The sequence below is a fragment of the Aeromonas sp. s9 genome, assembly GCF_040907765.1.
Taxonomy (GTDB): domain Bacteria; phylum Pseudomonadota; class Gammaproteobacteria; order Enterobacterales; family Aeromonadaceae; genus Aeromonas; species Aeromonas caviae.
In genome coordinates this window covers 1-55,303 of the sequence record NZ_JBFOCK010000041.1, presented here as the reverse complement: position 1 = coordinate 55,303, position 55,303 = coordinate 1, and the positions used below count along the sequence as shown (strand labels likewise).

Sequence of the window (55,303 nt, the reverse complement as noted above, 5' to 3'; positions counted from 1 at the left end):
TAACACGGTAGGGGTACCGTTTTGTTATCCGGTTTGAAGCCGTATGACCACTCCCTTTTGTGGGCAACTGTCAGGTGAATACCATCTCCATACAGTTAGACTAACCCGAGCTATTTAACCACAACACCAATCAAACCAGCGGTGGCGTGCGTGGCGGCACCATCCGCTTGCTGCCGGTGGACTCGAAAGCCGAAGCGACGCGCAGCAGGTTGTTATCGTCATAGGCGCGACCGGCGAAGGTCAGGCCAACCGGCATGCCGATATCGGCCATCACCCCCATGGGGACGGTGACGGTCGGCACGCCGAGGTGGCGAATGGCGAGGTTGCCGTTGGCCACCCAGATGCCGTTGCTCCAGGCGATATCGGCGGAGGCCGGATTCACGTCTGCGTCAGCCGGGGCGACGTCGGCCACGGTCGGGAACAGCACGGCGTCGAGCTTGAGCCCGTCCATCCAGTCCTCCAAGTCCAGCTTGCGGGTCTGCTCCAGACCGCGCAGGCCGTCCGGCACCGAGGCAATCTCGTCGAAACGCTTGATGCCGCGCTTGGCCATCTTGACGTACTCGTCCATGCCCGCCGCCAGATCCCCCTCGCGGTTCGGCAAAGTGCCCGGATCGTGGGGGAAGATCTTCGGCCCATCGACATCGGCCAGCTTGTTCAACTTGGGATCGCCGTTGGCGCGCAGGAAGTCGTCGAACGCCCAGCCGGAGAGCTCCCACAGCTCGTCGTTGAGAAACTCCGGGCTCACGATACCGCGATTGAACACGGTCGGCGCGCCGGGTCTGTCCCCTTCGCAGTTGGAGACCAGCGGGAAGTCCACTTCGATGACTTCGGCGCCAGCGGCTTCCAGCGCCTTGCGCGCCTGTTCCCACAGCGCAATCACGGTCTCGCGGGTATGGATGCGCTGACCGGTCGGGCCGCCGATGCCGGGATTGTCGCTGGTGCCGGCCAGTTCATCCTTGTTGATAAACATGCGCGGCACGCCGAGGCGCTTGCCCTTGAGGGCATCGGCCTTGGCAGCCAGCTCCAGATAGGAAGCCGGACGCACTTCGGAGGCCTTGGGCAGTTGCACCCAGGGCTGCATGCGCCACAGATCGCCACGGGTATCGGCATCGTCGGCGACCACCACATCCAGCACTTCCAGCAGATCGGCCATGGTGCGGGCATAGGGCACGACGACATCCATGGTCGGGGTCAGGGGCCAGTTGCCGCGCACCGAGATGACGCCACGGGACGGGGTATAGGCGCACAGACCGTTGTTGGAGGCCGGGCCCCGGCCGCTCGACCAGGTCTCTTCCGCCAGACCAAAGGCGGAGAAGCTGGCGGCGGTGGCGGTACCGGCCCCGTTGGAGGAGCCGGAGGCAAAGGGCGCGGTCAGGTAGTCGGCGTTGTAGGGGCTCTCGGCGCGGCCATAGACGCCGCGCTGCATGCCGCCATTGGCCATCGGCGGCATATTGGTCTTGCCAAGGCAGATGGCACCGGCGGCGCGCAGGCGCTCAACGGTAAAGGCGTCGCGCTGGGCCACCAGATCCTTGAAGGCCGGGCTACCGGAGGCGGCGGTCAGCCCCTTGACCAGATAGCTGTCTTTGGCGGTGTAGGGGATGCCGTCGAGCGGCCCCAGGGTTTCCCCACGGGCGCGGCGGGCATCAGACGCCTCGGCCTCTTTCAGGGCATCGGGGTTGGGCACCACGACGGCATTGAGGCGGGTTTGTGTCTCGGGGCCGTCATAGGCGGCGATCCGGGCCTGATAGGCCTCGACCAGTTCGACCGCGGTGGTGCGGCCTGATTCGAGCGCAGCACGCAGCTCGGCAATGGAAACCTCGGTCACTTCGATCATCTGGGATCTCCTGTAAAAGGGTGACTGTTTGTCATGATGATCGCCGCATCGGCGCCTGCGACCATCACACCATCAAGAGAGAAAACCCCACGGCGTGGGGTTTTGAATACCAACCTCAGCTGGCTTGGAACAGGTTCTTACTTCCCTGAGGGGATTTGCTGAGTAATGCAGTGGATATTGCCCCCCCCCAGCAGGATCTCCCGGGCCGGTACGCCGACGACCTTATGCTCCGGGAAGATCTCTTCCAGAATCCGCTGGGCTTCGCCATCGGTGGCGGCATCCAGCAGCGGGTAGACGATGCGATCGTTGGTGATAAGGAAGTTCACGTAGGAACCGGCCAGACGGCCTTCTGCCTCGCGCGGCACACCGCTGCCGCTCTCGACGCCGGCTGACTCCTCTTCAGTGCAGAACAGCGGGCCCGGCTGGGGCAGCTTCCACACTTTCAGCTTGCGACCCTTGGCATCGACCGCCGCTTCCAGCACCTTGAGGGCGGCCAGGGAGCGGGCGTACTGGGGATCGGTCTCGTCATCGGTCCAGTGCAGGACCACTTCACCTGGGCGCACGAAGCAGCACATATTGTCGATGTGGCCGTCTGTTTCATCCATGTAGACGCCTTCGTCCAGCCAGATAAAGCTGGTGACGCCCAGATAGTCGCGCAGGTGAGCTTCGATCTGCGCTTTGGTCAGGTGCGGGTTGCGGTTTTCGTTGAGCAGGCACTCGGCGGTGGTCAAGCAGGTGCCTTCGCCATCCACATGGATGGAGCCCCCTTCCAGAATGAGCGGCGCGTCGTAACGATCCATGCCGTGCTGTTCCAGCATCCGGGCTGCGACCTCTTCATCCTGGTTCCACGGGTAGTAGAGACCCCCCTTGTGGCCGCCCCAGGCGTTGAAGCCCCAGTCCACCCCACGGCACTCGCCTGCGGCGTTGGTGACGATGGTGGGGCCAGTGTCGCGGGCCCAGCAGTCATCGCTGGCCATCTCGACCAGGGTAACGTGGGCAGGCATGATGCCACGGGCCTGCTCCATAAACTGGGCCGGCACCCCCATAAAGACCGGCGTCGCGCCACCGATGGCATCCGCCACCTTGGCGAAGGTGGCCTGGGCGAAGCGACCGGCTTCCCGCCAGTTGTCCGGGCGGAACGGCCAGATCATCCAGACGGCCTGCTGGTGAGCCCACTCGGCGGGCATGGTGAAGCCGTCGGCGGCCGGCGTGGAATTCATGGTCTTGATGCTCATCGCAAGGCTCCTTGCATGGATTGAGGCCCCCGATTTGCCTGGGAACCCTGGAAAAATAAGAGTGGGTCGCAGTGTAAGAAGTTGCGCGCCCATCCATCAAATGAATAGGATTAATTGTCCCATAAACACGGCGAATAATCCCCCCCATGAAACTGCACCAGCTCGACCTCAATCTGCTGCTCGCCTTTGACGCCCTGATGACGCAAGGGAGCGTGACCCGCGCCGCCGAATCGCTCTTTATCAGCCAGCCCGCCATGAGCCACTCCCTCGGCCGGTTGCGGGCCTTTCTCGGCGACCCGCTGCTGGTGCGCACGCCCCAGGGGATGCTACCGACTCCCCGGGCCCAGCGGCTGCATCTGGGGGTGCAGCAGGCGCTGCGGCTGCTGGAGCAGCAACTCTGGGAGGAGGACGAGTTCGCGCCGCACCAGTCGAAGCGCCGCTTCGTGCTCTGCACCACGGATTACGTGGAGTGCGTGCTGATCCCGCCCCTTATCCAGCGCCTCAGGAAGCTGGCCCCCGGCGTCACCATCGAAATCCGCATCCTGCGCGATACCCTGCCGGAAGCCGAGCTGGCGAGCGGCGAGATAGATCTCGTGCTGGGGTTTGACGAGTACATGCAGGTGCCGGGGTATCTGGGCAAGGAGACCTGGCTCACCGAACCCCTGGCCGGGCTGGTGCGCGCCACCCTGGAGCTGGAGGAGGAGCGCATCACCCTCGACCAGCTAATCGAGATGCCCCATGTGTTCCACTCGCCGCTCGGCACCTCGGAGGCGAGCCTCGACCGCTATTTGCAGAGCCTGGGCCATAGCCGCACCATCTCGGTCAACAGCCAGAGCTATATGTCCGCCGCCGCCATCGTGAGCCAGAGCGATCACCTGCTGGTGCTGCCCAGCATGGTGGCGGAGCTGCTCGCCAGCCACTGGCCGCTGAAAAGCCTGCCCCTGCCCGACGACGTGCCGGACTATCACCTCAACTGCGTCTGGCACCCGGTCCACGCCCAGCAACCGGCGTTGATCTGGTTGAAGGCGTTGATGAAGGATCTGGTGAATCCGGGCTAAGCGGCTGCGGCTGGCAGTTCCTCCCCCTTATCCCCAACTCTTCTCCCATTCTTTTGTAAATGAACGGGAGAAGGGGGCAAAAACCCTGCTGCGAGGGGCATTCCCAGCAACAACAAAGGCTCCCGCGGGAGCCTTTGTTGTTTCCATCCTCGCCATCACGCCCGCAGGGCGCTCATCATCCGGGCGACGACACCGGCCAGCAGAGGGCGGTCGGGGTGGCACTGGGCGAAGGTGACCAGTCCCTGGATATGGACCTGCAAGAAGGCGGTCAGGGTGGGGATGTCCCCCTCTTTTGCCAGCTCTCCCTGTGCCTTTGCCAGGGCCAGCTGCCCGGCCAGATCCTGTTCCAGCTCGCCGTAGATGGCCTTGAAGCGAAGGTGCAGCTCCTCGTCCTGCTCCGCCAGCTCCATCAGGGTGCGGGTCAGCAGGCAGGAGCCCTGCAGGGCATCGTCCACCACCTGCTCGAGGAAGGCGTGCAGCCCAGCCAGCGGGCTGGGCTGTGCCAGGCAGCGGCGGCGCAGGGCCCCCTTCTCTGCCACATAGTGATCGACCGCCGCCAGCAGCAGGCCGCGCTTGTTGCCAAAAGCGGCATAGAGGCTGCCCGGGTGCAGGCCGGTTGCGGCCACCAGCTCCTGCATGGTGGTCTTGGCATAGCCTTTGGCGCGAAAGGCTTCCATGGCGTTTCGCAAGACGGCATCCCGATCGTATTCGGCGCTGCGCATGGGGTCTCCGGTGGCAAGGTCCCGCGGGACGGAAAAAACAGGGCGGCAAGTTTACCCCAGCCTCCCCCGTCAATCCATGTTGAATGCTTGCTCAAAAAATACTTGCACACAAACCAAAAAACGTCTTGAATGCCCGTTCAAGAATCACTCCCTCAGGACAGACGATCATGAATACCCTGTTTCAGCCCTATCGCCTCAACGACACCCTCACCCTCGCGAACCGTTTCATGATGGCCCCCCTCACCCGCTGCATGGCTGGCCCGGGTCTGGTGCCCACCGAACAGATGGCCGCCTACTACGGCCGCCGCGCCGACATCGGCCTCATCATCTCCGAAGCCACCATCATCCGTCCGGACGGGCAGGGCTACCCCAATACCCCGGGGCTCTACAGCGCCGAACAGATCGCCGGCTGGAAGAAAGTGACCAGCGCCGTGCATGCCAACGGCGGCAAGATCTTCGCCCAGCTGTGGCACGTGGGCCGTCTCTCCCACCCCTTCTTCCACCACGCCGAAGTGCTGGCCCCCTCCGCCGTCGCCCATGAGGGCACGGTGCCGCGCATGCGCGAGCTGGTCTATCAGGTACCCCGCGCCCTGATCGGGAGCGAAATCGCCCAGCTGGTCGAGGATTACGCCCAGGCCGCCGCCAACGCCATCGAAGCGGGCTTTGACGGGGTGGAGATCCACGGTGCCAACGGCTACCTCATCGATCAGTTCCTGCACCACGCCAGCAACCTGCGCACCGACAACTACGGCGGCAGCCCCGAGAACATGAGCCGCTTCGCCCTCGAGGTGGTGGATGCCATCGCCGCCCGCATTGGCGGGGATCGCACCGGCCTTCGTCTCTCCCCCGGCGCCTATGTGCACCTGGAAGGGGATGCCCGGGATCGCGCCGTGTTCGACCACCTGCTGGCCGAGCTGAACCAGCGCAATCTGGCCTATCTGCACCTGGGCATCTTCGATGACAGCCTCACCTTCGACTACCTGGACGGCCGTGCCTCCGACTACCTGCGTGCCCGCTACGACGGCCACCTGGTGGGGGTGGGCAACTACAGCGCAGAGACCGCGCTCGAGGCCATCGAGGCGGACCGCTTCGACCTCGTCGCCATCGGTCGCCCCCTCATCGCCAACCCGGACTACCTCGCCAAGGTGAAGCAGGGCGACGCCCTGGTGCCCTATGCCGACACCATGCTGGCGGAGCTGGTCTAACCCTCGCCGGCGCCTTGCCTGACCAAGGATGGGATCCGCGCCCCTGCGCGGGTTTCCAATGTTTGGGCCCTCTCCCGGGCCCTTTTTTCTGCCTGCCTTTCGCCCTTTTTCACGCAAATAGTTGTCATCAACAACCAAATGATGGTATTGGTTGCGTATAACAACCAAATACCATCACAAGGAGACAACCCCATGGATCCCCGCCCCCTGCGCGCCCTGTCGAGGGAACTGGTACGCGAACTCGGCATGCTCTCCCAGCAGTGCGGCTCGCTGGCCCTGAGCCCACTGGAGGCCCACCTGCTCATCGAGCTGGAGAACGGTCCCGCCACCAACCAGCAGCTTGCCGAGCGCCTTCGCATCGACAAGTCCAACGCCAGCCGCCCCCTGGCCCGCCTCGCCGAGCGGGAGCTGATCGCCTGGCAACCCCACCCCTCTGACGGGCGCAGCAAGGAGGCGAGCCTCACCGAGCCGGGCAAGGCACAGCTTGAGGAGCTGCACCGGCAGATGGACGAGACCATGGCGGGGGCCCTGGCCCAGCTCTCCCCCGCCGAGTGCGAGCAGATCTGGGAGGGGATGCGGCTCTATCGCAGCGCCCTCTCCCGCGCCCGCCGCCAACAGGGGTTCGTCATCCGCCCCATCACCCCGGCCGACAATCCCCGGATCGCCGCCGTGGTGCGCACCGTCTCCGCCGAATACGGCCTCACCGCCGACAAGGGGTACGGGGTGGCGGATCCCAACCTCGATTTTCTCCACGAGACCTATCAGGGGGAGCGCAGCCGCTACTGGGTGATTGAGGGACCGGACGGCGCCATTCTCGGCGGGGGCGGCATAGCGCCGCTGGCGGGGGCACCGGATGTGTGCGAGCTGCAGAAGATGTACTTCCTGCCCCCCCTGCGGGGGCTGGGCCTGGGACGGCGGCTGGTGTTGCAGGCGCTGGCCGAGGCTCGCGCCCTGGGTTACCAGCGCTGCTATCTGGAGACCACCGCCGTGCTGCGGGAAGCCACCGCCCTCTATGAATCCCTGGGCTTCGAACACCTGCCGGGGCCCCTTGGCTGCACGGGCCACGATGCCTGCGAGATCTGCATGGTACTGGCGCTCGACGGGAAGGAGGGGAGATGAGTGAACCAACCCGACTCTCTGTCGGCATACGAGATGTCAGCTTCGGTGAAAGGGTGAAGCTGGTTGAGCCTGTCAATCTCTACGGCTGTACCCTGGCTGACGATGTCTTTGTCGGCCCCTTCGTGGAGATACAGTCGAACGTCTCCATAGGGCGCGCAACCCGCATCCAGTCCCACAGCTTTATCTGTGAGCATGTGACCATAGGTGAGCGCTGTTTTATCGGTCACGGCGTCATGTTTGCCAATGACCTCTTTCAAAGCGGCGCCCCCGACCCGGATCCCGCCAGTTGGGGCCGAACCCACATCGGGGATGGGGTATCCATCGGTTCAAACGCCACCATTTTGCCGGTACGGATATGCCAGGGAGCCGTCATCGGTGCCGGCGCAGTGGTGACCCGGGACATCACTGTACCTGGCACCTATGCCGGCAACCCTGCCAGATTGCTGCGTACTTTCTAGCCAGAAGCGCCAATTCCCCCCTCACCCCCCTTCTCCCGCAAGGGTAGAAGGGGGCCGGACAGGCAATCTGTCGATACCCCGCGAGCCCGATCACCCCGTATCACGACCCCAGGCTGACACCGCGCCTCCCCAGAAGAGCGATTGCCATCCATCTCATGGACAGTGACACATAACGCCTGTCAGGCTCCAACCCGCTGGGTATAGTGATCAAAGGCGATTACCTTTTGATACCCTTCTGATTCATAAAGTAATTTTGCAGGTTGATTGGAGACAGCCGTCGCCAGTTTGACGGTCAGGGCATCTGTCTCCCTGGCAAAGCTGGCCACCCGTTTCAGCAGCGCTCTTGCCACCCCCTGCTGGCGAGCTGACTCGACGACATAAAGATCATTGAGGTACCACATCCTCTTCATCGCGACGGAAGAGAATGCCGGATACAACTGGACAAAGCCTGCACACTCTCCCGCCTCGTTGTGTGCCAGAAAGATAACTGAATCCGCCCCCTGAAGGCGTTCCCCAATGAATCGGGTTGCCTCATCACTGTCCGGCGCTTGCCCATAAAACTGCCGATAGGCATCAAACAGACGGCTGGTTTCTTCAATGTGGGCCAACGTGGCCTGGAATATCTGCATGGCATCTCCTTGTCACCCTTCCCTGCACAGCGGTGCAATAGGATGGGGCCGTATGGCAAATACAGTGTCGGGTTTAAGAGGGGAAATAGAACCAGGCGGTCTGGATAAGACCCTCCTTCACCTCGAACACCGCCACGCTCTCGATGGGCTCGGGGGAGAGGCCGTGGATCAGCTCGTGATCGAACACCTTGTTGCCCAAGACGGTGCGTGACAGCAGCTCGGCCTTGAGCAGCGGGTTGTTGAATCTGTGCTGTGCATAGAAGGCCCGCAGCGCCCCCTTGCCGACTGTGCTCGGCGTCTCAGTCGGCATGCGATAGCCTTTGAAATCCGGGGCAAAGCAGGCCACGAAGGCGTCGAGATCGTGGGCATTGTAGGCGGCAAACTGCGCCTCTACGGGTTGGGTGACGGACATGTCTCTCTCCATGAGCGAAATTAAAATCACTTATCCTGGATTTTTATTCAGACATCAAGCCCCGAATGGGGATCTACGCCCCTTCCAATGAAACGCCCCATAACAAAAAACCCCGCCGAAGCGGGGTCTCTCTGGTCATCAGCCACCCGCTGTGCGCGGGCGGGGTGATCAGTGTTCGCGGGTCTGGCGGAAGTGAACGTCCGGGTGACGCTCCTGGGCCAGGCGCAGGTTGACCATGGTCGGCGCAATGTAGGTGAGGTTGTCACCCCCATCGAGGGCCAGGTTGACCTCGTTCTTGCGCTTGAACTCCTCGAACTTCTTGACGTCGGTCCCTTCCACCCAGCGGGCGGTGGCGACGTTGACCGCCTCGTAGATGGCCTCGACGTTGTACTCGCTCTTGAGGCGCGAGACCACCACGTCGAACTGCAGCACACCGACCGCACCGACGATGAGATCGTTGCTGATGAGCGGACGGAACACCTGCACCGCCCCCTCTTCGGAGAGCTGCACCAGCCCCTTGAGCAGTTGCTTCTGCTTGAGGGGGTCACGCAGGCGGATGCGGCGGAACAGTTCAGGTGCGAAGTTCGGGATGCCGGTGAACTTGAGATCTTCACCCTGGGTGAAGGTGTCGCCGATCTGGATGGTGCCGTGGTTGTGCAGACCGATGATGTCGCCGGCACAGGCCTCGACCGCCTGTTCACGGTCACCGGCCATGAAGGTGACGGCGTCGGAGATGTTCACGTCCTTGCCGATGCGCACGTGACGCATCTTCATGCCCTTGGAGTAAGTGCCTGACACGATACGCATAAAGGCGATACGGTCGCGGTGTTTCGGGTCCATGTTCGCCTGGATCTTGAACACGAAACCGGAGAACTTCTCCTCGGTCGCCACCACTTCGCGGCTCTCGGCCTTGCGCGGCATGGGGGCTGGCGCCCAGTCGGTCAGGCCGTCCAGCATGTGGTCGACACCGAAGTTGCCGAGGGCGGTCCCGAAGAAGACCGGGGTCATCTCGCCGGCGATGAAGGCGTCGTGATCGAACTCGGGAGAGGCGCCCTGCACCAGCTCCAGCTCGCCACGCAGCTGGGCAGCCAGATCTTCGCCGATGGCGGCATCCAGCTCGGGGTTGTTCAACCCCTTGACCACCCGCTTCTCCTGGATGGTGTGGCCCTGACCGCTCTGATAGAGATAGGTCTCGTCCTTGTAGAGGTGATAGACACCCTTGAAGGATTTGCCGCAGCCGATGGGCCAGGTGATGGGGGCGCACATGATGTTGAGCTCGCGCTCCACCTCGTCCATGACCTCCATCGGGTCGCGCACTTCGCGGTCCAGCTTGTTCATGAAGGTGAGGATGGGGGTGTCGCGCAGCCGGGTCACTTCCATCAGCTTGCGGGTCCGGTCTTCCACACCCTTGGCGGCGTCGATGACCATCAGGCAGCAGTCGACCGCCGTGAGGGTACGGTAGGTATCTTCGGAGAAGTCCTCGTGACCCGGGGTGTCGAGTAGGTTGACCAGGCAGTCGGCGTAGGGGAACTGCATCACGGAAGTGGTGATGGAGATACCGCGCTGCTTCTCCATCTCCATCCAGTCGGATTTGGCGTGCTGGCCCGAGCCACGGCCCTTGACGGTACCGGCGCGCTGAATGGCCTGTCCGAACAGCAGGACCTTTTCGGTGATGGTGGTTTTACCCGCATCCGGGTGCGAGATGATCGCAAAAGTGCGTCTCTTGGAGACTTCACTCAGAAATTCAGCTGACATAATTCGACGTTCTTCTATTGAGCGGCGGCCTGGAGCCACCGTGGGAAAAATGCGGGACAGCACCTTGGAATCAGGGCGCCCATGCAGACAACGACACCACGCGGGCGGGTCAGTGACCGCCGGTGGAGACAGGAGAAGCGCGTTGCATTACATGGGTCTGGCCCCGGATCAAAGCAAAATTGCGCGGCATTATACCCGCGCGAGTGAAAAATACCCAGCCCGCTATCACGGGGGCCCGGGGTCGGCCTCACCGGGCCGTCATCACCCGGTTGCGCCCCGCCAGCTTGGCCTCGTACATGGCCTCGTCGGCCCGGCGCACCAGCTCGCCCAGGTTGTCATCCTCGGGTTTGTACTGGGCGCAGCCGATACTAATGCGGATGGGGTGATCCGCAGGCACCCCCTCAATCTCGAGACGGGCGACGGCCTGGCGGATCCGCTCCGCCACCTCGACGGCCTCGTTCAGGAGGGTATCCGGCAGCAGCACCAGAAACTCCTCGCCGCCGTTGCGCCCCACCCTGTCGAGGCTGCGCAACTGCTCCTCGATGCACTGGGCCACGGCGGTGAGCACCCTGTCACCCACGTGGTGGCCCAGCTGGTCGTTCACCTTCTTGAAGTGATCCACATCCAGCAGCAGCACGCACAGGAGGTTGCCCTCCTCCCGGGCCTGGGTGAACCATTTGCACCCCTTGGCCTGGATCTGGCGCCGGTTGTGGATGCCGGTCAGTTCGTCCGTCATGGCGAGGCGCTGCATCTTGCGGGTGCGCCCGCGCTGATGCACCACCAGGGTACCCATCACCACCAGCAGCAGGGCCACCACCAGGTATTGCCAGTAGCGCCGCTCCTGCAACTGCTTGAGTTTCTCCGCCTGCAACTGCTGCTGGGACCTGAGGGTCTGGTTTTCCAGCTCCTTGCGGGCGAGATCGAACTCGAAACGCATCTGCAAGGAGCGCTGTTCCCGCAATCTGAGCTCGAGGGCCTGGCGGGTCTCGACATAGGTCTTGAGGCTGGTGAGGGCCGACTGGATATGCCCCTGACGCTCCAGCACCCGGGCCCGTGTCTCATGCACCCGGGCGAGGAAGCGCAGGTTCTGCTCCCGGGTAAAGATGGGCTCGGCCTCGTCCAGGTGCCGCAGCGCCTCGCCGGGTTGGTTCAGGGCCTCGAGGACGTCGGCCATGACGAGGTGCCAGTGGCCCAGGGTGACGCTGTCCGCCCCCTCCGCCTGATGAAGGGAGGCTGCCGCCTGATCGAGCTTGATCATGGCCTGGTCCGGCTTGCCCTGTTTCTGCAGGATGGTGGCCAGCTCGATCCGGCTCCAGGCCAGGACTCCTTCCTGCTTTGACCCCAGATAGTAACGCTCCGCTTCGGCCATCAGGGGCAGCGCCTTGTCGTACTCTTCGGTGTCGATGTAGAGGAGCCCCTGCTGGCTGTGAATGTCCACCAGGTACTCCTCGACCCCGAGCTGCCGGTAGTCGTGCTCCAGCTCCTTGAAATAGCTCTCGGCCCGCTCATAGAGCCCCATCCTGCGATAGGCATTGGCAATATTGGCGAGCACCTCGCGCCCCTTGGCCTCCAGCCCGAGCGCCTCGTAGCGCTGGTGGGCATCGATGAGATCCATCAGCCCCTCCGCCAGCTCCCCCTGGTAGGAGTACATCTCCCCCCGCAGGCTCAGGATGTCGGCACGCTGGCGCTCATCCCCGAGTCGGCGAGCCAGGGTCAGGGCGGCGTCGTAATCCTCCCCGGCCCCGGCCATGTTGCCGAGCAGTTGTCGGTGATAGCCGCGACAGGCGAGCAACCCCACCTCGGTGACCCTGTCCTTGCGGGCACGGGCCTGCGCCAGCCCCTGCTCGGCAAACGCCACCGCGCGGCGAAACTCCTCGTCCCGTTCACTCGGCTGGGCCCAGCACTGCAGCCGGGCAAGGCGGCCCTGCACCTCGAGCGGATAGTGTGCCTGTTCGGCAGTCAGGGCGGCGACGCGCTCGCGAAACACCTGCACCGGCATCGTCGACTCTTCCAGTCGCTGCAACGCCAGTTGCAACTCGTCCCCAGCCAGTGGCGTCGCCTGGGCCAGGGCAACCCCCAGCAACAGACCACCTCCCATCAGGATCTTCATGCGGACATTTTCTCCTCTTCACTGGCCGGACGCCGCGCTCACCGCTGTCATCATATCCCCACAGACTCTGGGCGCACAGCCGCCAGAGGGTGAGAAAACTCCTCATGTTGGACGAGAGCCTCCCCTATCCCCTTCTTTACAGAAGGAGAGAGTGCATCGACTATATATGCTTTCGAACAGGGGAAGGGATGAGGAATGACCTACGAGGAGCTGAGGGAGGCTTACGACAGGTTGTTGCTGGAGAACGAGCGTCTCAAACGCATCGCGGATGACGCGCGGGAGAAGCTGGACGCAGCCATGGACGGCACCGGCCTGTGCATCTGGCAGAACCATGTGCCCACCGGCAAACTCATCATCTTCAACCGGCGCTGGGGCTCCATGCTCGGTTACCAGCCCAAGGAGCTGTCGGCCCACTTCGACGTCTGGCGCGCCCACCTGCACCCGGAGGACAGGGAGCAGGTGCTGCAGGCCTTCTTCGATCATCTGGAGGGCAAGAGCCCGTTTTATCAGGCGATGCACCGCATGATCGCCAAGGATGGCAAGACCACCTGGGTGCTGGACCGGGGCCGGGTGGTGGAGCGGGATGATCAGGGCAACCCCGTCCGGGTGATGGGCACCCACATCGACATCACCCACGAGAAGGAGTACGAGCAGCAGCTCGCCCAGCTTGCCCACCGGGATCCCCTCACCGGCCTGTTCAACCGCACCGCGCTGCACCGCCACTTTCCCGGGGAGTACCAGGCCATCTGTTTCATCGATCTCGATGACTTCAAGCTGGTGAACGACAACCTGGGCCACCGGGCAGGTGACGAACTGCTGGTTTCCCTTGCCCAGCGCCTTCGCCACTGCTGCGGCGAGGAGGTACGGCTGGGGCGCATCGGCGGGGACGAGTTCGTGCTGCTGCTGCCCTGGGCGTGCGACGATCCCCGCACCAGCAACCTCGCCCGCCAGTGCATCGATGCCATCGCCACCCCCTTCGAGCTGCCCAACGGGGACGCCTCGGTGGGACTGAGCATGGGAATTGCGGCCATCCGGCCCCAGGACGATTTCGGCGCGGCGCTGGCCCGGGCGGATCAGGCCATGTACAGGGTCAAGCGCAGCGGCAAGCGGGGTTTTTACATTGCCCAGCCAAGCGGTCAGCCGCTGCTGGATCAGGAGCAGGTCAACGAACGGGGCCTCTACCACAGGCCCACGCTCTGAGCCTGAGCGCCCTCAATGGCGCTGCCAGCGCCGCAGCAGGCGTCCACGCAGGCCGCAATCGAGCAGCCAGCTGTTGTCGAACACCCGCAAAATGGCCGCCTTGGCGTGACGGGACATGGCGACCGCATGGAAGCGTGTCTGCTGCGCCCGTCGCCGGTTCATCCGCTCGAGCAGGGCGTGGGGCAGGTTCTGGGCGATGAAGTCGGAGATCACCAGCACGTCGGCCTTGGCAAAGGCGGGTTGTTCGAGCTGGGTCAGGGCCTGCTCCAGGCAGGGCACCAGATCGGTCCCCCCGTGAAAACTCATGGAGAGAAAGCGCTCCGCCTTCTCAAGCCCGGTGTCGGCGGTGATCTCCAGGGTCACCACCTCGGTGGAGAAGAGCATCAGATAGCAGCCCCGCTTCTCCTCCATCGCCCCCTTGAGCAGGGCGAGAAACAGCGCCTTGGCGCACTCCTCCGGATAGCCCCCCATGGAACCTGACGTATCGACGCAGACGATGAAGGGGCCCCGCGGCTGCACCTCCTGCCCTCCCTGCTCGGGGGAGCGCAGCATCAGACGCTGGCGCGGCAGGGTGCCCCGCGACTGGTAGCTCAGCAGGCGCCGCTCCAGATAACGGCGATAGAACTCCAGCTCCAGCTCCGGCAGCGCCAGCATCACCGCCTCGCTCGGCAGGAGGCGCATCAGATCGCTGGCCGGGTGCACCCCCACCAGATCGTCGGGCACATCGTCACTTTGCACCTCCTCCAGCTCGTGCACAGGCACCGGCGGCAGCGTCCTGTCCTCGCTGCGCCGCTCCCGCTCGCTGCGCCCAAGCAGGGCGGCAATCTCCGCGAGCAGAGGCTCCTGCTGCAACATGCGGGCGTACTGCTTCACCAGCGCCAGGCTGCGCTTGTGCCAGCTCCCCTGGGCCAGATCCCAGAGCCCCCCGGCGGAGATCTGGTGCGGATCCAGGGCATCGGCCAGGGTCCGGTTGGCCAGCAGTTGATCCTCTATCTCCTGGCGCTGCTTCTCCCGCTCCGCCTCCGCTATCTGCTGCTGCAACTGCAACAGGCTGCCCACCAGGCTGGCGCGCCACTTCTCGATGAAGAGCTGGCGCAGCCCCTCGGTGGGCTGGGCCACTATCTGGCGCACCAGGCTGCGGGCATCCCCCGCAAAAGGGCTGTGCTGCTCAAGGGCTTCCAGCAGGGCGGGCAGGCGCCCCACCAGCTCCGGCAGGGGCAGTTGCCGGTGGGCCTGATAGAGCAGGTATTCCCGCTCGAGGGCCACCGGCACCGGCTTGTGGCGCATCTCCTCCCCAAGCTGTTCGCTCCAGGTCTGGATTCGCTTTCTGAGCAGCTTCCCCTGCAGGGGCGAGCGCTTCAGGAACTCGGAGATCTTGGGGGTGGAGGCAAGCAGCAGCGCCATCTCCCCCGCCAGCTCCCCCTCCCCCATGAGCAGCCCCAGGTCCATCATGCCGATCTCTAGCATGGGCCACCCCGGGCGTTGAGATGTGATGGAATATCATGCTGACTAAACATGTTTTTCATCCTGTTTATTTCACCAGCCCCACGTCAGACGCGACGTCACCCCTGTGCATCGAGAAGAGGCAGACGATCCCGCCACTGCTGCAGCTCGGCCCCCAGCCGCTCCAGGTCCCGGCTCAGCACGAAGAAGCTGTCCTCCACCTGACGCAGCCAGTGGTCCCCCACGAACAGATGGGGCTGGTGACGGTCGAACAGGTTGCGCTGGCCCTTGAGGTTTTGCAGCACCCGGTTCACCTGGCCCGTCAGGTCGTCCAGGGCCGACAGCCAGGGGGCCATCACTACCTCGGGGATGGGGGTGCGCTCCACCAGCATCAGGGGCACGGGCTGGCGCTGGATATCCAGCACGTGCAGCCGCAACTGCTCGTCCAGCACCAGCTCGTAGTGCCCCTCCTTGGGGTTGCCGAGGGGCCAGCCCACCAGCGCCTCCCCGGTGGGGTGCCAGTGAGAGAGCAGGGTGCGATCGAAGGTGAGGGTGCCGGTGAGGCGCTCGGGATCGCTGCCATCCAGGGGCGCCGGGGTGAGCAGCTGGAAGTGCACCAGCTTGCCGAACGGCCTGGCGTTGGCCAGCGGCAGTTCGGTGCCGCGGGCGCGGCGGCCGAACCACTGCTTGCGCTTGACCGCCTTGCAGCCGATGCGCAGGGCGACCGCCCCCTGCAACTGCTTGAACTGCTCGCGCAGGGAGAGCAGCTCCCGGGTCAGCGCCAGTTGCTGGTAGCCGTAGAGGCGGGAAAACTCGCCGATCATCTCCAGCAGCGCGGTGCGGGAAGCCTCGTCGTGCCAGAGGCAATCCTTGAACAGCAGCAGATCCAGGGGAGCCACCTCGTCGCGGCCATTGAAGAAGGCGCTCGCCTTGATGAGCCGCACCGCCTTCTTCCAGCGCCGATCCGAGACATAGCAGCCGTGCCCGAGCTGACTGTCGAGCTGCTGGCGCAGCTGGTAGATGAGTTCGAAACAGGCGTCCGGCAGGCGCACCTGCTCGATGGCATCCTGCCAGGCGTCGTACTCTTCCCCCCGAATCTGCACCGAGGGGGTCAGGTTCTGATGGGACTGGCCATCGCTCGCCAGCATGGCCTGGAAGTTGGATTTCTCCTGCACCCTGTCCATCCAGACCCGCACCAGCATGCGGTCGTAGAGCGCCTCCAGCCCGCTGTCCGGGGCCGGCAGCTCGTTCGAGGCGGTGACCAGCAGCCGCATGGGAATGGGATGCTGGCTGTCGCCGTTGCGAAACTGGCGCTCGTTGATGGCGGTGAGCAAGGTGTTGAGGATGGCGGGGCCCGCCTTCCAGATCTCGTCGAGGAAGACCACCTCGGCCTCCGGCAGGTAGCCGCTGGTCAACCGCAGGTACTTGCCATCCTCCTTGAGCGCCTGGATGGAGAGGGGGCCGAACACCTCCTCCGGCGTACTGAAACGGGTCATCAGGTATTCGAAATGGCGGGCATCCTGAAACGCCAGCTTGAGGCGCCGCGCGATCAGGCTCTTGGCGATGCCCGGGGGGCCCAGCAGAAAGACGCTCTCGCCACTCAGGGCCGCCAGCAGGCCGAGCCGCAGGGCATCCTGGCGCTCATACAGTCCCTCACCAAGGGCGGAAAGGAGCCGTGGCAGGCGCTCATGAATGGGGGTGGCACGAACAGTATTCTGGGCTAAAGGCGGCATAGGCACAGTTCCGAAGCTGATAGGTCATCCGTGGTGACGGGGTCCGGCCTCTGGCCCCGCCCCACTCTCATTGTCTGTCATCTCTGCCCCCGGGGAGGCGCTCGTTTGCCATCGCCACAGGGCGAAAAGCGCACGTCCGGGGTGCAGCAAATCCCGCGAGAGTGTACTCTGCGCATCATTATTTACCCCAACGCAGATCAAGAGTGAGCCTTCGCCATGCAAGATCCCCTGCTGGACCCGCTGCGCCAGCGCATCCTGGCCCGCATGGGCATCCCCCTCTGGCAACAGAGAGGCCGACTCCTGGCGGGAGGCACCAGCCCCGACGGCGCCGCGCAGCCGGCAAACACGCCCGCCGACGAGGCGCTGGCCCCGCAGGAGACAGCCCCTCTGCCGACCGGCAAGCTCTGGCTGCTGGCAGAGACGCTGCCCGCGCCCTCCCTGCTCGGGGACATCTGCCGCTGGCTCGGCCTTGGCACGGACGAGGTCTCCCTGCTGTCCGAGATGCCTTCCCTGCCAGCAGGGGGCGCTTTGCCCCTGCTCTGGCTGACGGCGCCGGACCCTCGCTGGCCCGATGCCCTGGTCTGCCCGCTCAAGCCCGATGGGGCGCACAAGCGCGCCCTCTGGCAGCAGTGCCGGCAGCGCCACACCCCTTGATGCTCACGACCATGGCACGGCCATGGTGTCCATCGCAAGCCTGAATCCCGTCCGGAGTGACCATGTCTGACCTCTTGCCCCACTTTCGCCCCCTGCTCGAATCCGACTTCGAAGCCATCTACCCCATCGAGCAGGCCGCCCACCAGGAGCCCTGGAGCCAGGCCAACCTGCTCTCCTGCTTCGGGCCACGCTATCTCAACGGCCTGATGCTGGTGGACGGACGACCGGCCGGTTTCTACATCTCGGATCTGGTGGCGGGAGACAGCTCCCTGATGAACATCTGCGTACACCCCGACTTTCAGGGCAAGGGGCTGGGGCGGGCGCTGCTCAGGGAGTACCTGGCCCGCAGCAAGGCCAGCAAGGCCGAGGCCTGGTTCCTGGAGGTCAGGGCCGGCAACCGCACCGCCATCAACCTCTACCAGAGCGAGGGGTTTGCCGAGTATTGCCGCCGTGCCGACTACTATGGCACCGGGCAGGAGAGGGAGGATGCCGTGCTGATGTCCCGTCTGTTCGACTTCGGCTGACAACCCGCTGCAGACCGCTGTCAGCGGGCAACACCCTCTCTGACCTCCCTGACTCCCCCGCTTCGCTTCCCCCTCAGGGCAGGGGCGCGTTGTCGATGGAGGGGTCTTCCAGGCTCAGGGTCACCCTCAGCACGGCCTCGAAGGCGGCTCCCGAGAGAGGCATGAAGAAGCCTCGACCATAGGTGACGCCGGGCATCCAGATCTGTTCGATATCCACCGCGATCTTGATGGGGCGAAGCGGCTCACCCGGTCGCTGGACATAGATGCCAGGGGCCGTCGCAACCTGGGGGAAGCGGCGCAGAATGTGCTCGCTGCCATCCCCCGCATCCGGGTTGAGTCGCACCTTCACCAGCCCCGCCAGGGCGGATTGCATCTCGGGGGCACGCCACAGCCTGGTATTCAGCGCCTTGCAGCGTCGGCACTTGGCGCGCTCGATCACGTAGAGCAAGGGGTATCCTTCCCTCAGCGCCAGCCGCTGCGCCTGCTCATAGCCCTCGGCGCCGCTCAGCCAGGGATTCTCCTGCTCCCCCGCGCCCCCCAGCAGATACCAGAGGGCGCCTGCCCCCGCCAACAGCAGCAACACGCCGGTGAACAGGCTCTTGATCCCGATATTCATGGTGCAACTCCCTGAATGAATCCGATCCCTGCCCCCTATCATGCCTCACTCTCATCTGGTTGACGACTTTGTGATCCAGGACAAATGGCGCACACTTGTAAGCTGTAATGTTAGAGTTTAAACTCCAGCCCCGATTTTGGTGCCCCTGCGGGCGCACAACTGTTACTTGAGGATGCGTGAGATGTCGCAGTTTCATCTGGTTAGAGTGATGCGTGAGCGTATTGCCCGCCTTGGCAACAAGGCCGCCCTGCGCGTCCAGCAGGATGGCCAGTGGCGCGCCATCGGCTGGCGAACCCTGGGTCAGGCCATGGATTATTGCGCCCAGGGCCTGATCCGGGCGGGCCACCAGTCCGGCGAGATGGTCGGCATCTATGCCCGCAACATGCCCGAGTGGACCCAGGCCGACCTCGGCATCCTGGCCGCCCGCGGCGTCAGCGTGCCCATCTACCCCACCAGCACCCTCGATCAGCTGCGCTACATCGTCAAGGATGCCGGCATCAGGATGCTGTTCGTGGGGGAGCAGCCCCAGTTCGATCAGGCGCTGCACCTCATCGACAGCGGCGAGATAAGCCACATCGTCGCCCTGGACGGCACCGTCGATCTGCGCGGCTGCGCCTCGGCCAGCCACTTCCAGACCTTCCTCGTCTCCGGCAACCACCAACCCAGCGAGCAGGTGCTGCGCGAGCGCGAGCGCCACTACCGCATGGACGACCTGCTGACCCTCATCTACACCTCGGGCACCACGGGCGAACCCAAGGGGGTCATGCTCGATTTCGCCAACATGGCCGCCTGCTTCGAGATGCATGACGCTCGCCTCGACCTCAGCGAGCAGGATGTCTCCCTCTGCATGCTACCGCTGAGCCATGTGTTCGAGCGTGCCTGGAGCTACTACGTGCTCTATTGCGGCGCCGAGAACGTCTACATTCGCGACCCGCAGAAGGTGATGGATGTCATCGGCGAGGTGAAGCCCACCGTGATGTGCACCGTGCCCCGCCTCTACGAGAAGGCCTACGCCATGATCCAGGCCAAGGTCGCCCAGGCGCCGCGCCTGCGCCGCGCCCTGTTCGGCTGGGCCACCCGGGTGGGCAAACAGATGGTCGCCACCCGTCAGGCGGGCAAGTCCGCCTCTCCCCTGCTCTATGGCCAGCTCTGGCTTGCCGAGCGCCTGGTGTTTCGCAAACTGCGCGCCCGTTTCGGCGGTCGCACCCGCTTCCTGCCGGTGGCGGGCGCCCGTCTCGCGGACGAGGTGAATCTCTTCTTCCAGGCCATGGGGCTCAACCTCAAGTACGGCTACGGCATGACCGAGACCACCGCCACCGTCTGCTGCTATGAAGACACCCAGTTCAGGCTGGGCTCCATCGGCACGGCGCTAAACGGCATCGAGGTGAAACTCGGCGAGAACAACGAACTGCTGGTGCGCGCCCCCACCGTGATGCGTGGCTACTACAACAAGCCGGAGGCCACCGCCGAGGTGATGACCGAGGATGGCTTCCTGCGCACCGGCGATGCAGGCGAGCTGGATGACGAGGGCAACATCTACTTCACCGAGCGCTTGAAGGAGCTGATGAAGACCTCCAACGGCAAGTACGTGGCGCCGCAACTGGTCGAGGGGACCCTCGGCAAGGATCGCTTCATCGAGCAGATTGCCATCGTCGCCGATGCCCGCCACTTCGTGTCGGCGCTCATCGTGCCCTGCTTCGAATCCCTGGAGGAGTACGCCCGCTCCATCAACCTGCAGTACCAGTGCAAGACCGAGCTGCTGCGCCACTCCCGGGTGATGGAGTTCTTCGAGGCCCGCATTCAGGATCTGCAAAAGGAGCTGGCCAAGTTCGAGCAGGTGAAGAAGTTCACCCTGCTGCCGAGCGCCTTCTCCATGGAGCTCGGGGAGATCACCCCCACCATGAAGCTGCGCCGCAAGATCATCGAGGCCAAGTACCAGCGCGAGATAGAAGCCATGTACAGCCACGTCTGATCGACGGGCCTGATATGAAAAAGCCGCTCATGGAGCGGCTTTTTGCTGGGCGTCTCTCCCTTATGGCAGCTTGACCAGGGGTTGCTCGCGCAGCTCGGTGGCCCGACCGCCCTGGATCTTCTCCACCTGGGCCAGGGCCTGCTTCACTTCGTCGGCATTTTGCAGCAGGCGATAGGTCAGATCGAAGGTCTTGGTCTCCCCCGGCTGGATCTTGGGGACCAGCCCGAGCGGGCGCTGGTACTTGGTGCTGTAGGCATAGCTGGTACCGGGTTCGATGCCGGTCACATAGCCCTGGGCCCGGGTGTCGGTGTTCTTCCACAGGGTCAGCACCGGCAGCTGTCTGGTGTTGTAGCCCACCGCCACTCCGGCGTTGCCGGCCCGGTTGTTCAGCACTGCCAGGGTATTGCCGTCGGCGTCGCTGTAGGGCACCAGGTTGAACACCATCTCGTCGAAGCCCTTGGTGGGCCCCAGATAGGTTTGCCAGCCCTTGAGTCCGGCCTTGGCGTAGTCATTGAACGGGGAGATCTGCTTCACCGGCGTGCTCACCCTGGCCCCCTCCTCCAGAATGGGGGCCCCGAAGTTGCCGTGATAGATGATCTGGTACTCGTTCTCGTAGTCAGCGTGGTTGGTCAGCTTGTCCTGCAGGGCAAACTCCGCCTGACCGGGCACCACGCTCAGCTGGGTCCAGGTGACCAGTTCGCTCATCTTGAAGGTGCGCTCGTCCACCCGGCCCAGCACGTGGATGGCATAGGGCGGCTCGTCGTCCACGGTCACGCTGACCACGGAGGCGGGAATGTTCTGCACCCGGCCATGGAGGCTCTTGAGGCGGCCGTCGTCATCCACTCCGGGATGACCCGTCCACTCGTAGCCGCAGCGCACCAGCATCTCGTTGAAGCCGTCGAGCCAGCCGAGGCCGCCACGGCTCTCGAGATCGATGAAGGCGGGATTGACCACCTCCTTGACCGGTGAATCCCAGCCGAGGCGCAGATCCGCCGCCTTGACCTCCTTGATCCCCATGCCGCGGGTCGGCACCAGGGTGATCTTCATGACGCCGTTGTCGACGATGAGCAGATCCACCCCTTCCTGGCGGCCGCCGTGCAGGCGTTTCTTCTCGATGGTGAAGGGAACCGGGCTCTTGATGCCGAGCTTCTCGCTGGTGATCTTCCAGTCCCCCACATCCAGCCCTTGCTGGGAGTCGGTCAGCAGAAATTCGGCGGCGTGACCCGCGGTGGCGCCCAGGGCGAGCAGCACGGCAATGGAGAGTTTCTTCAACATGGATTTATCCTCGTGTCTCTTGTTTTTGTGAAAGCTGAATCGTTTCAGTGATCGAAAACTAGGCGTCTGACGCCCCGGACTCAAGAGACAAACGGAGGAAATGTGAGCCGATTGACAATAAAAACGGCTTCAGCCCTGCTGAAATGAAGGCTGACTCACAGTTATGAAAGGAGGAAAAAACAGGCGGGGCGCCGAGAGGGGCGCCCCCTCACCCCGCCCGCACCACATCAGGCAAGGGCCAGCGTCACCGCGGCTTCGGCGTGGATGGCGGTGGTGTCATAGAGAGGCACGGCGGCCTGGCACGCCCCCACCAGCAGGGCGATCTCGGTGCAACCCAGGATCACCGCCTGGGCACCGGTCTGTGCCAGATCGGCGATGATGGCCAGATACTCGGCCTGAGACGACTCGCGAATATCGCCGAGGCAGAGCTCGTCATAGATGATGCGGTGCACCCGCTCCCGTGCAGCGTCATCAGGCACCAGCACCTCCAGCCCGAAGCGCTCCTGGAGCCGCCCCTTGTAGAAATCCTGCTCCATGGTGAAGCGGGTGCCGAGCAAACCCACCCGGGTCACCCCGTCGGCCTGGAGGCGATGGGCCGTGGCATCGGCGATGTGGAGCAGGGGAATGTCGATGGCGGCCTCGATCTCCGGCGCCACCTTGTGCATGGTGTTGGTCCCGATCAGCAGAAAATCGGCGCCACCGGCCTGGATGGCCCTGGCCTCGGCCGCCAGCAGACGGGCGGTGGCGGGCCAGTCACCGGCGTGCTGCAACCGCTCTATCCCGGCAAAATCCACGCTGCTCAGCAACACCCGCGCCGAATGCAGACCGCCGAGCCGCTCGCGAACCCCCCGGTTGAGGGCCTGGTAATAGCTGACGGTGGACTCCCAGCTCATGCCACCCAGCAGACCGATACATTTCATGGGATCTCCTTATGTCACCCGATGGTGCAAACCAATGCCGCAATCCCTCAGGGGGCGCGTTTGATTGCACCGCCCCGGCAATAAAAAAGGCCCCGAAGGGCCAACAAGACAGCCGGTAAAGGCTCAGGCCGAGGCCTAAACCCAGATCATCAGCACGCAGGCCGCCGTAGCGAGCCCCATGCCCAGATTGAAACGACGCCAGCCGGTGGCGGTGCGGATGAGGCGGCGCACCTGGGCACCGAACAGCACCCAGAAGGCACCGGTATAGAGGCCGGTCACGAAGAAAATGCCGAGCACCCAGCCTGCGGACGGCCAGTAAGCCTCCCCCGCCAGGGTGAAGCCGCTGATGGCGGAGAGCGCCATCATCCAGGCCTTGGGGTTCAGCAGTTGCAGCATGGCCCCCTGATGGGCCGGGATGAGCGGCCGGTTCCCCTCCGCCGGGCCACTGGCGTTGGCCACCTTCCAGGCCAGCCAGAGCAGGTAGGCCGACCCCACCAGCTTGAGGCCGTCGTGCAGCAGGGGCAGACGCTCGAACACCACCCCGAGCCCCAGGGCCGTGGCCAGGATCATCAGGTTGATGCCCCCCACCACCCCCACCAGCAGAGGCACGGAGCGGCGAAACCCCTGGGCGGCACCGGCACTGGTGAGCAGCATGTTGTTGGGGCCCGGCGTGCCACAGGTGATAAGGGCAAAGCCCGCCAGGGGGAGCAACCAGTTCAGATCCATCTCAACCTCGTTCAGATACGGCAAGCCTCCTAATATGCAGAGCCGACGCCCTGACGACAAGGTCAGCAATGCATTTTCTTTGCATGAAAAATCAAGGTGCTGTTAATACCAGAGCATCACCACGCACAGGGCGGTCAAGGCACCCAGGCTGCCGTTGAGACGACGCCACCCCTTGTCCGAGTTGATCCAGCGGCTGAGCTGATGGCCAAACATCACCCAGGCGAAGCAGACCGGGAACCCCGCCATGGGGAAGACACTCATGATGCCCCACATGCTCGGCCAGTAGTCGCTCCCCGGCAGGCTGAACAGACTGATGGCCGAGATCCCCATCATCCACGCCTTGGGATTGAGGAACTGGAAGCCCAGCCCTTCAAGCAGGGTCAAGGGGCGGGCACGGCTGGCGGGATCTCCGGGGGCGCCTGCCACCGCGATGCGCCACGCCAGCCACAGCAGGTAAAGGCTGCCCAGCACCTGCAGGCTCAGCTTGAGCAGGGGCCAGCGCTCGAACAGCGGATAGAAGCCGAGCGCCAGCACCAGTTGCAGCACAGGCTGGCCCACCGCCACCCCGATGAGATGGGGCAGGGTGCGACGCACGCCGAAGTTGGCACCGGACGCCGTCAACATCAGGTTGTTCGGCCCTGGCGTGCCGCAGGTGAGCAGGGCGAAGCCAAACAGGGTGGCATACCATTCGATGGTCATGGGGAGACTCCTTTCTCGCCACATTGTACCGATACAATGTGTGCTTGTTGGTTGTGTATAGGCTGATAATCACGCTATATTGCGGACAATCTTGGATCAATGGATTTATTGTCACCATGACAATCTGGACTCCCGACCTCACCCCTTTCGAGGGGCCCCTCTACCTCAAACTGGTCAAGGCCATCGAGCAGGCCATCGCCACCGGCATCCTCTCACCCGAGACCCGGCTGCCGACCCACAGGGCCCTGGCAGATAAGCTGGGGGTCACCGTGGGCACCGTCACCCGCGCCTACACCGAGGCGGAGCGACGGGGCCTGCTGGCGGCCCGGGTCGGGCACGGCACCTGGGTCAGGGGAGCGGCGGATCCCGCCAACGAATGGGTGATCCGCAATGAAGACAGCCAGCGCATCGAGTTGTGGCAGAACCTCCCGGTCCAGCTGGACAGGGGCGCCATCATCAGGCCCCTGCTCACCGAGCTGGCGCAGGGGGATCTCAACGGCCTGCTCGGTTATGACAAGGAGGCGGGACGCCCCGCACAGCGCCAGCTGTTCGTCGACTGGCTCGCCGAGCAGGGCATCACGGCGAGCGAAGATCGCCTGCTGTTCAGCCATGGTGCCCAGCACGGCATCATGCTGGCCCTGCTGGCCACCGGCTGCGTGGGAGAGACCCTGTTTTGCGAGGGACTGAGCTACCCCGGCATGCTGGGCAATGCACGCCAGCTCAAGAATCAGGTGGTGGGACTGGCGATGGATGAGGAGGGACTGCTGCCAGAGGCGCTGGATGCCGCGTGCCGTACCCGCCGGGCCAAGCTGCTCTACCTCACCCCCACCCTGCAAAACCCCACCACGGCCACCATGAGCCTGGCGCGACGCGACGCCATCGTCGCCATCGCCCGTCGCCACGATCTGCTGATCGTCGAGGATGACGTCAACGGCCTGCTGCCCGAAAGTGCGCTCCCTCCCCTGGTCAACCTGGCACCGGAGCGGGTCATCTACCTCGGCAGTCTCGCCAAGATCGCCTGCGGCGGCCTGCGGGTCGGCTTCGTGTTGTCCCCTCCCGCCCTTCGCAACGGCTTCGCCCAGGCGATGCGGCTGTCGAGCTGGATGGTGAGTCCGCTGCTCATCGAGCTGGCCTGCAAACTGGTGAGCCAGCGCCAGATCATGCCGCTCATCGAACACCAGCGAAAAATCCTGGCGCGCCGGGGTGAGCTCCTGCACCACCTGTTGCCGGGAGCGCGCTGGCAGCCGGGGTCCATGCACGCCTGGCTGCCGCTGCCCGAGCCCTGGCGCAGCCAGGAGTTTGCGGAGGCCGCCAACGCCCTTGACGTGGGGGTCGCCAGCGGAGAACACTTCGCCGCCGGCCAGTTTGCCGCCCCGCAGGGAGTACGCCTCAGCCTGAGTCAGCCCGCCACCGACGCCCGCGTCGCCGAAGGGCTGGAGCGCCTCGCCGGGCTGCTGAGGGGCACGCCGCCCACCAATCCCCTGCTATAGTCATTGACCCTGGCACCCGAGGAACCTTCATGTCTGCCGTCCGTCCCGCCCTGCTGATCGCGACCCTGCTGCTGGGAGGCTGCGCCTCCCCGGCCCATCAACAGCTTGGCGCCGCCCTGAGCGGGCTGGAGGGGGAGCTGACGCGGCTGGAGGAGGAGTTGGCAGCCATGAACGGCCTTCACTATCAAAAAGCCATCGACGCCCCGGTGGCGCTGCGCCGCTATCTCAAGGCCCCCGCACCGACGGCGGAGGGACTGGTGCCCGTGCAAAGCCGGCTGCAAGATGGCCCCCTGCTGCGCTACGACTACCGGCTGCCCGCCGGAATGACACAGCTGCCCACCGACAACCCCTGCCTGCGCTACGAGTTCGAGCTGCGCCGCCTCGGGCGCCTGGGCCAGCTCGAGCTCGCCTGGCAGGGAGAGTCGGGAGCCGGGGAGCTGCGAGTCCCCCAGCGGGACTGCCCCTTCTCGGCCAGGGGGCCCGGCCTTCAGTGATGCTTTCTTTGCCCTGCCCAAGGCTGGCACTGAGCCATTCCTGACCCAGGTGGGGTATTGACCCCCTCTGGCTCTCGCGGGAGAGTGGAGGCTAACTTTGAATCCAACCTCGCCCCCCCGACCGGCGAAGGAGCGTCAAAGATGCAGATCCTCCTCATCGAAGACGATGCCATGATGGGCTCGACCCTCACCCAGGGACTGAGTGATCTGGGGCTGCCCCCCACCGAGCTGTTCCACTGCAAAGAGATTGCAAGCCTGCCCGCCCTGCTGCGCCAGCACGCCTTCGATGCCATTCTTTGCCGCCAGTATCACCACCAGGCCCACGAGGGAGTCAGGCTGCTGCATGAAGCACACCACCTGGGCCTGCTCGCGCCCGGCTGCGTGCTCCTGCTGCTGGAGCAGGACGAGGACACCGGCCAGTTCCCCCCCTCCGACCTCTATTTCGCCCTGCGTCTGGCCGTGCCCTTCACCACGGAGCAGTTGGCGCACAGCCTGCAAGCGCTGCTGGCACTGACCACGGTGACCCGCCCCCTGGCCACCCCCATGACGCTCAGGGAGTGGCGCAGCGCCTGCGCCCAGTGCGAGGATCTGCTTTACCGGCACGCCAGCCACAAGGGGCTGGAAGCACAGATGGACAGGGTAAAGGGCTACATGCTGCTGCAAGCCGGGGAACGGGTGCAGGCCGCCCAGCACTACGCCATCTGCACCACGGAGCACGATGCCTGGTGGCCACGCCAGGGACTGAACCAGGCTCTGCTCGGGCTGAACCGGGTGGAGAGCGCCCACAAGGATCTGGCCCGCAACCGGGAGCGACTGCCCCCCGTCATCCATCAGGCGCTGGTTCTCGCCTGCCAACTGCACGAGGCGCAGTGGGATCCGGCCTGGGAAACCTTGTCAGGCTTGCTCCAACGCTGCCCCTGGCAGCCGCAGTGGCGCCAGGTGGCCATTTTGCTGGCCTTACTGCGAAGGGATGAAGGTCAGGTGCTGGCGCAGGCCAGCGATTTCATCCTGCGCTACTTCCCCAAACAGACGTTTCGCCACTCTGTCGAACGCTGCCTGCTGGATGCGACCCTGGCGGTGCTCTGGCATCCACCGGGAGAGGCCAGAGTTCATGGGCTGCAGCAGGCCCTGGAGGAGCTCGGCCAGCAGGCCGTGACCCTGCGGGCCCACGAGGAGGGGCTGCTGCGCGCCCTGATGCTGGGTCTGGATTATCGATTCGATGACGCCTTGATGCTGCTGGCCAAGCACCCGCCGGAGGCGGCGCGGGACAATCACCTCAACCAGTTGCTCGGGGTGGCCGTCAGCCAGTTCTGCGGGCTTCCCCACCATGCCCAGCGTTATCTGGCCCAGCTCGGCCAATATCAGGGGCCGGTGGCACAGACCCCGCTGTTGCAGGGGCTCATTTTGCAGGTGGTCGACGATCTGGCGCGGCAACTGGCGCAGCGGGAGCAGCTGCTGACCCAGCTGCGCGAGGAGCGGCAACGGGCCATGACCACGGGTCAGCTCCAGCTCGCCGTGCAGAGTGCTCTGACCCTGCAGGAGCGATTCCCGGCCCAGGCGGGGGATGCCTGGCAACTGCTGGTATTGCTGACCCAGTGCTGGCCCGCCGGCATGGCGGCCCCGGCGGTGGCCCGCCTGGTGGACAGGCTGGAGCAGCGTCTCAACCACAGTGCCGCCTTCCTGGAACACCATGGGAACGCCTATCGGGAGACCCTGCAACAGGTGAGATCCCACCTAGCCCCCAAACTGCCGCCCCTCGGTCCCCATCAGGGCCTATAGCCATCCAGGGCGGTGCATGCCGCCCTGGCAGGTGCGTTACAACAAGCCCCGCACCAGGATCCCCGCGATCAGCAGGGGGGCGACCAGCCGCCAGCACCAGAGCAGCGCACCACGCATCAGCGGCGAGAGATCCGCAGGCACAATACTGTCCCCCAGCTTCCAGCCAAGCAGCAGGGTCAGCACCAGACCGAACAGGGGCATCATCAGGTTGGAGGTGAGGTAATCCAGCAGATCGAACAGGGTCTTGCCAAACAGGGTGTAGTCAGCCCAGGGCCCGAACGACAGACTGACCGGAATGCCGCAGGCCATGATGAGCAGGGTCAGGACCCGGCAGGCATTGCGGCGCGACCAGCCCCACTCCTCGGTGGTGAAGCGCACCAGGTGCTCCAGCATGGAGATGGAGGAGGAGAGCGCCGCCACCAGCAGCAGCAGGAAGAAGATCACCGCCAGCCCCTGACCGAACGGCAGGTGGTTGAACACCGCCGGCATGGTCATGAAGGTGAGGCCGGGGCCGGCGGCAGGATCGATGCCGGTGGAGGCCAGCACCGGGAAGATCATCAGCCCCGCCAGCACCGAGATGCAGCTCGCCAGGGTGACCACCCAGACCCCGGAGCGCAGCGCCCCGTCACTGCTCGGCAGGTAGGCGCCATAGGTGGTGTGTACCCCGAGGCCAATGGAGAGGGAGAAGAACGCCAGCCCCAGGGCGTCGAGCACCCCCTGCCCCGTCAGGTGGGAAAAGTCGGGCATCAGGAACTGGCGTACCCCGGCCATGGCCCCCGGCATTGAGAGCCCGGTCACCACCAGGAGCAGCATCATCACGAACAGGGCCGGCATCATCCAGCGCAGCGCCCGCTCCACCCCCTGTTGCAGCCCTCCCTGCACGAACCACCAGGTGAGCCCGGCGAAGACGAGATGGGTGAGGGCCGGCCAGAGGGGATCGCTCACATAACCGGTAAAGAGTGCGGTGAGGGTGCTCGCCTCACTCAGGTTGAGCTCGCCGCCCACGGCCAGGGCTGCATAGCCCACGGTCCAGCCCCCCACCACGCTGTAGAAGCTGTAGATGAAGAAGCCACACAGGATCCCCATGTAACCCATCCAGCGCCAGTTCGGCCCCACCAGCTTGTGGAAGGCGCCGAGCACGCCGCGCTGGCTGCGGCTGCCGAGCAGGGTCTCCCCCACCAGCACCGCGACCCCCAGGGTGAAGCTGAAGAGCAGGAACACCAGCAGGAAGGCACCGCCACCGTTGGTGGCTGTCACATAGGGAAACTTCCAGATGGCGCCAAGGCCGATCGCCGAGCCGGCGGCCGCCAGCACATGACCAATACGGGAAGACCACTGAACCTGGCTCATACAACCTCCGGGCAAGACAACATCAGTTCGATACTCCATGGCTAGACGCGGTGTGCGCCGCAACAAAAAAGGCCGCCTGAGGGCGACCTTGGCAATGAACAGTCAGACAAACGACACCTGCAAGGTCACCTCTCCAGGAAGGGGCTAAATCGGCCACAGAGAGCGATAAGGGGTGACATGGGAGGGCGACGCCTGCACGGTAAAAAGGAGCCACAGCCTAAACCATGGCAAGAGAAGTTGACAGGAAATAGTCTAAAACAGAACCAAAAACAGATTTAACCAAAATAAAATATCGAAATTTCAGACAGTTACTCTGTTAATTTTTAATTAACAGATTTTTATAAAGAGTCAATCCTGCCACCCCACTCCCCGGCCAGCCCGGCCGGGGAGTGGCAGAGATGACCAAGCCTCCCTACACCAGGCCGCGCACCAGAATGCCGCCAATGAGCAGGGGAGCCAGCCAGCGCCAGCAGCCCATCAGCAGTGCCCGCCAGTGGGGAGCCAGCCCTTCGGGCAGCGCCTGGCGACCGAGCCGCCAGCCCAGCAGCAGCGTCAGGGCCAGCCCGAACAGGGGCATCATCAGGTTGGAGGTGATGAAGTCCAGCAACTCGAAGATGTTCTTGCCAAACAGGGTCAGGGTGGCCCAGGGACCGAACGACAGGCTCACCGGGATGCCACCCGCCATCACCAGGGCAATGACCAGGTTGCACGCCGCGCGGCGGGACCAGCCCAGGCTCTCGCACAGGAAGCACTGCAAGTGCTCCAGCAGGGAGATGGAGGAGGAGAGCGCCGCCACCACCAGCAGGGAGAAGAACACCACCGCCAGCCCCTGGCCGAAGGGCAGTTGCTGGAACACCGCCGGCATGGTCATGAAGGTGAGGCCCGGGCCCGAGGCCGGGTCAATACCGGTCGCCGCCAGTACCGGGAAGATCATCAGGCCCGCCAGCACGGCGATGACGCTCGCCAGCAGCACCACCCAGAGGCTGGAGCGACCGACCCCTTCACTGGAAGGCAGGTAGGCGCCATAGGTGGTGTGGATGCCAAGGCCGATGGAGAGGGAGAAAAAGGCCAGCCCCATGGCGTCCAGCACACCCGACATGCCGAGCTTGCTGAAATCGGGCATCAGGAAGTGGCGCACCCCGGCCATGGCGCCCGGCAGGGTAAGGCCGAAGGCCACCAGCAGCAGGATCATGATGAAGAGGGCCGGCATCATCCAGCGCAGGGTGCGCTCCACCCCTTGTTGCACGCCGCCCCGCACGAACCACCAGGTCAAGCCGGCAAACAGCAGGTGGGTCAGCACCGGCCAGAGCGGATCACCGACGTAGTCGTTGAAACGGGCGGTCAGTGCCGTGCCGTCCCCCTGTTGCAGCTCCCCCGCCAGGGCCATGCCCGTGTACCCCAGGGTCCAGCCGCCCACCACGCTGTAGAAACAGAAGATGAGCAGGCTGCACAGCAAGCCCATGGCACCGACCCAGCGCCAGCGCCTGCCCATCAGTTCACCAAAGGCGCCCACCACCCCGCGCCGGGTCAGGCTGCCGATCAGGGTCTCCCCCATCAGCACCGCCACCCCCAGGGTGAAGCTGAACAGCAGAAAGACCAGCAGGAAGGCGCCGCCACCGTTGGCGGCGGTGACATAGGGGAACTTCCAGATGGCGCCGAGACCGACCGCGGAACCTGCGGCGGCCAGGATGTAACCGAGCCGGGATGACCATTGGGACTGCTTCATAAGAACTCCACGGGAAGGGCCTGCCAGCGAGGCCCGAAATGGCGCTCAGAGTACGCCCGCGGGCGCGCAATCACTCGGCGTATATCCGATATAAAACTCAGTTTTTAGCATCATTAACCAATAAAATTCGGATAACCAACCAATCGTGCCACAAAATAAAAACCGGAGCGGGGATGCTCCGGTTTGTTGTCTGCCCGGGTCTGGCGGGATTAGATCACCCCCAGCTCCCGCAGCCGCTCCATCAGATAGCTGTGGGCGGTGTGACGCTCCGAGAGCACCACATCCGGACGGGGGTGCAGGAAGAGCGGCAAGGAGATGCGGGACTTGGCGGCACTGCCCCCGGTCGGGTTGATGACCCTGTGGGTGGTGGAGGGGTAATAGCCGCGGGAGGCCTCCTGCAGCATGTCACCGATGTTGATGATGAGGGTGCCGAAATCGCAGGGCACATCCATCCACTCCCCGTCTGAACCTTTCACCTGCAGGCCCGGCTCGTTGGAGGCGGGCAGAATGGTCAGCAGGTTGATGTCTTCATGGGCGGCGGCGCGGATGGCGCCCGGCTCCTCGGTGCCGTCGAAGGGCGGGTAGTGCAGCACCCGAAGCAGGGTCTTGTGGCTCTCTTCGATCATGGAGGAGAGCGGGCAGCTGTAGTGGGCGGCGATGTCGCCCGGGGTGTGCTGCTCCACCCAGCCCAGCAGCTCGGCGGCCAGATTGTTGGCGAGGCGGTAGTACTCCATCGCCTGCTCTTTCAGCTCTGCCGGCATCTGGCCCCAGGGATAGATGTGGAAGTACTCCTTGATGTCCTTCTGGCTGTGGCCCTTGGCCACCTCGGACACCGAAGGCGGGAAGTAGCCGTCCTGGGTCTCGCGATTGAACAGGAAATCCTGCTTCTGTTCGCTCATGAAGAAGCGATACCAGTTGTCATAGATGGACTGCACCAGCTCCTTCGGGATGGGGTGGTGAGTCAGCACTCCGAAGCCGGTGGTGCGCAGGGATTCGGTGAAGCGCTCGGCCGCATCGGGGGAGCGATAATCGACGGTCAGGACTTTCATTGTTTTTATGTTACATGCCAGTTAAAAGTAGGCGCAGTTTACCCTGCCTCCCCCGGCAAGAAAAGGCTGCCGGAAGCCCGTCTACAACGGCTTGAAAATACTGATAAAAACATCATGATACGGCCCCCTCGCCCGGTGCTTGTCCCGGACGGGCCTCCTCTTCTAGAATGCCCCACCCCCTTTGCTGTCGGAGCCCCCTCATGTCCCCCAAGATCCTGTTGTTGACCCTTCCCTTCCTGCTCGCCGGGTGCAGTTCCCTCTCGGAGGAGGAGTGCCGTGCCATGAGCTGGTACAACCAGGGCTATCAGGACGGGGAGCAGGGCAAGACCCGGAGCGCCACCCGCGACTATCAGAAGACCTGCGGGGAGTACGGCCTCAAGGTGGATGAGGCGGAGTGGCAGCGCGGCTACGCCAAGGGGCTGGAGCTCTATTGCATCCCCGAGCTTGCCTACAGCAAGGGACGGGAGGGGAGCGAATACCTGGGGGTCTGCCCCAACGACACCAGCTTCCTCACCCAGTTCGAGCGCGGCCGCAAGGAGTACCTGCTGGAGCAGCGCCTCGGCGAATTGCAGCAGGAGCTGGAGCGCACCGAGCGGAGCATCCACCAGCTGGATCAGCAGATCCGGGGCGAGAGCGACAGCCGCCAGCGCGACTACTACCGTGCCCAGCGCGAGCGCGCCATCCGTCACTACGAAGGAGTATACCGGGACTACAATCGGCTGCGCTTCCCGGATCGGGTGATCCAGTTCTCCTTCGGGAGCTGACAAAAAGGGGCCGACATGGCCCCTTTCTGTTTATGCCGCAGACTGTTTTTCCCCTCAGGCCGGCAGGACCCAGCGCTGCAACGCCAGGGCGATGCCATCCTCGTTGTGATCCGCGGTGACCCGGTCTGCATGGGCCTGGATCTGGGGCGCCGCATTGCCCATGGCCACCGCCAGCCCCACCTGCTCGAACATGCTGATGTCGTTGTTGTTGTCGCCAAAGGCCACCAGGTTCTCCATGGCGATCCCCTCCCTCGCGGCCCACTGGGCCAGCCGGTTGCCCTTGCTGCAACCTGGCTGCACCAGCTCCACCGCATAGGGGGCCGCCCAGTCACGGGTGAAGGGCAATCTCTCCACCACCTCCCCGACGAAACGGTGCAACCGGCCGGGATCCTGGTTGAACAACTCCAGCTTCCAGATGGGGGACTGCAACCAGGACTCGATATCCTCGGCGGGCAGCAGGGAGACCTTGAGGTGATCCGGCTGGGTTGCCGACCAGCGCCGCATCCGGCCCACGTGCTCCTCGCAGCCCAGGTAGCCGATGCCGTCCCCCAGGTGGAACAGCGCCCCCATCTGCTGGGCTTGCACCTCCTCCAGCAGGGTGGTGAGAGGCGCCACGGCCAGGGGATCCCCGGCGAGGATCCTCTCCTGCACCGGATCATAGAGGTAGGCACCGTTGCTGCAGATGATGGGGGTGTCGAGGGCCAGCTCGTGGTGGAAGGGACGGGCCGTCATGAAGTGGCGACCCGTCACCAGCAGCACCTTGATGTCGTGGGCCCGGGCCTGGGCCAGGGCCGCCCGGGTAGCGGACGAGATCTTGTGATCCCGGTTCAGCAGGGTACCGTCCATGTCCAATGCAATGGCCTGATAACGACTCATATCACCTCCAGGAATGTCGAGACGGGTGCGGCGCCATCCCCTCCCGTTGCCAGTGCCACGACTCATCTCACCGCCGGGAATGCGGACTGGGCATGGCAAGGCCCATGATGGGAGACGCGCTCGCCGGGGGGCGGGAACAGCGGAGCAAAGAGCCATACCGTCCCAGACTCGGCGCCGCGATGCAAGTCCGGCCCGCCATCCCGTCGCCGAACTGTGATCCCCGCGCCCTTCGTCAGCCCGCCTCGGCGCACCCGGCCACGGCGTTTCGCCTGTCCGCCCGTCTGCGCAATCCGTAGAAACCGAGGGCACAGATCACGCCGCAGAGGCCGGCCAGGTAGAAGGGCCACTCGGTCCCCGCCAGCAGCACCAGGCTGCCCAGCACCACCGCCAGGATCTCGCTGCCCACCGCCAGACCGCGGTAGAGCCCCATCGCCTGCCCCTGCTGGCTGGCATGGCTGCGGTTGGAGACCGCCACCGAGGTGGCCAGCTCCCCCAGGCTCATGCCGATGCCCGCCGGGATAAAGGTGAGCGCGAGCCCCCACCACTGGGTCGGCAGGATGAACATCAGCATGCCCGCCGCCATCACCAGGTGGCCGACGATGCCAAGGGAGCTGCCGCGCCAGTGCCGTGCCAGCTGCTCACCGATCCAGGAGCCCAGCATCATGGGCACGCTCACCAGCACGGCGGCCTGGGCCAGTTGCACCGGATCCCATGCCAGCCGCTCCACCAGCCAGACATTGAAGTAGGTGAAGTAGAGCTGCACCGCCCCGTAGCTTGCCAGGGTCAGGGCAAAGTAGGGCAGGAGACGAGGTTGCAACAGCAATTGGCGGGTCGAGAGAGGAACCTCATCCCGGGTCGCCGGCACCGGGGGACGATTGGGCAGCAGCCAGAGCACCAGCAGCAGGTTGATCACCGTCATCCCCACCGCCAGCCAGGCCGCCAGGCTGTAATCTCCCGAGACCACGGCCGCATAGCCTCCGATCATGGGGCCCACCACCCAGCCCAGGTTCATGCCGATGTTGATGCGGGCGAAGTTGCGGGCCTTGGTCCTGGCCGTGCTCATGTCCGCCGCCATCGCCTGCACGATGGCGATGTCGCCGTTGAAGAAGCCCTCCACCACCCGGCTCAGCAGCAAGAGCGGCAGGGAACGCCAGGCGATGCCGAGGGCCATCAGCACATACCCCGCCAGCACCCCCACCAGACAGAGTGTCAGCACCGGCTTGCGCCCATGGCGATCGGAGAGGCGGCCAAGCAAGGGGGCCCCCAGCAGTTGAAACAACGGATAGAGCCCCATGATGACGCCAAGCCACACCTTGCGGCTCCAGTCCGACGCCTGTGGCGTCAGCATGCCCTGGGCCGGATCCAGCAGCAGCGGCGCCAGGACGGGGGAAGGCAGGCTGAACCCCGCCACCGCCAGCGTCACCGTCATCACCAATACCCAGAGGGTCACCTGTCCCTTGATCCCTTCCATCTTCGCCTCATTAAATAAAGTTATCGGTTTATTTATATTGTGAGGGGTCGTCCATTAAGTAAAGCAGATTGTTGATTTAAATCGCCCTGCTACCCATAATGACCTCATCCAGGCGGTCACCGCACCGATACCCACCACCGGAGCCCCCATGAACGCCAGTACCGACAAGATCCTCTATCTGCTGAAAACCCGCGGCCCCCAGAGCGCCGCCGAACTCGGCGACCAGTTGCAGATGACGTCCATGGGGGCGCGCCAGCACCTGATGGCCCTGGAGTCCGAGGGCTGGGTGGGGTTTAGTGACGAGGCCCGCGGCCGTGGTCGCCCGGTGCGCCTGTGGCACCTCACCGACCAGGCCTGGCAACGCTTCCCCGACACCCATGGCGATCTGACCCTGCAACTGATCGACGACATCCGGCAGGTGTTTGGCGACGCGGGCATGGAGCAGCTCATCACGCGGCGGGAGCAGCAGATGCAGGCACGCTATGAATCCAGGCTGACCCAGCCGGCGCTGGCAGACAGGCTGATGACGCTCAAGGCGCTGCGCACCCAGGAGGGGTATATGGCGGACATGTCGCAGGAGGAGGACGGCAGCTGGCTGTGGTGGGAGAGTCACTGCCCCATCTGCAGTGCGGCCAGGGCCTGTCGGGGCTTTTGCCGCAGCGAGCTGGCGCTGTTTCGCCGGTTGCTGGCGCCGGCCGAGGTGGAGCGGGAGCAGTATCTGCTGGAGGGGGACAGCCGCTGTCTCTATCGCATCCGGCCGCCCCGCCCCTGAGCGGGCGGAACGCAAAAACAACAAAGCAGGCGCCGGGATGCCTGCTTTGTTGCCTTCGGGGAGGGGGTGCTCTCGTTCCAGCCCGTTGTTTCCCGATAAGGTCGAACGGCTGATGGGGCTCTTGACCCGGTAAGGTCCTTCACCACAGGTGCCTGGTCGGGCGCCTGTCTTGCCACCGGAAGATGTAACCATGGTACTCCCCGCGATGCGGTGAGTGGTTGTGAAGTAGCAGGTATTTTCAGTTGTTTTTGCAATAGTTCACCCTTAATCTAGGAAAAGTGGATTAGTAATTGCGAAGAGGTACGGAGAATGCTGAAACTTGATCGTATAGACAGGCATATTCTGGAGCTGATGCAGGAAAATGGCCGCATCAGCAACCTGGAGCTGGCCGAGCTGGTCGGGCTCTCTCCCTCCCCCTGCTCGCGCCGGGTCAAGGCGCTGGAGGATGCCGGTCTCATCGATACCCATGTCACCCTGCTCAATGCCCGCCAACTGGGGCTGACCCTCACCGCCTACATTCACATTTCCATGGACAGGCACACTCCGGAGCGGTTCGAGAACTTCGATCGCGCCGTCAAGGATCTGCCCGAGGTGCTGGAGTGCGACCTCATCACCGGCAACGATGCGGATTACCAGCTCAAGGTGGTGGTGCGGGACATGGAGCACTACCAGCACTTCCTGCTGGACAAGCTGACCCACATCTCCGGCGTGACCGGGGTGCGTTCAAGCTTCGTGCTGCGCCGCATCAAGCACAAGACCGCCCTGCCCCTCAACCACCTGGGCTGACCCACCCCTCATCCGGGGAGCACCAAAAGCAAGAGGAGGCCCGGGCCTCCTCTTCTTGTCTCTGCTATCAAGGGCATTCGCGGTCAACACCGCCCCCGGGCGCCCTCGCGCCGCCAGGTGGCGAACGCCTCGTCATGCCTCGACCTGGCTGACGTCCTGCACCTGCAGCAACCAGCCGCTCTGCTCCTGCAGGGGTTCGCCACGCAGCCGCAGCCGCTCACCGGTCGACACCCACTGCCCTTTAGGCAGAGATATTTCCAGGCTCTCGCTGCCGTTGTCGAACACCCAGCGATCGGCGCCCAACGACTCCATCAAGTACCCTTCCATCTCCACTCTGGACTCGGCCTGCCAGGAGGGGGAGGCGGTATCACGGCTCTCGATGAAATCCCCCTGAACACCAAAGCTGGCCAGCCCCCACAGAATGGAGAGCCCGACGATGGATGATTGCATCTCTCTCTCCTGTTGGTTTGCTACCTTGAGGGCCAGTATGGGAAGAGAAAAATGAGTGCACCATGAACAAGGTGCCAAAGTGCTGGCAAGATCGCGAAAAAAACCGGCCCCATGGCCGGTCATGTCATTTTATGTCGTACAGGTCACACTACTTGGCCGCTTCTTCTGCCATCCGTGCAGCCCTTGGTTTATTTGTCCACATGGCCACCCCGCGGTGATCCGCACAGATCCCCTCGTCGGTGACCGCCCGCACCCGGACCCCGTCCTTGCAGATGGCCTGCCAGGCATCGGCATCGTCGATCTGCAGCTCGGAACGGGGATAGGAGGTATCGGCGCAGGCGCACAGCAGGATGGCAAACAGAGGCAGCAGGGATTGCATGGGTTTCATCGGGTCACTCCTGACGGGAAAAGGGATCAGCGCCCCAGCTGCGCCGCCACGCGATCGCAAAGCTGCTTGAGCTGGGCCAACTCAGCATCGGCCAGATCCACCTGATTGCGCAAGCTGTCCGCCAGACAGCACTCCCTGACCTCCTGCTGCAACTGGCGTCCCGCCTCGGTCAGACTGATGCACTTTTGCCGCTCATCCTCGTGGGAGACGGTGCGGGTCAGCCACCCCTTGCTCTCCAGCCGCTTGACGATGGGGGTCAGGGTGCCCGCATCCAGTCCGGTCTCCTGCCCTATCTCCTTGAGGCTGACCTCGTCCCGGGCCCAGAGCGAGAGCATCACCAGGTACTGGGTATAGGTGAGATCCAGCTTGTCCAGCAGCGGCCGATAGGCACGCATCACCGCATTGGAGGCGCTGTAGAGGGCAAAACAGACCTGCTTTTTCAATTCGCTCATGGAGGACCTCGCTGACGACAAGGGGGGCAGTATACCCCATCAACTTCGGGGCTGAATAGTTTGCACACAAAACAGTTGCCAGCCCCCGCGTTCAGGACTACCCTGATTTTAGTTTGCACACAAACAAAAATGCCAGGCCGCCGCCCGACGCGCGGCCCCACTGCCGGAGAATGCCCATGAATGCCATCAGCCATCAAATCCAACTGCTGCGTCGCCCCACCGGTCTCCCCACCCTGGAGGACTTCGCCCTCCGGGACGTGCCCCTGCCCGCCCTGCAGGAGGGAGAGGTGCAGGTCGCCAACCAGTGGCTGTCGGTGGACCCCTACATGCGCGGCCGCATGAGCGAGGCAAAAAGCTACGTTCCTCCCTTCCCCCTCAACGGTCCCCTCGACGGCGGCGCCATCGGCACGGTACAGGCATCGCGCCACCCCGATTTCAAGGTGGGGGACAAGGTGAGCAGCATGCTGGGCTGGCGGGATGCCTTCGTGGCAAACGCCGCCCAGCTCACCCGCCTGCCCGACACCACCCTGCCGCCCCAGCGCTTCCTCGGCGCCCTCGGCATGCCGGGCATGACCGCCTGGGCGGGCCTGCACAAGGTGGCACACCTGAAGGCCGGTGAAACCCTGCTGGTCTCGGCAGCCTCCGGGGCGGTCGGCACCATGGCGGTCCAGCTCGCCAAGCAGGCGGGGGCCAGGGTCATCGGCTCCACCGGCTCGGCCGACAAGGTCGCCTACCTCAAGACCCTGGGAGCCGATGCGGTGATCAACTACCGGGAGACCCCTGATCTCGACGCCGAGCTGGCCCGCCTCGCCCCCGAAGGCATCCACGTCTACTTCGAGAACGTGGGGGGCGCCATGCTGGATGCCGCCCTCAACCACCTGGTGGTGCACGGGCGCATCGTGCTGTGCGGCCTCATCGAGCAGTACAACAGCAACGGCCAGGCCAGCGGCCCGCGCAACCTCTCCCAGGTGATCCGCAAGCGCATCCTGATGCAGGGGCTGCTGGTCTCCGATCACTGGCAACACTACGGGGCGTTCCTGGCCGAGGCCATGCCGGCCTTCGAGGCGGGCACCCTCCAGGCCGAGGAGACCGTCAGCGAGGGGCTGGCCAGCATGCCGCAAGCCTTTATCGGACTGTTCCAGGGCCGCAATACCGGCAAGATGCTGGTCAGACTGCCCTGATCCGGAGGCATTTCCCATCTATTTAACAGATAGAATATCGCCAGACCCATCCATTTAAGCGATGGAAAATCGGCATCCGATCCCCCTTGAACAGGCGGCTTGCACAACGGGCCCATCCCCCCTAAGGTAGGCCCGTTTTCCCTGGCGCACCCCGCCGTCTCAGCAAGGAGCCTCCCCTATGTCTACCCCCTATCCCCGCGTCGGTGTCGGCGTCATTCTCACCAATGGCCAGGGCCAGGTACTGCTTGGCAAGCGCAAGGGCAGCCATGCCCCCTACTGGTCCATCGCAGGCGGTCATCTGGAATTGGGGGAGACCTTCGAGTCGGCAGCCATCCGGGAGGTGGCGGAGGAGACCGGCTTCGTCATCCACCAGCCTCGCGTCATCGCCGTCACCAACAACCTGGAGACCTGGCGCGAGAGCGGCCTGCACTACATCTCGGTCACCTTGCTGGCAGAGGTGGACGGGGAGCCGCAACTGCTGGAGCCGGAAAAATGCGAGGGCTGGAGCTGGTGCGACCCGCACACTCTGCCCGAGCCTCACTTCGATGCCAGTCGCCAGTCCATCGCCTGCTGGCTGACGGGACAATGCTACCTGCCCCAGCCACAACCTGCCCCCTGACCCTCACCGGCAGGCTGCCGCGCGTCACCCCGGCAGCTCTCGTCTGCTGGCGGAGGCGACCCGCCACCCCGCCAGCACCTGTTGATGGCAGGCAGCGCGGGAGGGCGTACCGTCACCAAACTGTCACTTTTTTGTCATATTATCCGGGCCAGGATGATGACGAGGAGGGGAAGATGGGACAGGTATTCATGCAGTTCTTGTGGCTGGGATGCATCAGTTTTGGCGGGCCGGCCGCCCATATCGGCTATTTTCAGCGCACCTTTGTCCAGCGGCTGGGCTGGCTGAACCAGGTGGAGTTCGCCCAGTTGCTGGCCCTGTGCCAACTGCTGCCGGGTCCGGCCTCCAGCCAGCTCGGCTTTGCCATCGGCCGCCACCGCGCCGGCATCGGCGGCGCCCTGGCAGCCTTCGTCGGCTTTACCCTCCCCTCCTTCCTGCTGTTGCTGGCGGCCGCCGTCGGTCTGGGTCAACTTACGGGCAGCCTCTGGCTGGACGCCGCCCTGCACGGCCTCAAGCTGCTGGCGCTCGTCGTGGTGGCGGATGCCGTGCTCACCATGAGCCGCCAGTTCTGCAAGACGGCGCTGCAACAGGGGGTCATGGTGGCCACCGCCGCCGCCCTCTGGTGCGCCCCCGGTCTTCTGACCCAGGTCGCCATGCTGCTCGGCGCGGCCCTCCTCTGTGCCTTGCGCGAGCCGCACCCGGGGAGTCAGGGCCTCGCATCCACTCCTGCTCGCCAGCCTCACTGGCCGACCCTGCTGCTGTTCGCCCTGCTGTTCGTCGGCCTGCCCCTGGTGGCGAGCGGCCCCGTCAGCCAGTTGCTGGCCGAGTTTTACCGGGCAGGCAGCCTGGTGTTTGGCGGTGGTCACGTGGTGCTGCCCCTGTTGCAGGAGAGCCTGGGTCACCACCTGAGCGAGCAGCAGTTCCTGACCGGCTACGGCCTGGCCCAGCTGGTACCCGGCCCCATGTTCACCCTGGCCACCTACCTGGGCGCCGTGCTGCTGCCCGCCACTCCCTTCATCGGGGCGCTGCTGGCGACCCTGGCGCTCTTCCTGCCGGGTTTCTTGCTGCTCTGGGCGCTGGGCCCCTGCTGGCAGCACTGGCTGGCCCGCCCCCGTCTGGCGGGGGCCGTGGCCGGCATCAACGCCGCCGTGGTGGGGCTGCTGCTGGCGGCCCTCTATCAGCCGGTGTGGCAGAGCGCCGTGCTCTCCCCCACCGATCTGGCGCTGGCCGCCGTCGGCTTCTACCTGCTGCGGGTGCCACGGCTCCCCGTTCTGCCCCTCGCCGCCCTGCTGACGGGGGCAGCCCTGCTGCTGGCCTGACGAACCCGCGACAAGTCAGGCAGCGCCCGCCGGGCTGGCGGTCATGGCTCTTATCCCCGAGGGGAGGCAAAGAGAGCAAGATCCGTCAGGACAGCTCGGGCCCGTTGGCCGATAGTGGGCAGCACAGAGGAGAGACCATGGATCACAACCAGACAGAGGCCTACCGCCGACGCTTTCAAACGGTGACCGAGCACATCGAGCGCCATCTCGACGACGACCTGTCGCTGGAGCGGCTCAGCGCCGTGGCGCACTTTTCGCCCTTTCACTTTCATCGGCAATTTGCCGCTTACTGCGGCGTGCCGCTGGGGCGTTACATCCAACTGCTGCGGCTGAAGCGGGCCTCTTACCGGTTGGCATTCGCTCCTCTGGACAAGGTGACTGATATCGCCCTCGATGCCGGCTTCCAGCATGGCGAATCTTTCAGTCGCGCCTTCAAGCAGACGTTCGGCCTGACGCCCAGCCAGTTCAGGCAGCACCCGGACTGGGCCAGCTGGCATCGCTGCCTGCCACGGCCCCCCACAAAGAGGATTGACCCCATGCGAGTCGACATCATCCAGTTCCCGCAGACCGCCGTCGCCGCCCTGACCCATCAGGGCCTGCCCGAGCGCATCAACGACACCGCGGTGCGCTTCATCCAGTGGCGCAAGGCCACGGGCGGCTCCCCGGTCGCCACCAGCCGGACCTATGGCCTGGCGCCGGACGACCCCGCCACGACGGAGGGTGCGGCGTTTCGCTTTACCCTCTGCGGCAGCGTCGAGGCCCCCGTCGCCGAGGACAATGAGTGGGGCGTGAAGAATGCCCTCATCCCGGCCGGGCGCTGCGCCGTGGTACGCCACCACGGCTCCCACGACCTCCTGGCCGACTGTGCCCGGGCGCTCTACCGCGACTGGCTGCCCGCCAGCGGTGAAGAGCTGCGGGATTTTCCGCTCTTCTTCCACTACCACAACTTTGTACACGAGGTGCCCACCCATGAGCTGGTCACCGACATCTACCTGCCGCTGGCATAGCCCGGCACCTGACAGGGGGAGATAAAAAAGCGGCGCCTCCGAAGGGAGGCGCCGCTGGTCGTGTCGGGGATCAGGCGTCGGGCTCGAAATCCAGGCTCAGGCTGTTGACGCAGTAGCGCTGGCCGGTCTCGGTCGGCCCGTCGGGGAAGACGTGGCCAAGGTGGGAGCCGCACTGGCTGCAGGTGATCTCCACCCGCTTCATGCCGTGGCTGTTGTCCTCGGTGTAGGTCACCGTCCCCTCGATGGCCCGGTCGAACGAGGGCCAGCCGCAGCCCGCGTCGAACTTGGCTCCTGAGTGGAACAGCACCTGCTTGCAGCAGACGCAGTGGTAATCGCCGCTCTTGCGGTTGTGCAGCAGGGCACCGCTGTAGGGACGCTCGGTCCCTTTCTCCCAGCAGACGTGGAACTGCTCTGCACTCAGCTTGTCGCGCCACTGTTCAGGGTTGTTACTGCTCATTCCGGCTCCTCACCACTGATAACGGTGCCCAGCATACCCAGTCAGGGCGCCTGGCTCTACCCCGCCAGCGGGAACTGTGATCCCGTTGGCAACACGGCGACAACATCCGCTGCCACCACCCCTTCACTCGCCAGCACCGCCGCCGGCAGGGCGACCCGCTCCAGCAGCTTGAGGGAGTGGGCACGCCCCACCGCCACCTGCCGCTTGATGTCGTCCGGCAGGAAGGGCAGGCCGTCGTTGGTGGCGGTGTCGATGGTCTGGATCCACTCCATGCCCTCCCCCGGCGGCGGCAGGCGGAACTGGATGTCATAGTCGCTGGCGTTGAACAGCACGTACCAGCGCTCCCCGGTGCAGCCGATCATGCCGATGTCCATGGCAAACGCCTGCCCCATGGGGGCGTGCCAGTCCTGATCGGTGAGCTGATGGCCGTCCGGGTGATACCAGTTCACCTGGTGACAGCTGGTCGCCTTGCCGTTCCAGCCGTCGTCGCTCAGTTGCAGGTTGGAGAAGACCCCGGACTCCGCCCGCAGCGCCATCATCTGGCGGGTGAAAGCGAGCAGCCGCTCGTCCTCCGGACGCAGTTGCCAGTTCACCCAGCTTATCTGGTTGTCCTGACAGTAGGCGTTGTTGTTGCCGAGCTGGCTGCGGCCCATCTCGTCCCCGGCGAGGAAGTGCGGCGTCCCCTGGGAGAGCAGCAGGGTGGCGATCAGGTTGCGCTTCTGCTGCTGGCGCAGGTTGTTCACCCTGGGGTCGAGCGTCGGCCCCTCCACCCCGTGGTTATGGGAGAGGTTGTGACCGTGGCCGTCTCTATTGTCCTCGCCGTTGGCCTGGTTGTGGCGCTGGTTGTAGGAGACCAGATCCTCCAGGGTGAAGCCGTCGTGATAGCAGAGGTAGTTGACGCTGGTGTGGGGGGCGCGCCAGTTCTTCGGGAAGAGATCCCGCGAGCCCACCAGCCGGGTGGCAAAATCCCCCATCTTGCCCGCATCCCCGCGCCAGAAGGCGCGCACCGTGTCGCGATAGCGATCGTTGATCTCCAGCCACTGGCTCGGGAACTGGCCGAGACGATAGCCAAAGGGGCCGATGTCCCAGGGTTCGGCGATGAGCCTGACCCGCGCCAGCACGGGATCCGCCATCATGGCCTTGAAGAAGGCGCTCATGGGATCGAACTCCCCTGCTTCCCGCGCCAGGGTGACCGCCAGATCGAAGCGGAAACCGTCCACCTGCATCTCGGTGACCCAGTAGCGCAGGGCATCGAGCACCAGCCGCAGGGTGTTGGGGTGATCCAGATTGACGCTGTTGCCGCAGCCGGTGACGTTGGCGTGGCGATGGTAATCCGGACCGTGGGCCCCCGACTCGAAGGCGTAGTAGCCCGCGTTGTCAAACCCCTTGAGGGAGAGCATGGGGCCGTCGAAGCCCGACTCTGCGGTGTGGTTGTAGACCACATCCAGGATCACCTCGAGCCCGGCCCGGTGCAGCTCGCGCACCATGGTCTTGAACTCGGTCACCGCATCCTTCGCCCCGTAGCGCGGTTCGGGCGCGAAGAAGACGATGGGGTTGTAGCCCCAGTAGTTGGTGAGCCCCAGCTGCTCGAGCCGGGGCTCGGACATGAAGGCCGCCACCGGCATCAGCTGGACCGAGGTCACCCCCAGCCCCTGCAGATGCTCGATCATCAGCGGGTGGCTGATGCCCAGATAGGTGCCCTGCAACGCCTTGGGGATGCCGGGGTGCTGGCGGGTGAACCCCTTGACGTGGGTCTCGTAGAGCACGACCCGCTCCGGCGGGATGCCGGGCTTGCCGACCCCCTGCCAGTCGAAGGCATCGTCCACCACCACCGACTTGCCCACCATGGCCGCGCTGTCCCCCTCGTAGAGGGCATCGTCCCAGTAGGTAGGACGGCTCAGTGCCCGGGCATAGGGGTCTATCAGCAGCTTGTCCGGGTCGAACAGCAACCCCTCCTGGGGAGAGCCATGCACCCGGTAGCCATAGCGCTGACCGGCCTTGACGCCGCGCACGTGGCCGAACCAGTACTGGCCGCGCCGACCGGGCAAGGGGAGACGCGCCAGCTCCTGCTCCTCTTCGTCGAACAGGCAGAGCTCCACCTTGTCCGATTGGGGAGCCCAGACACAGAAGTGGCAGCCCGTCTCGTCCAGACGAGCGCCAAGCGGGTGATCTACCCCGTTTTCCATTTCAAACATCAGGACTCCTGTTTGATGAACAAGGTCGCGAGCGGCGGCAAGTCCAGCACCAGGCTGTGTGCCATCCCCTGCCAGGGGGTCGCCTCGGCGACGAAGACCAGACCCACATCATAGTTGCTGCCCCAGTAATGCTCGCTGTCGGTGTTGAGCACCACCCGATAGCGACCGGCAGCCGGCACCCCGAGACGGTAACCGATGCGCGGCACCGGGGTGAAGTTGCAGGCCACCACCAGCGGATGGGCCCCCAGCTTGTCGGCCCGCAGCCAGGCGAAGATGCTGTTGTCCGCATCCTGGTGATCCAGCCAGCGGAAACCGGCCTGTTCATAATCCGCCTGATACAAGGCAGGTTCATGACGATAGAGGTGGTTGAGATCCCGGATCAGCCGCTGCTGGCCGCCGTGCCTGGGGTACTGCAACAGGTGCCAGGGCAGCTGGGCATCATGATTCCACTCGTTGCTCTGGGCGATCTCGGTGCCCATGAAGTTGAGCTTCTTGCCGGGGTGGGCATACATGAAGCCCATGTAGGCGCGCAGGTTGGCGGCCTGCTGCCACTCGTCCCCCGGCATCTTGTAGAGCAGGGAGTGCTTGCCGTGGACCACCTCGTCGTGGGAGAGGGACAGAATGAAGTTCTCGTCATAGTGGTACACCATGGAGAAGGTCATGTCGTTGTGGTGGTAGCGACGGTGAATGGGCTCTTTTTGCATGTAGCTGAGGGTGTCGTGCATCCAGCCCATATTCCACTTGAAGCCAAACCCCAGGCCACCGAGGAAGGTGGGACGGGAGACCCCGGCAAAGGCGGTGGACTCCTCGGCGATGGTCATGGCGTGGGGGTACTTGCCGTACACCTCCTCGTTGGTCCACTTCAAGAGGCTGATCGCCTCGTAGTTGTGGTTGCCGCCATCGACGTTGGGCACCCACTCACCGGCGTTGCGGGAATAATCCAGATAGAGCATGGAGGCGACCGCATCCACCCGCAGGCCGTCGATGTGGAACTTGTCGAGCCAGAACAGGGCGCTGGCCACCAGGAACTGGCGCACAGTGTCGCGACCGAAGTCATAGATGTAGGAGTTCCAGTCCGGGTGCCAGCCACGGCGCGGATCTTCGTACTCGTAGAGCGGCGTGCCGTCGAAGCGGGCCAGGCCGTGGGCATCGGACGGGAAGTGGGCGGGCACCCAATCCAGAATCACGCCGATCCCCGCCTGGTGGCACTGATCCACGAAGTATTTGAAATCGTCGGCCGTGCCGTAGCGGCTGGTGGGGGAGAACATGCCCACCGGCTGGTAGCCCCAGGAGCCGCTGAAGGGATGCTCGGAGACTGGCAGCAGCTCGATGTGGGTGTACTCCATCTCCTTGATGTAATCCACCAGTTCCACCGCCAGCTCGCGCCAGCTCAGGCTGTCGCCGTTGGAGTGGCGCTTCCAGGAGCCCACGTGCAACTCGTAGATGGAAAGGGGCTGCTCGCGCTTGTCATTGAGCTGACTCTCGCGCCAGTCGGCGTCCTGCCACTGGTACTGGCCGTGGTCATAGACCACGGAGGCGAACGAGGGGTACTGCTCGCAGTAGAAGCCCACCGGGTCGCTCTTGTGGGGCAGGCGATTGCCCGCCGGGTCTTTCAGTTCGAACTTGTAGCGATCCCCGGCCTTGAGCCCCGGCACGAACAGCACCCAGTGGCCGCACTGGCTGCGCTGCATGGGGTGACGGCGGCCATCCCAGAAGTTGAAATCCCCGATGAGGCTCACCGCCGTGGCGCTCGGCGCGTAGACGGCAAAGCGTACCCCTTCTACCTGCTGGCCGAGGTGCGTCACGGTGCGCAACTGGGCGCCGAGGGTGTGGTAGAGGTTTTCCGGTTGCCAGGTGAGTTCCGCCAGCCCTTCCCAGGCGGCAGCCTGGAACTGATAGGGGTCGATGATGTCGGCACTGGCGTCGGCGTAGGTCGCGATCAGCTGGTAGGGGAAGGGATTCTTGCGGCGGGTGAAAACAGTTTCAAAGAGGCCCGCTTCGTCAGCGGCGGTCAGGGTGGCAACTATCTTGCCTGACTTGAGATCCCTGACCCGGACCTCGAGTGCATCGGGCAACCAGGCGGTGAGTTTCAGGCCTGGCCCATCCGGATTGGCCAGCAGGCCTAGATGGGAGAAGGGATCGGCACAGCGGGCGGCAACCAAACGTTCAACGGGCATCGACATTTCCTTTGATGGCTGAACATCCGCTTCGGCCGAAGCCGAAGCGGATGAAAGTGAGTCACATGTTGGCGTTCAAGGCTCAACGGCTGGCCTCGTCACGGGCCCGGCTCATCTTGCCCGCCAGATTCTTGAGCGCCTCGTCGGCGAAGATATCCTCCAGATCCCGGGAGAGCTTGCGACGCCAGTTGGGGTACTCGTAGCTGGTACCCGGCACGTTGACCGGCTTGTCCATCTCCAGCCAGTCTTCGAGCTGGGTGCTGAACAGGGCACAACTGCCGCGGGACATGTGCAGTTGCAGACCGTGGTTGAGCTCGGTGTTCATGCCGACCCAGTTCACGTCGTGACTGATATTGCCAGAGATGACCCCATGAGCATGCAGGCTGTCAAGGATCCGCTGCTTGGCCTGGTGGCGATCAGCATACAGGGTCTTGAGTACGTCTTCATCCGGGTACAGGCCCAGTTCGCGTCCCAGCGCCAGATCGTCGCAGTGCCAGAAGCCTTTGAGGGTCGGCATGTCGTGGGTGGTCAGGGCGGACATCGCCTGCTCGGCGTAGTGCGCCGGGGAGATGAAGCCGCCATCGTCCTTGGAGCGCTCGAAGAAGAACACCTTGTAGGAGTGGACGCCGTTCTCTTTCAGGGTCACGTCGATCCCCTCCGGCACGGTCCCCAGATCCTCGCCGATCAGCAAGCACTGGTTGCGATGAGACTCGAGGGCCAGGATCCCCAGCAGATCGTTCACCGGATAATAGATGTAGGCCCCCTTGGCGGCCGACTCTCCGGGCGGCACCCACCACAGGCGCAGCAAGGCCATCACGTGGTCGATGCGCAGGGCGCCGCAGGAGCGCATGTTGGCGCGGAACAGATCCACCATGGGCTGGTAGGCGGCCTCGAACAGCTGGTTCGGGTTCATGGGGGGCAGGCCCCAGTTCTGGCCGAGGGGGCCGAGGATGTCGGGCGGTGCACCGACCGAGGCTTTCGGGCAGTAGAGATCCCGGTTTGCCCAGATCTCGGTGGAGCCTTCGGAGACGCCGACCGCCAGATCCCGGTAGATCCCCATCACCATGCCGGCGGCCTTGGCGCGAGCATCGGCCCGGGCCAGCTGCTCGTCAGCCAGGAACTGCAGATAGAGGTAGAAGGCCACATCCTGCTGGTGCTCGGCCATCCAGGCCGCCACTTCGGGGTTGTGGTAATCGCGCAGCGCCTCGGGCCAGACCGGCCAGCCCCAGGCATTCTCGCCCTTGGCATAGAAGTGGGCCTGCAGGGCGTCAAACGCTGCCTGTTGTTGCAGGCTGTCACCGCCGGCAGCCACAAAGGCATCGAACGCTGCCTGACGCTCGGCGCTGAAGCTGGCCTGGTCGAACACCTGGCGCAGCATCCCGATCTTGGTCTGGATGACGCCGGTGTAATCCACATTGTCCTTGACCCGCAGGGAGGTGAGGTGCTGCTGGAAGGCCGGGCTCGCAACTTCCGCTTTCAGGCGATCGTTGCCCAGGAATTCGGGCACCGCTTCCACATCGATATAGGCAACGTTGAGCCAGCGACGGGAAGAAGGGCTGTAGGGGCTGGCACTCTCCGGGTTGGCCGGATAGAGGGCATGAATGGGGTTGAGACCGACGAAGTGGGCTCCCCAGGCGGCGGCATTCTCAACCAGCTGGCCGAGATCGCTGAAATCGCCGATGCCCCAGTTGTGGCGGCTGCGCAGGCAGTAGAGCTGGACGCTCGGGCCCCACACCTTGCGACCATTGGCGATGGGCGCCTGCTTGTAGCAGGACTTGGGGGCGACGATGAGACGCATGGTGGCCAGCGGCTCGTCATTGCCCTCTTCCAGCAGGATGAGCTGGTGATAACCCAGTGCAGGCTGCACATCCAGGGTGACGCGATAGGCCTGACACTCCATCTCCTCGAACTCGGCCACCCCGACCAGCTCACCCTCGATGGGGGTGAGTTGACCGGACAGCACTGCACCCTGCTCCTGCTGGAGCTGCCAGGTGAGGGCATCGTTGACGAATTCGATGGGGAGGCGAACCTCAAGAGTAACGGCGTCGCCGCTGCGTACCACCATCACGGGATCCAGCGCGCGCAGCCAGTGCTGGCGGTGCTCCTGCTCAAGCTGTTCGGACAGGGCGGCCTCGTCATCGACGCGGTAGCCCATGGCGCCCAGCATGGCGGCCTTGCTCTCTTCCGATACCAGGGCCGGCTGGCCCCAGGCATCAACATACTCACTGGCAATGCCTTTGGCGGCAGCCAGCTGTTCAATCAGGGTGGTCATAGTTTGAGAATTCCCGCTGTGGATTCTGTCTACGCTATTTTGTGATTAATTTTTATGGTTGGTACTTGAACATTGGCTCTTTGGCCATGCTAAACCGCGCACATTTTTACATATCTCCCCGGCTGGATGTGTGACCGGGCAGGCACTATTGTTGTTCTCTGCCACCGACTTTGCTGATGATGCATTCAACAAAAGTTGGTAGCCAGTTACATAAACCGAAAATAAATTTCACAGTTTTTCATGATATAGCGCAATTTCGCGCAGATTGTTGGTTGACTCGCGAGGGAGTTCTAGTAAATTTACAAACGGAATTTTCTTTGACTACTGAACAGTTAGGTAACCAATTATGACTATCAAAGTAGGTATTAACGGTTTTGGCCGTATCGGTCGTTTCGTTTTCCGTCTGGCCGCTGAGCGTGCTGACATCGAAGTGGTTGGTATCAACGACCTGATCGACGTTGACTACATGGCTTACATGCTGAAGTACGACTCCACTCACGGTCGCTTCAAGGGCACTGTTGAAGTCAAAGACGGCAACCTGATCGTCAACGGCAAAACCGTACGTGTTACCGCTGAACGTGACCCGGCCAACCTGAAATGGGGCGAAATCGGTGTTGACGTTGTTGCCGAAGCAACCGGTCTGTTCCTGACCGACGAAACCGCTCGCAAGCACATCGCTGCCGGTGCCAAGAAAGTCGTACTGACCGGTCCGTCCAAAGACGCTACCCCGATGTTCGTCATGGGCGTCAACCAGGATTCCTACGCTGGCCAGGACATCGTTTCCAACGCTTCCTGCACCACCAACTGCCTGGCCCCCATCGCCAAGGTTCTGAACGATACCTTCGGTATCGAATCCGGCCTGATGACCACCGTTCACGCTACCACTGCTACCCAGAAGACCGTTGATGGTCCGTCTGCCAAAGACTGGCGCGGTGGCCGCGGTGCGGCTCAGAACATCATCCCGTCCTCTACCGGTGCTGCCAAGGCTGTTGGCGTGGTCATCCCGGAACTGAACGGCAAGCTGACCGGCATGGCCTTCCGCGTTCCGACTCCGGACGTGTCCGTTGTTGACCTGACCGTCAACCTGAAGAAAGAAGCGTCCTACGCTGAAATCTGCCAGGCCATGAAGGCTGCCTCCGAAGGCGCCATGAAGGGCGTGCTGGGCTACACCGAAGACGAAGTGGTTTCCACCGACTTCCTGGGTGAGCGTCAGACTTCCGTGTTCGATGCCAAGGCTGGTATCCAGCTGAATAAGACCTTCGTAAAAGTCGTCTCCTGGTACGACAACGAAATGGGCTACTCCAGCAAGGTTCTGGACCTGATCGCTCACATCTCCAAGTAATTTGGGATGCGCAATCGCGTAGCTTGAAAAAAGGCGGCCAATGGCCGCCTTTTTGTATTCTGAATCACGGACCCTTTCTGAATGTCCCCGAGCACTGGAGCCTTTATGACACCGACACGTACGCTGACTGCCCACTGCACCCTGAGCCAGGATGGCCTGCCCCTGCTGACCATAGACAATGAGCACGCCAGGGCCGAGATAAGCCTGTTTGGCGCCCACGTGCTGCGTTACCAACGCCATGGTGAGCCGGCCTCTCTCTGGCTCAGCGACAAGGCGATACTGGATGGCAGCAAGCCCATTCGCGGCGGCATTCCCCTCTGCTGGCCCTGGTTCGGCCCCTCCCCCGCTCGCGTTGGCAGCGGCAAGCCGGCTCATGGCTTCGCACGCAACTGCCTGTGGACGCTGGATGGGGTCTCCGATCACGGGGATGGCACACTCGTCCACCTCTCCCTGCGTGACAACGATGCCAGCAGGACGCTCTGGCCCCATGCCTTCGAGCTGGAGCTGGACGTACTGGTCGGCAAGGAGCTTTCCCTGGTGCTGACCACCCGCAACACCGGCAAGTCAGCGCTCACCTACAATGCCGCCCTGCACACCTACCTGCAGATCAGTGCGCCGGAAGCGGTGACCGTGACCGGCCTCGGCGAACCCTATCTGGACAAGCTGACCGGCCGAAACGAACTGCAACAGGGCGCGCTGACCGTCACCGCAGCCATGGATCGCATCTACCGCCAGCCCGATGCCATGGTCAGCGTGCAGGATGGTGAGCGCACCACCCGGGTGGTCAACGGCAACCACGACAGCGTGGTGGTCTGGACTCCCTGGCAGGAAGGGGCCAGCGCCATGGCCGACATGAGTGACGACGGTTATCGCACCATGCTCTGTGTCGAGGCGGCCATCACCGCCGAGGACGGGATCACCGTCCCGCCCGACGAGGAGCACAGCTTCTCCACCGTCATCATCTGACGATACAGATGACGGATAAATAAAGAGGGCTCCCGCGGGAGCCCTCTTTGCATCTTGCCATCAGAGTCAGTCAGGCGTTGCCCTGGGTCTTGAGCTTGAGCTCCGCGGCGAAATCCAGCATGCGGTCGAGCGGGACAAGCGCTTTGAGACGCAGTGCCTCATCCACATGGATCTCGTGACGCTCGGCACCGTCGGTCAGGGCTTCCTTGATGGCCACCAGGCCGTTCATCGCCATCCAGGGGCAGTGGGCGCAGCTGCGGCAGGTGGCACCATCGCCGCCGGTGGGCGCCTCCACCATCTCTTTCTCCGGGCAGGCCTGCTGCATCTTGTAGAAGATGCCGCGATCGGTCGCCACGATCAGTTTCTGCTGGGGCAGCTCTTTGGCGGCCTTGATGAGCTGGCTGGTAGAACCCACCGCATCCGCCAGTTCGATGACGGAGGCCGGGGACTCCGGGTGCACCAGCACGGCGGCATCCGGGTTCTGGGCCTTGAGCTCGCGCAGCGCCTTGGCCTTGAACTCGTCGTGCACGATGCAGTGACCCTGCCAGCGCAGCATCTCGGCCCCTGTCTTCTTCTCGATGTAGGCGCCGAGGTGTCTGTCCGGGCCCCAGATGATCTTGTGACCCTGACTGTCCAGATGTTCGACGATCTCCAACGCAATGCTGGAGGTGACCACCCAGTCGGCCCGTGCTTTCACCGCTGCCGAGGTATTGGCATAGACCACCACGATGTGATCGGGGTGGGCATCGCAGAAGGCGGAGAACTGGTCAATTGGACAACCCAGATCAAGAGAGCACTCGGCCTCCAGCGTCGGCATCAGCACCCGCTTGTGGGGGCTCAGGATCTTGGAGGTCTCTCCCATGAAGCGCACACCGGCCACGATCAGGGTCTGGGCCGCATGGTCGCGACCGAAGCGGGCCATCTCCAGGGAGTCACCCACGAAGCCACCGGTGGCTTCTGCCAGGGCCTGGATCTCGGGATCCGTGTAGTAATGGGCAACCAGCACGGCCTGGCGCGCCTCGAGCAGCACCTTGATCTCGGCGATCAGGGTCGCCTTCTGCTCGGGAGTCAGGGGCTGTGGTTTGGCCGGGAAGGGGTAGTCCATCTCGACTACCGGCGGAATACTACTCAGTGCATTGCTCATTGCGACTGTTCCATCAACGCTCGGGAAGGCCAAAATTATAACCAGAAGCCGTGCACAAACCCATCAACAAATCCAGTACAGTACAACTGTCAGGACCCGCTCCGACCATATCGTTGTCATTCTTGCCAAAAGGAGTTGTCGAATGAAACAACGTTCGCTCAAGACCAAGTTGTTGTTGCTCACGCTGGGACTTTTTCTCGCCAGTGGCGTCGCCATGACATGGATACAGTCCTCCTCGCTGAACGGCCTGCGCGATGACATCATGGCGCAGACCCGTGGCGCCCTGGAGCAGGAGGTTTCCCGTTCCCTGCAATTCCAGGCAAAGCGGTATGCCGTGCAGATCGAAGACCAGTTGCAGCAGGCCTATCAGATACCGCTCGGCATGGCGGCGCAGCTTGAAGGAAGCATGGCCCAGCCGGACCAGCGGCTGAGTCGCCCACAAGTGGAGCTCCTGCTTGGCAGCCGCCTGCGCCAGGCAAACGGGATCAGTTCCATCTACGCCCAGTTCGAACCCAACGGTTACGACGGACAGGACGCCGACTGGCAGACGGGTGCCAGCCATTCGGTTGCCGGCAAGGGCAGTCTCGAGGTCTACTTCACCCGGGAACAGAACGGAAACATCGCGCAGCAGACCATAGATGCCGCCACCAGTGACGCCAAGTTCGACACCTCGCGCAATGAATTCGGCATTCGCAACAGCGAGTGGTATCTCTGCGGTCGCGAGACACGTCGCCCCTGCCTGATGGAACCCTACCTCTACGAGATAAGCCCTGGTCAGAAGATGCTGATGACCAGCCTGACGGTGCCCGTCCTCAAGGATGGCAAGTTTGCCGGGATCACCGGGGTCGACATGAACCTGCCCATCTTCCAGCAACTGGCCGAGCACCTTGGCAAGAGCCTCTATGACAACCAGGCCGAGGTCACCCTGGTCAGCAAGGCGGGCTTCATCGTCGGCAGCAACCGCCATTCGGACAAACTGGGGCGCCCCCTGACAGAGGCCGGACTGGTTGCCCCGAATGGACGCCCCGCCGATACCGACAGCGATTTCATCCTGCAGCAGCCCATACGGATCGAGGCTGCCGACAACCAGTGGTGGCTGATGATCAAGGTGCCCAAGGCCCTCGCCCTCAGCCAGGCCAACACCATCAGCCAGCAGCTCGGCAGCCTGTTGCAGGCTACCCAGCAGCAGCAGCTGGTTGCCATCGTTGTCATCACCCTGGTGGCCCTGGGCCTGCTTGTCTGGTTCATCCAGACCATCACGGCGCCCCTCTCCCTCATCAGCCGCCACGTCTCCCACCTCGCCAGCAATGAGGGCGACCTGACCCAGCAGATGCGTATCGACACCCACCAGGAGCTCATCGAGCTCGGCAGGCATCTCAATGCCTTCCTCGGCAAGCTGAGGGCCATGGTGCAGGGCAGCAAGCAGATTGGGCAACAGGTGCATCAGCAGGCCAGGGGCATGAAACAGACGGCCGATGCCATGCGCAGCAGCCTGGATGATCAGAGCCTGGAGCTGGAGAGCGTGGTCAGCGCCATGCACGAGATGAGCACCACGGCAGTCAGCGTGGCGGGCTATGCGGAACAGGCGGCGCAGGAGTCGGAAGCGGCGACCCACCATGTCAGCACGGCCCAGCAGACCTTGAGCAGGGCCCGCAGCGAGATCCATACCCTGGTCGAGGACATGCATCAGGCCGACAAGGCGGTCGCCCAGGTCGCCCAGCGCAGCACCAATATCAGCCACATTCTCGATGTGATCCGGGCCATTGCCGAACAGACCAATCTGCTGGCCCTCAACGCAGCCATCGAGGCGGCTCGGGCCGGCGACATGGGCAGGGGCTTTGCCGTCGTGGCGGACGAGGTGAGGGCGCTGGCCAACAAGACCCGCTCATCCACCGACGAGATAGGGCAGCTCATCGGCAGCCTGCAAACCGAGGTCACCAGCAGCCAGCAGCTGATGAGCACAGGGATCGCCCGCTCGGTGAGCACGGTTGAAGGCACGGAGCAGGCCTTCGAGGCACTCAATCAGGTGGTCACCCAGATCCAGCAGATCCATGATCACATCAGCCAGGTAGCGACCGCCGCCGAGCAGCAGAGTGCCGTGAGCGACACCATCAACCAGAACCTGATGCGCATCGGTGACGCCGCCACCACCCTGGGACAAGAGGCCAATGCCAGCCAGCGCCTGAGCGAGGCACTGGAACAGGCGGCCACCACCCTGGCAAGCGAGCTGGATCGACTGCGAACCTGATGGGAGACGGAAACGAAAAAGCCCGCATCGCTGCGGGCTTTTCAATATGGTGGTCGTTACTGGGCTCGAACCAGTGACCCCCTCCTTGTAAGGGAGGTGCTCTCCCAGCTGAGCTAAACGACCTGGGATATGACTGAAATGATGGTGGGTCGTGCTGGATTCGAACCAGCGACCAATTGATTAAAAGTCAACTGCTCTACCGACTGAGCTAACGACCCATCGAAATCATTTTT

At 64.0% G+C, this 55,303-nt stretch carries 48 protein-coding genes and 2 tRNA genes; 21 read left to right on the top strand and 29 right to left on the bottom strand.

Annotated elements, in window-relative coordinates; genetic code table 11:
* Positions 1-130 precede the first annotated feature (130 nt).
* Together AB5Y54_RS08435 and aguA are read right to left on the bottom strand one after the other, a co-directional pair.
* A complete protein-coding gene (locus tag AB5Y54_RS08435) occupies positions 131-1,834 on the bottom strand; it encodes an amidase (RefSeq protein ID WP_223931752.1) in 1,704 nt (567 codons plus the stop codon).
* A 137-nt stretch (positions 1,835-1,971) separates the two neighbouring features.
* On the bottom strand, positions 1,972-3,069 hold the full coding sequence (gene aguA, locus AB5Y54_RS08430) for an agmatine deiminase (protein ID WP_223931753.1): 1,098 nt from the start codon (positions 3,067-3,069) through the stop codon (positions 1,972-1,974).
* Between the two features lie 146 nt (positions 3,070-3,215).
* On the opposite strand from aguA, the gene AB5Y54_RS08425 reads away from it, so the two are divergent.
* The gene (locus AB5Y54_RS08425) at positions 3,216-4,127 is read left to right on the top strand and encodes a LysR family transcriptional regulator (protein ID WP_201888907.1); all 912 of its coding nucleotides are present in this window, start codon (positions 3,216-3,218) and stop codon (positions 4,125-4,127) included.
* 155 nt (positions 4,128-4,282) lie between these two features.
* On the opposite strand, the gene AB5Y54_RS08420 is transcribed toward AB5Y54_RS08425, so the two are convergent.
* Positions 4,283-4,849 carry a TetR/AcrR family transcriptional regulator gene (locus AB5Y54_RS08420; RefSeq protein WP_010672924.1) on the bottom strand — a complete coding sequence of 189 codons (567 nt, stop codon included), beginning with the start codon at positions 4,847-4,849 and terminating at the stop codon, positions 4,283-4,285.
* A gap of 167 nt (positions 4,850-5,016) precedes the next feature.
* Here AB5Y54_RS08420 and AB5Y54_RS08415 point away from each other — a divergent pair, with 167 nt between their 5' ends.
* The 3 genes from AB5Y54_RS08415 (at position 5,017) to AB5Y54_RS08405 (ending at position 7,631) form a co-directional block, all read left to right on the top strand.
* Complete coding sequence (locus tag AB5Y54_RS08415; RefSeq protein WP_200164795.1) at positions 5,017-6,054, top strand: alkene reductase; 1,038 nt, start codon at positions 5,017-5,019, stop codon at positions 6,052-6,054.
* 192 nt (positions 6,055-6,246) lie between these two features.
* The gene (locus tag AB5Y54_RS08410) at positions 6,247-7,173 is read left to right on the top strand and encodes a MarR family transcriptional regulator (RefSeq protein ID WP_200164796.1); all 927 of its coding nucleotides are present in this window, start codon (positions 6,247-6,249) and stop codon (positions 7,171-7,173) included.
* On the top strand, positions 7,170-7,631 hold the full coding sequence (locus AB5Y54_RS08405) for an acyltransferase (RefSeq protein ID WP_039039413.1): 462 nt from the start codon (positions 7,170-7,172) through the stop codon (positions 7,629-7,631). The genes AB5Y54_RS08410 and AB5Y54_RS08405 overlap by 4 nt, the downstream gene beginning before the upstream one ends.
* Positions 7,632-7,810: 179 nt before the next feature.
* Here AB5Y54_RS08405 and AB5Y54_RS08400 read toward each other — a convergent pair whose 3' ends face one another.
* The 4 genes from AB5Y54_RS08400 to AB5Y54_RS08385 form a co-directional block, all read right to left on the bottom strand.
* Positions 7,811-8,260, bottom strand: coding sequence for an N-acetyltransferase (locus AB5Y54_RS08400; RefSeq protein ID WP_124245202.1), 450 nt, complete (start codon positions 8,258-8,260; stop codon positions 7,811-7,813).
* 73 nt (positions 8,261-8,333) lie between these two features.
* Positions 8,334-8,672, bottom strand: coding sequence for a nuclear transport factor 2 family protein (locus AB5Y54_RS08395; protein ID WP_039039412.1), 339 nt, complete (start codon positions 8,670-8,672; stop codon positions 8,334-8,336).
* Between the two features lie 168 nt (positions 8,673-8,840).
* A complete protein-coding gene (gene prfC / locus AB5Y54_RS08390) occupies positions 8,841-10,430 on the bottom strand; it encodes a peptide chain release factor 3 (protein WP_103255304.1) in 1,590 nt (529 codons plus the stop codon).
* 244 nt (positions 10,431-10,674) lie between these two features.
* On the bottom strand, positions 10,675-12,537 hold the full coding sequence (locus AB5Y54_RS08385; RefSeq protein ID WP_368153450.1) for a diguanylate cyclase: 1,863 nt from the start codon (positions 12,535-12,537) through the stop codon (positions 10,675-10,677).
* A 195-nt stretch (positions 12,538-12,732) separates the two neighbouring features.
* Here AB5Y54_RS08385 and AB5Y54_RS08380 point away from each other — a divergent pair, with 195 nt between their 5' ends.
* Positions 12,733-13,737, top strand: coding sequence for a sensor domain-containing diguanylate cyclase (locus tag AB5Y54_RS08380; RefSeq protein ID WP_104455296.1), 1,005 nt, complete (start codon positions 12,733-12,735; stop codon positions 13,735-13,737).
* 12 nt (positions 13,738-13,749) lie between these two features.
* Here AB5Y54_RS08380 and viaA read toward each other — a convergent pair whose 3' ends face one another.
* A complete protein-coding gene (gene viaA / locus AB5Y54_RS08375; protein ID WP_201985499.1) occupies positions 13,750-15,204 on the bottom strand; it encodes an ATPase RavA stimulator ViaA in 1,455 nt (484 codons plus the stop codon).
* Positions 15,205-15,299: 95 nt separating this feature from the next.
* The gene (locus AB5Y54_RS08370) at positions 15,300-16,913 is read right to left on the bottom strand and encodes an ATPase RavA domain-containing protein (protein WP_182955104.1); all 1,614 of its coding nucleotides are present in this window, start codon (positions 16,911-16,913) and stop codon (positions 15,300-15,302) included.
* 216 nt (positions 16,914-17,129) lie between these two features.
* Between AB5Y54_RS08370 and AB5Y54_RS08365 the strand changes: the two genes are divergently transcribed.
* Positions 17,130-17,567, top strand: a complete 438-nt coding sequence (locus AB5Y54_RS08365; protein WP_081332050.1) for a hypothetical protein — start codon at positions 17,130-17,132, stop codon at positions 17,565-17,567.
* Between the two features lie 74 nt (positions 17,568-17,641).
* Positions 17,642-18,091: a ribosomal protein S18-alanine N-acetyltransferase gene (rimI, locus tag AB5Y54_RS08360; protein ID WP_368153451.1), complete on the top strand. Its 450-nt coding sequence runs from the start codon at positions 17,642-17,644 to the stop codon at positions 18,089-18,091.
* A 73-nt stretch (positions 18,092-18,164) separates the two neighbouring features.
* Here the strand turns inward: rimI and AB5Y54_RS08355 are convergent, their stop codons facing one another.
* Entirely contained in the window at positions 18,165-18,707 is a 543-nt protein-coding gene (locus tag AB5Y54_RS08355) for a hypothetical protein (RefSeq protein WP_010672910.1), read from the bottom strand.
* Positions 18,708-18,888: 181 nt separating this feature from the next.
* Between AB5Y54_RS08355 and AB5Y54_RS08350 the strand changes: the two genes are divergently transcribed.
* A complete protein-coding gene (locus AB5Y54_RS08350; protein ID WP_322130425.1) occupies positions 18,889-20,679 on the top strand; it encodes a long-chain fatty acid--CoA ligase in 1,791 nt (596 codons plus the stop codon).
* A 60-nt stretch (positions 20,680-20,739) separates the two neighbouring features.
* Here the strand turns inward: AB5Y54_RS08350 and AB5Y54_RS08345 are convergent, their stop codons facing one another.
* The 4 genes from AB5Y54_RS08345 to AB5Y54_RS08330 all read right to left on the bottom strand — a co-directional run bounded on the left by AB5Y54_RS08345 (position 20,740) and on the right by AB5Y54_RS08330 (position 24,299).
* Complete coding sequence (locus AB5Y54_RS08345; protein ID WP_010672908.1) at positions 20,740-21,954, bottom strand: aldose 1-epimerase family protein; 1,215 nt, start codon at positions 21,952-21,954, stop codon at positions 20,740-20,742.
* Positions 21,955-22,181: 227 nt separating this feature from the next.
* Positions 22,182-22,874 (bottom strand): aspartate/glutamate racemase family protein, encoded by a 693-nt coding sequence (locus AB5Y54_RS08340; RefSeq protein WP_043155387.1) that lies wholly within the window; start codon positions 22,872-22,874, stop codon positions 22,182-22,184.
* 135 nt (positions 22,875-23,009) lie between these two features.
* The gene (locus tag AB5Y54_RS08335; RefSeq protein WP_010672906.1) at positions 23,010-23,600 is read right to left on the bottom strand and encodes a LysE family translocator; all 591 of its coding nucleotides are present in this window, start codon (positions 23,598-23,600) and stop codon (positions 23,010-23,012) included.
* A gap of 102 nt (positions 23,601-23,702) precedes the next feature.
* Positions 23,703-24,299 carry a LysE family translocator gene (locus AB5Y54_RS08330; protein ID WP_039039402.1) on the bottom strand — a complete coding sequence of 199 codons (597 nt, stop codon included), beginning with the start codon at positions 24,297-24,299 and terminating at the stop codon, positions 23,703-23,705.
* A 116-nt stretch (positions 24,300-24,415) separates the two neighbouring features.
* On the opposite strand from AB5Y54_RS08330, the gene AB5Y54_RS08325 reads away from it, so the two are divergent.
* The 3 genes from AB5Y54_RS08325 to AB5Y54_RS08315 all read left to right on the top strand — a co-directional run bounded on the left by AB5Y54_RS08325 (position 24,416) and on the right by AB5Y54_RS08315 (position 28,062).
* Entirely contained in the window at positions 24,416-25,789 is a 1,374-nt protein-coding gene (locus AB5Y54_RS08325) for a PLP-dependent aminotransferase family protein (RefSeq protein ID WP_161470179.1), read from the top strand.
* A gap of 29 nt (positions 25,790-25,818) precedes the next feature.
* Positions 25,819-26,283 (top strand): hypothetical protein, encoded by a 465-nt coding sequence (locus tag AB5Y54_RS08320; protein WP_041211035.1) that lies wholly within the window; start codon positions 25,819-25,821, stop codon positions 26,281-26,283.
* Between the two features lie 141 nt (positions 26,284-26,424).
* Positions 26,425-28,062 carry a hypothetical protein gene (locus AB5Y54_RS08315; protein WP_210538377.1) on the top strand — a complete coding sequence of 546 codons (1,638 nt, stop codon included), beginning with the start codon at positions 26,425-26,427 and terminating at the stop codon, positions 28,060-28,062.
* Between the two features lie 36 nt (positions 28,063-28,098).
* Here AB5Y54_RS08315 and AB5Y54_RS08310 read toward each other — a convergent pair whose 3' ends face one another.
* The 3 genes from AB5Y54_RS08310 to AB5Y54_RS08300 all read right to left on the bottom strand — a co-directional run bounded on the left by AB5Y54_RS08310 (position 28,099) and on the right by AB5Y54_RS08300 (position 32,187).
* A complete protein-coding gene (locus AB5Y54_RS08310; protein ID WP_041211033.1) occupies positions 28,099-29,412 on the bottom strand; it encodes a sodium-dependent transporter in 1,314 nt (437 codons plus the stop codon).
* Positions 29,413-29,824: 412 nt separating this feature from the next.
* Positions 29,825-31,138 carry a sodium-dependent transporter gene (locus AB5Y54_RS08305; RefSeq protein ID WP_128272362.1) on the bottom strand — a complete coding sequence of 438 codons (1,314 nt, stop codon included), beginning with the start codon at positions 31,136-31,138 and terminating at the stop codon, positions 29,825-29,827.
* Positions 31,139-31,347: 209 nt separating this feature from the next.
* Positions 31,348-32,187, bottom strand: coding sequence for an isopenicillin N synthase family oxygenase (locus AB5Y54_RS08300; protein ID WP_151028214.1), 840 nt, complete (start codon positions 32,185-32,187; stop codon positions 31,348-31,350).
* Positions 32,188-32,387: 200 nt separating this feature from the next.
* On the opposite strand from AB5Y54_RS08300, the gene AB5Y54_RS08295 reads away from it, so the two are divergent.
* Positions 32,388-32,951, top strand: coding sequence for a DUF2799 domain-containing protein (locus AB5Y54_RS08295; protein ID WP_010672898.1), 564 nt, complete (start codon positions 32,388-32,390; stop codon positions 32,949-32,951).
* A 54-nt stretch (positions 32,952-33,005) separates the two neighbouring features.
* On the opposite strand, the gene AB5Y54_RS08290 is transcribed toward AB5Y54_RS08295, so the two are convergent.
* Positions 33,006-33,827 carry a Cof-type HAD-IIB family hydrolase gene (locus AB5Y54_RS08290; RefSeq protein ID WP_049635931.1) on the bottom strand — a complete coding sequence of 274 codons (822 nt, stop codon included), beginning with the start codon at positions 33,825-33,827 and terminating at the stop codon, positions 33,006-33,008.
* Between the two features lie 232 nt (positions 33,828-34,059).
* Positions 34,060-35,298, bottom strand: a complete 1,239-nt coding sequence (locus AB5Y54_RS08285; protein WP_227263015.1) for an MFS transporter — start codon at positions 35,296-35,298, stop codon at positions 34,060-34,062.
* 148 nt (positions 35,299-35,446) lie between these two features.
* Between AB5Y54_RS08285 and AB5Y54_RS08280 the strand changes: the two genes are divergently transcribed.
* Together AB5Y54_RS08280 and AB5Y54_RS08275 are read left to right on the top strand one after the other, a co-directional pair.
* Positions 35,447-36,070: a metalloregulator ArsR/SmtB family transcription factor gene (locus AB5Y54_RS08280; RefSeq protein ID WP_041214535.1), complete on the top strand. Its 624-nt coding sequence runs from the start codon at positions 35,447-35,449 to the stop codon at positions 36,068-36,070.
* A 309-nt stretch (positions 36,071-36,379) separates the two neighbouring features.
* Positions 36,380-36,856: an Lrp/AsnC family transcriptional regulator gene (locus AB5Y54_RS08275; RefSeq protein ID WP_010672894.1), complete on the top strand. Its 477-nt coding sequence runs from the start codon at positions 36,380-36,382 to the stop codon at positions 36,854-36,856.
* Positions 36,857-36,988: 132 nt separating this feature from the next.
* Here AB5Y54_RS08275 and AB5Y54_RS08270 read toward each other — a convergent pair whose 3' ends face one another.
* The 3 genes from AB5Y54_RS08270 to AB5Y54_RS08260 all read right to left on the bottom strand — a co-directional run bounded on the left by AB5Y54_RS08270 (position 36,989) and on the right by AB5Y54_RS08260 (position 38,146).
* Entirely contained in the window at positions 36,989-37,306 is a 318-nt protein-coding gene (locus AB5Y54_RS08270; protein ID WP_041211026.1) for a hypothetical protein, read from the bottom strand.
* A 148-nt stretch (positions 37,307-37,454) separates the two neighbouring features.
* Positions 37,455-37,685 (bottom strand): hypothetical protein, encoded by a 231-nt coding sequence (locus AB5Y54_RS08265; protein ID WP_029313696.1) that lies wholly within the window; start codon positions 37,683-37,685, stop codon positions 37,455-37,457.
* Between the two features lie 35 nt (positions 37,686-37,720).
* Positions 37,721-38,146, bottom strand: coding sequence for a MarR family winged helix-turn-helix transcriptional regulator (locus tag AB5Y54_RS08260; RefSeq protein ID WP_029313694.1), 426 nt, complete (start codon positions 38,144-38,146; stop codon positions 37,721-37,723).
* A gap of 176 nt (positions 38,147-38,322) precedes the next feature.
* Here AB5Y54_RS08260 and AB5Y54_RS08255 point away from each other — a divergent pair, with 176 nt between their 5' ends.
* The 4 genes from AB5Y54_RS08255 to AB5Y54_RS08240 all read left to right on the top strand — a co-directional run bounded on the left by AB5Y54_RS08255 (position 38,323) and on the right by AB5Y54_RS08240 (position 42,269).
* A complete protein-coding gene (locus AB5Y54_RS08255) occupies positions 38,323-39,327 on the top strand; it encodes an NADP-dependent oxidoreductase (RefSeq protein WP_049635933.1) in 1,005 nt (334 codons plus the stop codon).
* 178 nt (positions 39,328-39,505) lie between these two features.
* Positions 39,506-39,946 carry an NUDIX hydrolase gene (locus tag AB5Y54_RS08250; RefSeq protein WP_368153449.1) on the top strand — a complete coding sequence of 147 codons (441 nt, stop codon included), beginning with the start codon at positions 39,506-39,508 and terminating at the stop codon, positions 39,944-39,946.
* Positions 39,947-40,119: 173 nt separating this feature from the next.
* Positions 40,120-41,262 carry a chromate efflux transporter gene (gene chrA / locus AB5Y54_RS08245; RefSeq protein WP_368153448.1) on the top strand — a complete coding sequence of 381 codons (1,143 nt, stop codon included), beginning with the start codon at positions 40,120-40,122 and terminating at the stop codon, positions 41,260-41,262.
* A 137-nt stretch (positions 41,263-41,399) separates the two neighbouring features.
* A complete protein-coding gene (locus tag AB5Y54_RS08240) occupies positions 41,400-42,269 on the top strand; it encodes a GyrI-like domain-containing protein (RefSeq protein ID WP_201956304.1) in 870 nt (289 codons plus the stop codon).
* Between the two features lie 70 nt (positions 42,270-42,339).
* Here the strand turns inward: AB5Y54_RS08240 and msrB are convergent, their stop codons facing one another.
* From msrB to malQ, 4 genes are all read right to left on the bottom strand, one after another.
* The gene (gene msrB / locus AB5Y54_RS08235; protein ID WP_010672886.1) at positions 42,340-42,726 is read right to left on the bottom strand and encodes a peptide-methionine (R)-S-oxide reductase MsrB; all 387 of its coding nucleotides are present in this window, start codon (positions 42,724-42,726) and stop codon (positions 42,340-42,342) included.
* Between the two features lie 56 nt (positions 42,727-42,782).
* Positions 42,783-44,921 carry a glycogen debranching protein GlgX gene (glgX, locus tag AB5Y54_RS08230; RefSeq protein WP_368153447.1) on the bottom strand — a complete coding sequence of 713 codons (2,139 nt, stop codon included), beginning with the start codon at positions 44,919-44,921 and terminating at the stop codon, positions 42,783-42,785.
* Positions 44,921-47,098 carry a 1,4-alpha-glucan branching protein GlgB gene (glgB, locus tag AB5Y54_RS08225; protein ID WP_069652455.1) on the bottom strand — a complete coding sequence of 726 codons (2,178 nt, stop codon included), beginning with the start codon at positions 47,096-47,098 and terminating at the stop codon, positions 44,921-44,923. The genes glgX and glgB overlap by 1 nt, the downstream gene beginning before the upstream one ends.
* 82 nt (positions 47,099-47,180) lie before the next feature.
* Positions 47,181-49,370 carry a 4-alpha-glucanotransferase gene (gene malQ / locus AB5Y54_RS08220; RefSeq protein ID WP_010672883.1) on the bottom strand — a complete coding sequence of 730 codons (2,190 nt, stop codon included), beginning with the start codon at positions 49,368-49,370 and terminating at the stop codon, positions 47,181-47,183.
* Positions 49,371-49,716: 346 nt separating this feature from the next.
* On the opposite strand from malQ, the gene gap reads away from it, so the two are divergent.
* The gene (gene gap / locus AB5Y54_RS08215; RefSeq protein WP_010672882.1) at positions 49,717-50,712 is read left to right on the top strand and encodes a type I glyceraldehyde-3-phosphate dehydrogenase; all 996 of its coding nucleotides are present in this window, start codon (positions 49,717-49,719) and stop codon (positions 50,710-50,712) included.
* 105 nt (positions 50,713-50,817) lie between these two features.
* A complete protein-coding gene (locus AB5Y54_RS08210) occupies positions 50,818-51,678 on the top strand; it encodes a D-hexose-6-phosphate mutarotase (protein WP_041211019.1) in 861 nt (286 codons plus the stop codon).
* A gap of 70 nt (positions 51,679-51,748) precedes the next feature.
* On the opposite strand, the gene nadA is transcribed toward AB5Y54_RS08210, so the two are convergent.
* Entirely contained in the window at positions 51,749-52,822 is a 1,074-nt protein-coding gene (gene nadA / locus AB5Y54_RS08205) for a quinolinate synthase NadA (protein ID WP_052816503.1), read from the bottom strand.
* A 142-nt stretch (positions 52,823-52,964) separates the two neighbouring features.
* Between nadA and AB5Y54_RS08200 the strand changes: the two genes are divergently transcribed.
* Entirely contained in the window at positions 52,965-55,070 is a 2,106-nt protein-coding gene (locus AB5Y54_RS08200; protein WP_368153446.1) for a methyl-accepting chemotaxis protein, read from the top strand.
* A 47-nt stretch (positions 55,071-55,117) separates the two neighbouring features.
* Here AB5Y54_RS08200 and AB5Y54_RS08195 read toward each other — a convergent pair.
* Positions 55,118-55,193 (bottom strand) — tRNA-Val (locus AB5Y54_RS08195).
* A gap of 19 nt (positions 55,194-55,212) precedes the next feature.
* Positions 55,213-55,288: transfer RNA gene (locus AB5Y54_RS08190), tRNA-Lys, on the bottom strand.
* Between the last annotated feature and the right edge of the window lie 15 nt (positions 55,289-55,303).

Coding starts and splice junctions, on each gene's coding strand:
- AB5Y54_RS08280 (WP_041214535.1), top strand. CDS start 35,447: ATGAACGCCAGTACCGACAAGATCCTCTATCTGCTGAAAACCCGCGGC.
- AB5Y54_RS08325 (WP_161470179.1), top strand. CDS start 24,416: ATGACAATCTGGACTCCCGACCTCACCCCTTTCGAGGGGCCCCTCTAC.
- AB5Y54_RS08350 (WP_322130425.1), top strand. CDS start 18,889: ATGTCGCAGTTTCATCTGGTTAGAGTGATGCGTGAGCGTATTGCCCGC.
- AB5Y54_RS08380 (WP_104455296.1), top strand. CDS start 12,733: ATGACCTACGAGGAGCTGAGGGAGGCTTACGACAGGTTGTTGCTGGAG.
- AB5Y54_RS08200 (WP_368153446.1), top strand. CDS start 52,965: ATGAAACAACGTTCGCTCAAGACCAAGTTGTTGTTGCTCACGCTGGGA.
- AB5Y54_RS08405 (WP_039039413.1), top strand. CDS start 7,170: ATGAGTGAACCAACCCGACTCTCTGTCGGCATACGAGATGTCAGCTTC.
- AB5Y54_RS08305 (WP_128272362.1), bottom strand. CDS start 31,138: ATGAAGCAGTCCCAATGGTCATCCCGGCTCGGTTACATCCTGGCCGCC.
- AB5Y54_RS08335 (WP_010672906.1), bottom strand. CDS start 23,600: ATGGATCTGAACTGGTTGCTCCCCCTGGCGGGCTTTGCCCTTATCACC.
- AB5Y54_RS08355 (WP_010672910.1), bottom strand. CDS start 18,707: ATGAATATCGGGATCAAGAGCCTGTTCACCGGCGTGTTGCTGCTGTTG.
- msrB (WP_010672886.1), bottom strand. CDS start 42,726: ATGAGCAGTAACAACCCTGAACAGTGGCGCGACAAGCTGAGTGCAGAG.
- AB5Y54_RS08385 (WP_368153450.1), bottom strand. CDS start 12,537: ATGAAGATCCTGATGGGAGGTGGTCTGTTGCTGGGGGTTGCCCTGGCC.
- AB5Y54_RS08300 (WP_151028214.1), bottom strand. CDS start 32,187: ATGAAAGTCCTGACCGTCGATTATCGCTCCCCCGATGCGGCCGAGCGC.
- malQ (WP_010672883.1), bottom strand. CDS start 49,370: ATGACCACCCTGATTGAACAGCTGGCTGCCGCCAAAGGCATTGCCAGT.
- AB5Y54_RS08435 (WP_223931752.1), bottom strand. CDS start 1,834: ATGATCGAAGTGACCGAGGTTTCCATTGCCGAGCTGCGTGCTGCGCTC.
- AB5Y54_RS08415 (WP_200164795.1), top strand. CDS start 5,017: ATGAATACCCTGTTTCAGCCCTATCGCCTCAACGACACCCTCACCCTC.
- AB5Y54_RS08400 (WP_124245202.1), bottom strand. CDS start 8,260: ATGCAGATATTCCAGGCCACGTTGGCCCACATTGAAGAAACCAGCCGT.
- AB5Y54_RS08420 (WP_010672924.1), bottom strand. CDS start 4,849: ATGCGCAGCGCCGAATACGATCGGGATGCCGTCTTGCGAAACGCCATG.
- AB5Y54_RS08310 (WP_041211033.1), bottom strand. CDS start 29,412: ATGAGCCAGGTTCAGTGGTCTTCCCGTATTGGTCATGTGCTGGCGGCC.
- AB5Y54_RS08340 (WP_043155387.1), bottom strand. CDS start 22,874: ATGAAATGTATCGGTCTGCTGGGTGGCATGAGCTGGGAGTCCACCGTC.
- glgX (WP_368153447.1), bottom strand. CDS start 44,921: ATGTTTGAAATGGAAAACGGGGTAGATCACCCGCTTGGCGCTCGTCTG.
- AB5Y54_RS08320 (WP_041211035.1), top strand. CDS start 25,819: ATGTCTGCCGTCCGTCCCGCCCTGCTGATCGCGACCCTGCTGCTGGGA.
- AB5Y54_RS08260 (WP_029313694.1), bottom strand. CDS start 38,146: ATGAGCGAATTGAAAAAGCAGGTCTGTTTTGCCCTCTACAGCGCCTCC.
- aguA (WP_223931753.1), bottom strand. CDS start 3,069: ATGAGCATCAAGACCATGAATTCCACGCCGGCCGCCGACGGCTTCACC.
- AB5Y54_RS08410 (WP_200164796.1), top strand. CDS start 6,247: ATGGATCCCCGCCCCCTGCGCGCCCTGTCGAGGGAACTGGTACGCGAA.
- AB5Y54_RS08250 (WP_368153449.1), top strand. CDS start 39,506: ATGTCTACCCCCTATCCCCGCGTCGGTGTCGGCGTCATTCTCACCAAT.
- AB5Y54_RS08240 (WP_201956304.1), top strand. CDS start 41,400: ATGGATCACAACCAGACAGAGGCCTACCGCCGACGCTTTCAAACGGTG.
- AB5Y54_RS08345 (WP_010672908.1), bottom strand. CDS start 21,954: ATGTTGAAGAAACTCTCCATTGCCGTGCTGCTCGCCCTGGGCGCCACC.
- AB5Y54_RS08370 (WP_182955104.1), bottom strand. CDS start 16,913: ATGCCGCCTTTAGCCCAGAATACTGTTCGTGCCACCCCCATTCATGAG.
- nadA (WP_052816503.1), bottom strand. CDS start 52,822: ATGAGCAATGCACTGAGTAGTATTCCGCCGGTAGTCGAGATGGACTAC.
- AB5Y54_RS08395 (WP_039039412.1), bottom strand. CDS start 8,672: ATGTCCGTCACCCAACCCGTAGAGGCGCAGTTTGCCGCCTACAATGCC.
- AB5Y54_RS08270 (WP_041211026.1), bottom strand. CDS start 37,306: ATGCAATCATCCATCGTCGGGCTCTCCATTCTGTGGGGGCTGGCCAGC.
- AB5Y54_RS08255 (WP_049635933.1), top strand. CDS start 38,323: ATGAATGCCATCAGCCATCAAATCCAACTGCTGCGTCGCCCCACCGGT.
- gap (WP_010672882.1), top strand. CDS start 49,717: ATGACTATCAAAGTAGGTATTAACGGTTTTGGCCGTATCGGTCGTTTC.
- AB5Y54_RS08365 (WP_081332050.1), top strand. CDS start 17,130: ATGCAAGATCCCCTGCTGGACCCGCTGCGCCAGCGCATCCTGGCCCGC.
- glgB (WP_069652455.1), bottom strand. CDS start 47,098: ATGCCCGTTGAACGTTTGGTTGCCGCCCGCTGTGCCGATCCCTTCTCC.
- AB5Y54_RS08295 (WP_010672898.1), top strand. CDS start 32,388: ATGTCCCCCAAGATCCTGTTGTTGACCCTTCCCTTCCTGCTCGCCGGG.
- AB5Y54_RS08265 (WP_029313696.1), bottom strand. CDS start 37,685: ATGCAATCCCTGCTGCCTCTGTTTGCCATCCTGCTGTGCGCCTGCGCC.
- AB5Y54_RS08275 (WP_010672894.1), top strand. CDS start 36,380: ATGCTGAAACTTGATCGTATAGACAGGCATATTCTGGAGCTGATGCAG.
- AB5Y54_RS08425 (WP_201888907.1), top strand. CDS start 3,216: ATGAAACTGCACCAGCTCGACCTCAATCTGCTGCTCGCCTTTGACGCC.
- AB5Y54_RS08210 (WP_041211019.1), top strand. CDS start 50,818: ATGACACCGACACGTACGCTGACTGCCCACTGCACCCTGAGCCAGGAT.
- chrA (WP_368153448.1), top strand. CDS start 40,120: ATGGGACAGGTATTCATGCAGTTCTTGTGGCTGGGATGCATCAGTTTT.
- viaA (WP_201985499.1), bottom strand. CDS start 15,204: ATGCTAGAGATCGGCATGATGGACCTGGGGCTGCTCATGGGGGAGGGG.
- AB5Y54_RS08315 (WP_210538377.1), top strand. CDS start 26,425: ATGCAGATCCTCCTCATCGAAGACGATGCCATGATGGGCTCGACCCTC.
- AB5Y54_RS08290 (WP_049635931.1), bottom strand. CDS start 33,827: ATGAGTCGTTATCAGGCCATTGCATTGGACATGGACGGTACCCTGCTG.
- AB5Y54_RS08285 (WP_227263015.1), bottom strand. CDS start 35,298: ATGGAAGGGATCAAGGGACAGGTGACCCTCTGGGTATTGGTGATGACG.
- AB5Y54_RS08330 (WP_039039402.1), bottom strand. CDS start 24,299: ATGACCATCGAATGGTATGCCACCCTGTTTGGCTTCGCCCTGCTCACC.